Origin of the sequence: Mesorhizobium sp. LNJC391B00 (assembly GCF_000502535.1) — a bacterium.
Taxonomy (GTDB): Bacteria; Pseudomonadota; Alphaproteobacteria; order Rhizobiales; family Rhizobiaceae; genus Mesorhizobium.
In genome coordinates this window covers 516,675-574,345 of sequence record NZ_AYWI01000003.1, presented here as the reverse complement: position 1 = coordinate 574,345, position 57,671 = coordinate 516,675, and the positions used below count along the sequence as shown (strand labels likewise).

The following is a 57,671-nucleotide window of genomic DNA, read 5'->3' as shown; positions in this document are numbered from 1 at the left end:
AGAGCGGTTCAGCCTTTCCGTGAAAGGATGAGTCGCTCTGAGCCCGTCAGCACAGAATAAAAGCTGCCGGTTTCGAGTTTACGGCATGTGACGGCGCTTTGACGGGATTGCTTAGGCCAAATTTCGTGACAATGCCGCGCAGCATGGCGCCCAAAAAACGCTGCCGTCGGGCTTTACCCGAATGGGCGGAACGTTTGGAACAACGACATGCACGAAGCAACGTTCAAGGCGCGCGCCGCGCCTTGGCTGGAATGATGTCGAGGATGGTTCATGGCCGAAGTGATTGACGGAAAGATCGTCGCCGCAGACGTGGTTCAGAAGGTCAAGGCCTTGACCGAGGACCTGGTCGCCAAGGGAAAGGCCCAGCCCGGCTTGGCGGTGGTCATCGTCGGCGAGGATCCGGCAAGCCAGGTCTATGTCGCGTCGAAGTCGCGCACCGCCAAGGAATGCGGCTTTCATTCGCTGCAGCACACACTGCCGGCCGACACGTCCGAAGCGGCACTGCTGAAGATCATCGGCGAACTCAACGCCGATCCGGCCATCAACGGCATTCTGGTGCAGCTGCCGCTTCCCGCCCATATCGATGCCGGCAAGATCATCCAGGCCATCGCGCCACAAAAGGATGTCGACGGCTTTCATTTCATCAATGTCGGCAAGCTCGGCACCGGCGAACTCGAAACAGCCTTCGTGCCCTGCACGCCGGCTGGCTCCATGCTTTTGATCGAACGCGTGCGCGGCAAGGATCTTTCCGGCCTCAACGCGGTCGTCGTCGGCCGCTCCAACATCGTCGGCAAGCCGATGGCAAATCTGTTGCTTGCCGCCAACTGCACCGTCACCATTGCCCACAGCCGCACCAAGGATCTGCCGGCGCTGGCCCGCACAGCCGACATTCTGGTTGCCGCCGTCGGCCGGCCCGAAATGATCAAGGGCGACTGGGTCAAACCCGGCGCCACCGTGATCGATGTCGGGATTAACCGCATTGCCGCACCCGAGAAAGGCGAAGGCAAAACCCGCCTCGTCGGCGATGTAGCCTATGCCGAAGCGGCCAAGGCCGCCGGCGCCATCACCCCCGTGCCCGGCGGTGTCGGACCGATGACCATTGCCATGCTGATGGCCAATACGTTAGCCTCAGCCTACCTTGCGGCCGGCTTGAAGCGGCCTTCCTTCTGACCCAGAAAGCAGCTTCTTTGCCGAACCTTACTATTCCCTCTGAACGGCCGGTCGTGGATGATCCCGTTCAAGGGGGCCGGCAATTCGCGTTCCTGCTGGTCGACAAGTTTTCGATGTTTTCGTTGGCAGCGGCGATCGATACCTTCCGCTCGGCCAACCGCCTGCTCGGCCGCGATTTCTATGGCTGGACGACGGTCTCGGCCGACGGCGATCCCGTCATGGCCTCCAACGGCCTGCCGCTCAAGATCGACTATGCCGTCGCCGATTTGCCGCCGGTCGATATCCTGTTCGTGTCGGTGGGCCTGTCGGTCGAGTTCCCCGGCAAGAGCAAGGTGCTGGCGGCGCTGCGCAGCTGGGGCCGGCGCGGCAATGCGCTCGGCGCGCTGTCGGTGGGCTCTTACCTCCTGGCCGAAGCCGGTCAGCTCGAAGGTTATCGCTGCACCATCCATTGGGAAAACCGCGCCGGCTTCGTCGAGCGCTTTCCCGACATCAATTGCACCGGCAACGTCTTCGAGATCGACCGCAAGCGCTTCACATGCGCCGGCGGCACCACCTCGATCGACCTGATGCTGGAGATCGTGCGTGGCGACTTCGGCTCGAACCTCGCCAACGGCGTTGCCAACCAGTTCCAGCATGAGCGCATCCGCTCCGCCGGCGACCGCCAGCGCGTCGGGCCGGAGCGCGACCTGACCGGCAAGTCGGAGAAGCTAAGGCGCATCGTCGAACTGATGGCCGACCATCTCGACGAGCCGCTATCAGCCGTGCAGCTTGCCAAATCGGCGGGCCTGTCGGTGCGCCAGGTCGAGCGCTTGTTCCTGCGCCATTTGAGCGTCACGCCCGGTCGTTACTACATGCGGCTCAGGCTTGAGCGGGCGCGCGAACTGCTGCGCCAGACCAACATGCCGATCCTCGACGTGGCCATTGCCACCGGCTTTACCTCGCACTCCTATTTCGCGCAGAGCTATCGGCTGCAGTTCGGCCGTCCGCCTTCCGAAGAGCGGCGCACCACGTACTGACGCGGTGCTGAGCCGGCCTCGGAACAGGCCTCGGCCGGCGCCGATCCTGTTACACGGCAACCGTTCGTAACCCGCTCCGGGGCTTGTGCCCGGACGCGCCGTCAAATAGCTTCCGGCGCGGATCAGAGGGCGGTCTCAAGGAGATTTCCATGGCGGGACTTTTGCGGAGCGTCGCTGCGGCGCTGCTCCTTTTGTCGATGACTTCGCTCGGCTTTGCCGCCAACAAGGTCATCATCATTCTTGACGCTTCGGGCTCGATGTGGGCCCAGATCGACGGCAAGCCGAAGCTCGAGATCGCGCGCGAATCGCTGAGGACCGTGCTGCAGTCGGTCCCGGGCGACGACGAGATCGGCTTCATGGCCTATGGCCACCGCGAAAAGGGCAGCTGCGACGACATCGAACTGATCGTGCCGCCGCAAGCCGGCTCGGCTAGCGCCATTTCGGCCGCTGCCGACAGCCTGAAATTCCTCGGCAAGACGCCGCTGACCGCAGCCGTCAAGCAGGCGGCCGAAGCTCTGAAATACACCGAGGACAAGGCGACCGTGGTCCTCATCACCGATGGGCTTGAAACCTGCGAAGGTGACCCGTGCGCGCTGGGCAAGGAACTGGAGGCCTCAGGCGTCGATTTCACAGTCGACGTCGTCGGCTTCGGCCTGACCGCTGACGAGGGCAAGCAGATCGCCTGCCTTGCCGACAACACCGGCGGCAAATATATCCAGGCCTCGGACGAGAAGGCGCTGCAGGAAGCACTGGTCGAAACCGTCGCCGCGCCGGCTCCGGCACCTGAACCCGCACCGGCGCCAGCCCCAGCTCCAGCCCCTGAACCGGCAAAGCCCGAATTCAATTTCATCCCGAGCGTGGTCATGGCCGAAGGCGGCGATCCGATCACCGACGGCAATGCCTGGGAGGTCTACAAGGCCAAGGCCGATGGCACGCACGGCGAGGCCGTCACCACCCAGTACAACAACTACGAGGCCAATCTCGAGCCGGGCGACTATGTCGTCGTCGCGCGCGCCGACGAAGCTCGGGCGGAACAGAAGGTCAAGATCGAGGCGGGCCAGGTCTACAAGCCGCTCTTCACCTTGAACGCCGGCACCATGCTCATCCATCCGAAGCCAAGCCAGGGCGCCGAGATCAGTGACGAAGCCGATGTCGACTTCGCCTTCCCGGGCGGCAGCACCACCCACTATGGCGACACCAGGATCATCGTGCCGGCTGGTGAGCAGAAGGTGACGGTTGCGATCGGCAGCGGCTCGGTGACCGAGAACATCCAGCTCGCCGCCGGGCAGACTGTGGAAAAAGACATAGTCGTCGGCGTCGGCCATGCCGCCGTCAACGCCTACTACACTGCAGGTGGCGACAAGGCCGACTCCTCGGGCATCAGCGTCCAGATCGTCAAGGCCAAGAAAAAGATCGACGGCTCGCGTGACGATGTCGCCCACTCCTATGGGCCCGACAGCAAATTCTGGCTGCCGCCGGACGATTATGTCGCGGTCACCTCGCTTGAGCTCGCAACCGTCGAGCAGCCTTTCAGCGTCAAGGTTGGCGACGTCAAGGACGTCAAGGTGACGCTCGATGCCGGCGTGCTGGTGATGTCGGCGCCGGGCGCCTATTCGATCGAGGTGCTGTCGTCGAAGAAGGATATCCAGGGCAACCGCAAGGCGCTCGGCCTGAACTATGGCGACACCTGGCAGCAGACTATCCCGGCCGGCGACTATGTCGTCCTCCGCCACATGCCCGATCAAGGCCATGACAAGGAAATGCCGGTGACGGTCAAGGCCGGCGAACGGAGCGAGATTACGGTTCAGCCGTAATCGCCATCCATCCCTCACCAAAGGGCGGCCTCAAACCGAGCTCGAGCCGCCCTTTTTACAAAATAGGCAATGATGCCTCAGGCCGTGCCGAAAGCACTGGCGCCGTGGTCGGCGCGGCCGACCAGCTGGCGGAAACCGGCGAACAGCTCGCGGCCGAAACCGAACTCGTTGCCGATGAGATCAATGTCGGCCGTGCGGCGCAGCGCGAGCTCGGGCCCCGGCACCAGCACTTCCAGCGTGCCGGCATCGGCGTCGAGCCGGATGATGTCGCCGTCATGGATCCTGGCGATCGGCCCTTCCTCGACCGCTTCCGGCGTTACATGGATCGCCGCCGGCACCTTGCCGGAAGCGCCAGACATGCGCCCGTCCGTGACCAGCGCGACGCGCTGGCCACGATCCTGCAGGATGCCGAGCACGGTGGTCAGCTTGTGCAGTTCCGGCATGCCGTTTGCCTTTGGGCCCTGGAAGCGGATGACGGCGATGAAGTCGCCGGTCAGCGTGCCGGCCTTGAAGGCTTCGTTCAGTCCCTGCTGGCTGTCGAACACCTTGGCCGGCGCCTCGATGACGCGGCGTTCCGGCTTCACGGCGGACGTCTTGATGACGGCGTGGCCGAGATTGCCGGCGAGCACTTTCAGGCCGCCGGTCGGCTGGAAGGCCTTCTTGAACGGCGCCAGCACCTTCTCGTCACCGCTCTGCAGCGGCGAGGCTTCACGCACGACGCCGCCATCTTCGCCGAGCCGGGCCTCGACCGCATAGGGCCTCAGGCCTTCGCCCCATACCGTCTGCACATCCTCATGCAGGATGCCTTCGTCGAGCAATTCGCGGATCAGGAAGCCGAGCCCGCCGGCGGCATGGAAATGGTTCACGTCGGCAAGCCCGTTCGGATAGACGCGCGCGAGAAGCGGCACCGCTTCCGACAGGTCGGAAATGTCCTGCCAGGTAAGCGTGATGCCGGCCGCCGCGGCCATGGCGATGAGATGGATGGTGTGGTTGGTAGAGCCGCCGGTGGCGTGCAGGCCGACGACGCCATTGACGAAAGAGCGCTCGTCGATCATGCGGCCGACCGGCGTGTAGGCGTTGCCGAGCGCGGTGATCGCCAGGGCTCGCCTGGTCGCCTCGCGCGTCAGCGCGTCGCGCAGCGGCGTGCCTGGATTGACGAAGGACGCGCCGGGCGTATGCAGGCCCATGATCTCCATCAGCATCTGGTTGGAATTGGCGGTGCCATAGAACGTGCAGGTGCCCGGCCCGTGATAGGATTTGGACTCCGCTTCGAGCAGTTCTGCGCGTCCGGCCTTGCCCTCGGCATAGAGCTGGCGAACCTTGGCCTTCTCGTCGTTGGGCAGGCCCGTCGTCATCGGCCCGGCCGGCACGAACACCGCCGGCAGATGGCCGAAGGTGAGAGCCGCGATCACCAGCCCCGGCACGATCTTGTCGCAGACGCCGAGATAGACGGCGGCGTCGAACATGTTGTGCGACAGGCCGATCGCCGCCGACATGGCGATGACGTCGCGCGAAAACAGCGACAGCTCCATGCCGGGCTGTCCCTGGGTCACGCCGTCGCACATGGCGGGCACGCCGCCGGCCACTTGCGCGATGCCGCCAACTTCCTTCGCGGCTTCCTTGATCAGCGCCGGGAAGGTTTCGAAGGGCTGATGCGCCGACAGCATGTCATTGTAGGAGGTGATGACGCCGAGGTTCGGCACCTTGTCGGCGCCGAGCGCCAGCTTTTCAGACGGGCTGCAGACGGCAAAGCCATGCGCGAGGTTGCCGCAAGACAGGACGCCGCGGTTGGCGGTGCGGCTGGAGGCCTCGGCGATGCGGCCGAGATAGCGCTCGCGGCCGGCTTTCGAGCGTTGGCGGATGCGTTCCGTGATGGCTTCGATGTCGCGTCTGGCTGTCATGGTCGGTCCTTTCGAGCCCCGGAAGAACGTCCTCCACCGTCTGCCGGGACTACTTTGCGTGAAATCAGGGTGCCCAGAACACCTCTACCGGGGTGGGTGCCGCTTCGAGCACTTTGCGGATGGGCTTTTTCGCGCCCGGTCCCATCGCATCGTCGAAGGCGGTGCGCTTGTCCTCGCCTTCTATATGCAGCGCGATGAAGCCGGCGTCGACGATCCGCGCCAGCGGCAGCGTCAACCGGGGTTCGCCGGCGCTTGCCGCGTGAACCGGCAGCACGATCCTTGATGAGGCTGGGTCGAGCAAATCGCCGAGATTCTCGGCGTCGGGAAACAACGAGGCGGTGTGGCCGTCGCCGCCCATGCCGAGCACGACGACATCGAGGGGCCAGGGCAGAGCCTTCAGCGCCGCATCGTCGGCCGCCGCGGCGGTCTCGATGCTTGCCGCCTCATGGTAGAGCGGCACGAAGTGCGCGGCAGCCGCCTTGTTCTGCAGCAGGTTGGCCGCCACCAGCCCCGCATTCGAGCGCGGCGAGGAGGCCGGCACGAACCGTTCGTCGACCAGCGTCACCGTCACCTTGTTCCAGGCGATCGGAATGGCCGAAAGTGCTGCAAAGAACTTTGCCGGCGTGGTGCCGCCGGAAACGGCAAGCAGGGCCGTGCCGCGCTCGTCGATGGCCTTGGTCAGGCGCGCCGCGACATTGCCGGCAAGGGCTGCCGCCAGATCCTGGCGCCCGGCAAAGCCGTTCCAGTTATAGACGGGCTCGCTCAATTGCTTTCGTGCCATGTCCGCCCGTCGCGTTCGATCAGCGCAATCGAGGCCGAGGGACCCCATGTGCCGGCCGTATAGCCTTGCGCCTCCTGCCTGGCGCTTTCCCAGGCGTTCTGGATCGGGTCGATCCACTTCCATGCCGCCTCGACTTCGTCGCGGCGCATGAACAGCGTCTGGTTGCCGCGGATAACATCCATGATCAGCCGTTCATAGGCGTCCGGCGCGCGACCGTCGAAAGATGTTGCAAAGCTCATGTCGAGCGGGATCTGGCGCAGCCGCATGCCGCCCGGGCCTGGATCCTTGATCATGATGAACTGCTTGACGCCTTCGTCGGGCTGCAGCCGGATCACCAGTTGGTTGGCTGAGATCGGCCCGGCGCTGTCGCCGAAGATCGAATGCGGGATCGGCTTGAACTCGATGACGATTTCCGAAACGCGGGTCGCCAGCCTTTTGCCGGTCCGGAGATAGAACGGCACGCCGGCCCAGCGCCAATTGCCGATCTCGGCCTTGATGGCGACGAAGGTCTCGGTGGAGCTGTCTTTGCCGAGTTCCTCGACATAGCCTTTCACCGCGCCGCCTGCAGAGGCGCCGGCGCGGTACTGCCCGCGCACGGTGTGCTTGGGTGCCTCATTGCCGTTGATGCGCTTCAGCGCCCGCAGCACCTTCAGCTTCTCGTCGCGCACGGCATCGGCATCCATCGACGATGGCGCCTCCATGGCAACCAGGCAGAGCAGCTGCAGCATGTGGTTCTGCACCATGTCGCGCAGCGCGCCGGCCTTGTCGTAGTAGGTGACGCGGTCTTCAAGACCGACGGTCTCGGCCACCGTGATCTGCACATGGTCGATATGGGCAGAATTCCAAAGCGGCTCATAGAGCGCGTTGGCAAAGCGCAGCGCCATCAGGTTCTGCACCGTCTCCTTTCCGAGATAGTGGTCGATGCGGAAGATCTGGCTTTCGTGGAAGTCGTCTCCAACCACGTCGTTGAGCTTGCGCGCCGAATCGAGGTCGCGGCCGATCGGCTTCTCCAGCACGATGCGTGAATTCGGCGTGATGAGATTGTGGGCTTTCAGCTGGTGCGAGATGTCGCCGAACAGCGCCGGCGCAACCGCCAGATAGAAAGCGCGAATGCGGTCGCTTTCGCCGATCGCCTTTTTCAGCTTGTCGAAGCCGGCACCCGTCGTCGCGTCGGCCGATACGTAGGACAGCCGGGCAAGAAATGTCTTGAGTTCCTCGGCGTCGATGTCGGCCGGCTTCACATGCTGGGAAATCGCCTGCTTGGCGAAAGCCTGGAATTCCTCGTCGCTCATCTTGGAGCGCGAGGTGCCGATGATGCGGGTCGGCTCGGAAAACTGGTGGTCGCGCTGGCGGTGGTAGAGCGAGGGCAGCAGCTTGCGTTCCGACAGGTCGCCGGTGCCACCGAAAATGATGAAGTCGAAAGGCTCGACGGGAATGATCTGGCTGGTCATGGTCTGTCCGCTTTGACGCCGCTCGCTGTGACGTGGCAGGATATAATCTAATCGATTTAAACTATCCAGTGCCATGGTGTCACATCAAGGCCAAATCACTGCATATTGATTCGCTCCAAATGTGCCTTGACACTGGCTGCCACCCGGAGGCTTTTCGTCAAGCGATGGTCCCGGGGCTTTCGCGCCTGCAACATAAAGCGGGAATGTGACGAAAGCTAATGCGTGTCGCCCAGAAGTGCGAAGCGGTTCTGGGAGACAGACACGCATCAAACAAAAAAGAAAAATGCGCTTGCGAGGTGGGTCTTCAATGAGCGGAAAAAGCATGCGTCTGGAAAACAAGGTTGCCGTCATCACGGGTGCTGCGTCAGGTTTCGGCGAAGGCATGGCCAGGCGCTTTGCCGAAGAGGGCGCCAAGGTCGTCGTCGCCGACCTCAACGCCAAGGGCGCGGAGCGCGTTGCAGCAGAGATCGGCCAGGCCGCGATCTGGACCCAGACCGACGTTTCGCAGCGTTCCGAATTCGACGAGATGGTCTATGCCGCAAAAAGCGCCTTCGGCCGCATCGATATCATGGTCAACAATGCCGGCTACACCCATCGCAATGGCGACATGCTCGACGTCGACGAGGCGACCTTCGACCTGATCACTTCAGTCAACATGAAGGCGATCTACCACGCCGCACTTGCCGTGGTGCCGATCATGGAGCGGCAGGGCGGCGGCGTCATCCTGACCACGGCTTCGACCGCCGGTCTGCGGCCGCGGCCGGGGCTCACCTGGTACAATGCCTCGAAGGGCTGGGCGATCACCGCGACCAAGTCGATGGCGGTCGAACTCGCGCCCAAGAACATTCGCGTTAACTGCCTTTGCCCGGTCGCCGGCGAGACCGGCATGCTGGAGAAATTCATGGGCACTGACACGCCCGAGATTCGCGAGAAATTCCGTGCCTCGATACCGCTCGGCCGTCTGTCGACGCCGCTCGATATCGCCAACGCTGCGCTTTGGCTTGCGTCGGACGAAGCCGCCTTCATCACCGGTGTGGCGCTGGAGGTCGACGGCGGCCGCTGCATTTGAGCAATTCGGGAAGTACCTCGCTGTTCGCAATGCACGGCAGACAGAGCAACGTCGGCAAAAGTTCGCATCGGCGCGCCGGCCGGCCGAGGAACGAACAGTTCACGTCGTCACGCCGGACCCCAGTTTGACTTCTCGATCCCCCGAAAGGCATAACGGATCGTGGATAGTGTTGGCGGGTGATGAAGATCAGGCAGCAGAAAAGTCGCTACGATCTGGGATGGCGGCTGCGGCTTTACCTGGCCAAGCGTGCGCGGGCGCGAAGCAAGGCAATTTTCATCGGTGTTACCGGAAGCTCCGGCAAGACGACGGCGGGAAGCCTGCTTGGACACATCCTGGCTGGCCAGGGTTCGGTCCACACACAGGTTCTGGCCAACACTATGAAACTGTTGGTCTCGACCCTATCCAGGCGAATGGGAAAGGGCGGCAAAACCGACTACGTCGTCTTCGAGGCTGCTGCATTCGGCCCGGATACAATGAAGCCCATGGCCGAGTTGCTTCGCCCCGACGTGGCTGTTGTCACAATGGTCCGGCTGGAGCATCGGGCCAGTTTCAAGACTGTGGAAAACGTCGCTCGAGAAAAGAGCGCCCTGGTCGCGGCGCTGGAGCCGGGCGGCTTCGCGATGCTCAATGCCGATGACCCTCTTGTGATGGGCATGGCCTCGGCGAGCTATTGCCGTTCCGTCACATTCGGCACATCGGAGCAGGCGGATTATCGCGTCAGCGATATCGAGGCAGCCTATCCCAAGCCGTTGCGGTTCTCGCTCCACTGGCGCGGCGGTGTGCTCGATATCGAGACGTCGTTCCCCGGCCAGCATTTCTGGCTGCCGACGTCAGCGGCGGTTGCAACCGCTCTTGAGCTGGGCGTGCCTGCGCAGATGGTCAAGGACAGAACCGCGACGTTCCAGCCTCTGGAAAATCGCGGCCAGGTGCTCGTCCCCGCGGGCGGCCCCCACTTCATCGTGGATGCCGCAAAGGCGCCCTGGCATTCGCTGAGCCTTGCCTTCGACATGGTAGCCGGATCGACATTCGGGCGAAAACGTATCGTTCTTGGCCAGCTATCGGATTTTTCCGGCTCGAATAACAGATATGCCCAAGCCTACAGCAGCGCGCGCGAGATTGCAGACCAGGTGATTTATGCCGGCGATCATGCCCATCGCTCCAAGGCGAACCAGGCAGATCGCGACAGCGGCCGCTTCATCGAATTGCGCACGGCCAGGGAAGTGTCGGACTACATCGCCCAAACCGCGCAGCCTGACGAGTTGATCCTGCTCAAGAGCTCGTCCAATCTGCACCTCGAGCGTGTCGCTCTTGCCTGGACCCACGACGTCCAGTGCTGGGTTTCGGTATGCGGCAAGACCGAGGGATGCGAGCAATGCGGCCTCTATGAAGTGCCGTTTGAGCAGCACCGTGAGTTTGTGGCGCAGAGAAAATCGAAGCGCCGCAAGCACAGACTGCTGCGGCTCCTCGGCCGCTAGAATCTTTGGCTGAAGCACGCCAGCGCCCGTTTGACTCTGGAACTTGGCACGACGCATATTAGGCTGGGCTAAAAGCTGGCGGGGTGTGAAACTGGAATTGCTGAAAATTCGCAAGGACTTGGGCTGGGCGCTGCGACGGCTGCAGGCGCGCTGGGTGCGGGCGCGTAACAAGGCGACGTTCATCGGCATTACCGGCAGCTCCGGCAAATCCACATCCACCAGCCTGCTTGCACACATACTGGCCGCCCAAGGCAAGGTGCATCTACAGGCCCAGGCCAATACAATGCCTGCGCTCATCCGAACGCTTTACAAGCGCCTGAGGAAGGCCGGCAAAGTCGATTACGTCGTTTTCGAAGCCGGCGCTTCCGACTTCGGCACGATCAGCGCCATGGCGCAGATGCTGAAGCCGAGTGTGGCGGTGGTTACGATGATCCGTCTGGAGCATTTCGGCAAGTTCAAGACTCTGGAAGCTGTGGCGGGAGAGAAGCGGGCGCTGGTCGGGGCACTTCAACCTGATGGACTTGCGGTTCTCAATTGCGATGACCCACTGGTGATCGGCATGGCGTCTGGCGCGAAATGCCGGATTGCGACCTTCGGCCAGTCCGGCGAGGCAGACTACCGCGTGAGTGACGTGCATGCCGCGTATCCGGAATTGCTGCGGTTCACCCTTCATTGGCGCGGTGGCAGCCTGAATATTCAAGCGCCTTTTCCCGGCGAGCAATTCTGGCTGCCGACTGCAGCGGCTGTTGCCGCCGCCTTGGAACTTGGCGTCCCGCCAGAGCAAGTCGTAGCGAGAACGGCATCGTTTGCACCACTGCCCAACCGCTCTACGGTGCAAGAGGTATCCGCGGGTCCGAAATTCCTGGTCGATACGGCCAAAGCGCCCTGGCATTCGCTCAACATTGCCCTGGAGATGATTGCAAAGGCCAAGGGTGCTCGCAAGCGCATTGTGCTGGGGCAGATATCCGACTACGCCGGCTCGTCGAGGAAATACGGCGCCGCCTACAACATCGCGCGCGAAATCGCCGATGAGGTCATTTATACCGGCGACAATGCGCATCGCTCGCGCGCCAGCCAGGCCGACCGCGACAGCGGCCGTTTCATTGAGCTTCGCACTGCCAAGGAAGTTTCGGATCATATCAAACGGACGGCAGTCCCAGGAGAACTGATTCTGCTGAAAAGTTCGTCCAACCTTCATCTGGAAAGGATCGCGCTCGCCTGGACACACGACGTCAAATGCTGGGTCCCGATATGCCGCAAGTCGGAAAGCTGCCAAATGTGCGGCCTCTACGAAGTGCCGTTCGAGGAACACCGGGATTTCCTGGCGAAGCGCAAACTTGCTCGCAGGAGACACCGTTTCAGGTGGTTGTTCGGCGGCTGACCAGATCTGGCGGCTTGCGTCTCAAGCCCCGGTCTTGATGTAGCTCTTGTAGATCCAGCCGCGCTTGCCGTTGTAGACGATCTGGCACCATTTCTTGCAACTCATCACCTGCACCGACGACTTGGCGGGCACGGTCCCCATGGCGGCGGCGTTTTTCTGCGGACCGCTACGCATTGTCACCGCCCTGAGGATGCGTCCGGTGCCGGCGGCAGCAGCCACCTTCTGTGGCTTGGCCTTGGCCTGGGTATCGTCCGTTGCGGCGGAAGATTGCTCGTCTGGAAGTTGCGGTTTTGGCGTCGGTATGGCGGCGGTCTCGGCGTCGTCGTCATTGGCGGGAGCAGCGACCTTTGACAGCTGCGTCGTGGCGTCGCTCTGCGCCGCCGGTTCTTCGAATGCCGCGGCATCGGACGGTTTGGCGGCAGCCTGCTCGGCAGGCGCCTGATCGGATGGCGTCGCGGCAGGGTCGCTGTTGGATTGCGCCGCAGTCCAGCGCGGATCGTTCGCCGACAGCGGCGGCATGGCAGCCCCACCGGCAGCGACCGTCGATGAAACTGCATCGCCCTTGCGCGCGGCTTGTGGCGCCGCTACCGCGGCGGACGTGGCCGCGACCGGGGCAATCTTGGTCGTCTTGACCGGAAAAGTCGGAACGTTCTGCTGTGTGCTGGCGATCGCTTGCCGGTCGCTGGCCGGCAACGCCAGCCAAAGCGCTATGCCCGCCACGCCAAGCAGCGCTGCGGTGCCGACCGCGGCGATCACCAGATGCGAATTCGTGCGCACCCCCTGCCAGAAGGAGGGCCGCATGTCATAACCGAATTGCATGGCGAAGCGCCGACGTTCCGGCGCGCCGAAACTGAAGGGCTCGTTCACTCTTGCCACCTCCAAAAGATGAGCCGGTGTTCTTTCGATCGGCGCCGGCAGCCCGGCATTCGATCGGCATCGGTCCCAACAACAAAGCGGGCAGGCCCGCAGAAATCCCCGTTCGATCGCCCAGAACCGGCATCCTTTGCCCTTGATTGTGGCATCAGTGCGCCGTCAGGGGAATTGTGCGCTCTTGTTAAGGATTCTGCAACGTCTCGCTGCGGCAACCAACAGCTCAATAGAATCAGCTCAGTACCAGCCACGGCTGATATGAGATACTTTCCCTATATTCGGTCCCTCAGGGCAAACCAGTTCAGTGCCAAGAACAATAATGGCGTTCTAAATCGCCGGCCGCCGGGGAAAGCCGGGATGTTCAGGTCCTCGATCAGCTTCAGTCTGTCGCGGTTGCCGGCGACGGTCTGGGCATAGAGCTTGCCGAAGAAGTTCGACAGCATCACGCCGTGGCCGGAATAGCCTCCGGCCGAGATCACATTGGGCATCACCTCGCGCACGAACGGTTTCCTGGGCATGGTGATGCCGACATAGCCGCCCCAGCCATGGGTGATCTCGACATCGCTCAGTTCCGGATAAAGCTCGGCTATCTGCCGGCGGATATGGACATGGATGTCCTTCGGATCGTTGACGCCATAGACCTCGCGCCCGCCGAACAGCAGCCTTCCATCCCTGGATTTGCGGAAATAACGCACGACGAAACGCGAATCGTCGACCGCCTCGCCGCCCGGCAGCACTTTCGAATGGACGCCCAGCGGCACCGTCGCGCCGATGAAGGAACCGATGGGCATGATGTGCGCGGCACTCACCGGCTCGAGCGTGCCGCCATAGGCATTTACACCGATCAGGCATTTCTGGGCGGTGATGGTTCCTCTCGAAGTCGTCACCCTGACCTTGCCGCCGCTGGAGGTAACACCGGTCGATAGTGTCTGCTCGAACAGGTGCGCGCCGGCCGCTGCCGCGACCTTTGCCGTGCCGATCACCAGCTTCATCGGGTGGATGTGTCCGGTGCCGGTGTCGCGGGTGCCGCCGAAGTAGCGTGTGGAGCCCAGCCGTTCGGCCGTTTCCCTGGCATCCATGAAGGCGATGTGCGGATAATTGAAGCGGCCCGCCATGATCTCGGCATGCGCCTTGTAGTCGTCGAGATAACGCGGCTTGTGCGCCACGGACAACTGGCCGGGCATATAGTCGATGTCGATCTGGTTGACGGCGGCGAATTCGAGCAGGTGCGCTTTCGCCTCCTCGGCAAGGTCGAACAGCGCCTTGGCGCGGGAGAAGCCGTATTCGGCCTCCATCTCTTCGGCCCAGGCGCGCTGGCCCGTGCCGAGCTGGCCGCCATTGCGCCCTGAAGCGCCGTCGCCGAAGCGATGCGCCTCGATCAGAACGACGTCGGCTCCCGCCTTCGCCAAATGAGCGGCCGCCGACAGCCCGGTGAAGCCACCGCCGACGACGACGACGTCGCAGCTGCGGTCGCCGTCCAGGGCAGGGTACTCAGGGCGTGGTCCGGCTGTGTCTTCGTACCAGGAGCGACCGGGGGAGATAGGTGATTGGTAAGGCATGGGGACACCAGCCAATGGTGAATGGTGAATGGTGAATGGCTGCGAGACGCACGACGTCTGCGCTCATCCATCCAATATGAAACTACTCACCATTCACTATTCACCATTCACACGACGAAGTCGCCGCTCACACGTTGAGCAACAGATACTCCCGCTCCCACGGGCTGATCACTTCCATGAAGGTCTCGAACTCCGCCCGCTTGATCGCTGCATAGGTTGCGGCGAAGGACTTGCCCAGAAGAGCGCATAGTTCCTCGTCGCCTTCGAAAAGGTCGACGGCTTCGAGCAGGCCGCGTGGCAGGTCGATCTCATCGGCGTTTGCGGTGGTCAGCACCGGAGGTTCGGCCTTGATCTTGTTGGTGATGCCGATCAGCCCGCAGGCAAGTGAGGCCGCCAGCGCCAGATAGGGGTTGGCGTCGGAAGACGGGATGCGGTTTTCGACACGCCGCGCCGCCGGATCCGAGCGCGGCACGCGGAACGCCGTGGTGCGGTTGTCATAGCCCCATTTGTTGTTGACCGGCGCCGAGGCCGACTGCGTCAGCCGGCGGTAGGAATTGACGTAGGGAGCAAACATCACCAGTGCGTTCGGCACATGCTTCTGCATGCCGCCGATGAAATGGAAGAAGTCGTCGGTTTCCGAGCCGTCCTTCGCCGAAAAGATATTCAGCCCGGTCTTCTTGTCGATGATCGACTGGTGGATGTGCATGGCAGAACCTGGCTGGCCCTGGATCGGCTTGGCCATGAAGGTGGCATAGATCTCATGCTTCAGCGCTGCCTCGCGGATGGTGCGTTTGAACATGAACACCTGGTCGGCGAGCTCGACCGGATCGCCGTGACGCAGATTGATCTCGAGCTGGCCGGCGCCTTCCTCGTGGATCAGCGTGTCGATCTCCAGGCCCTGGCTTTCGGAGAAATGGTAGATGTCGTCGATCAGTTCGTCGAACTCGTTGACGCCGGCGATCGAATAGCCGGCGCCGCCGCCGATTGCCCGTCCGGAACGCCCGACGGGTGGGGTCAGCGGATAATCGGGGTCGGGGTTCTTGCGCACCAGATAGAATTCGATCTCGGGCGCCACCACCGGCTTCAGCCCGCGCTTGTCGTAGGCTGCTACCACGCGCTTCAGGACGTTGCGCGGCGTGAACTCGACCGAACGGCCATCCTGATGGACGAGGTCGCAGATGACGGCGGCCGTCGGGTCTTCTTCCCACGGCACGACGGTCAACGTCGACAGATCCGGCATCAGCTTTAGGTCGCCATCATCCTCCGGATAGTGGAAACCGTTGCCATCCTCGGGATAGCCGCCCGAAATCGTCGTCATGAACACTGCCGATGGCAGCGCCAGCGAGGTGTTGGAAGTGAATTTCTTCGACGGCATCATCTTGCCGCGCGCGACGCCAGCCTGATCAGGCGTGATGCATTCTATGTCTTCGATGCCGCGCCATTCCAGCCAAGCGCTGACTTCCTTCCAGTTCTTCACGCCGCGTTGATTTTTCACGAAGGCAGGCGTTCGGACGCGTCCTCCGCGGGTCGACGGACGGACTTCCTTTTTCGCAGGCGGCATCATTCACCAGTTTGGGTTGCAATTATCACAGTATAGCTGTTGCCGGTGATGGAAGGGAAGGGGAGCTGCCTGTCTTCGGCTTCCTGGTTGAAAATCGCGCCACGCAGATTAGGGTCAACCTCCCGCAGATCGAGCAGCAGAAGACACCGTATGCCTGGCAAATTGACCACGATCGGCTTCGACGCCGACGATACCCTATGGCAGAACGAACAGTTCTTCCGCCTGACCGAGAAGCATTTCGCAACCCTACTCGCCGACCACGGCGAGGCCGAGCACATTTCGGCACGGCTGCTGGAGGCCGAGAAGCGCAACCTTGCCGTCTACGGCTTCGGCATCAAGGGCTTTACCTTGTCGATGATCGAGACGGCAATAGAAGTGACCGAGGGCCGTGTGCCGGGGTCGACCATCGCCGAAATCCTTGCCGCCGGCCGCGACATGCTGGGACATCCGGTCGAGGCTTTGCCGCATGCGCGTGAGACCGTGGAAAGGCTCGCCGGCGCCTACCATCTGGTGCTGATCACCAAGGGCGATCTGTTCGACCAGGAGCGCAAGCTGGCGGCGTCCGGCCTTGGCGACCTGTTCGATGCAGTCGAGATCGTCAGCGACAAGAGCGCCGCCACCTATGCCAGGATCTTTGGCCGTCACGGCAGCCCGCAGACCAGCATGATGGTCGGCAATTCGCTCAAGTCGGACGTGGTGCCGGCCATCGAGGCCGGCAGCTGGGGTGTGTATGTGCCGCACGAGCTGACCTGGGTGCTCGAACACGTCGAGCCGCCGGTCGAGGCACCGCGTTTTCGTCAGCTTGTCGATCTTGGCGAACTGCCGGCTTTGATCGAGAGCATCGGCAAGGAACGCTGACCGCCCCGCACGTGTTCGGGCGGATTGCGATCAGCCGCGCCCGAGGCTGATCAGCCGGTCGACCACCGGCTGCAGCCTTTCGGTGGTGATCGGCTTGGTTACCACCACATCGACCACGCTCGACAGGCCCAGGCTGTCGGGCGTGCCGGTCTTGGTTGAAAGCAGGATCACCTTGGGGAGCGACCGCCCAGATGTCCGCCGCAAGGCGTCGATGGCCGCCATTAGCGCGCGGCAGTCCTCGTTGTCGGGGCCGCCATCGAGAACGACGGCGCCCGGAATGAGGGTTCGCAATGTCTTGGCCGCCATTTCGGGCGACTCGGAGATCGGCTTCAGTCCGGACTTCTCGACGATCTTCGACACCACCACCCGGTTGATCGGCGATTTTCCAACGACCAGCACGTGGGAGAAATCCGTTGATATCTCGGAGTTCGCGTCCCTGCTTGACGAATTCAGATGTTTGGCGGTGTCGGTCTCGCGGTTCACAGGGCACATGGGCGGGGCGGGCACTCGGCGCTGCTTCAATGCAGGGTTGAAATCCGAGAGCCAATTGGCGTGAGATCGCCCGCCATGTCAAGCTGAAATGACGGACCTGCGAAATATAGCCGGAAATATTAAACCTCGGAGACAAGGTCTGTTTTCGAACTGTAGTTAAGTTTACGCTCAAAAGCGAAAGTCACCCGCGCTGAAAACCCGCGGGTGACGTTGAAATCGGCCAGTGAGCGACGGGGCCCATAGGTTCCACAAGCACAAAGCTTCCGTAAGGGAAGATCAGCCGTGACTCTTCTGCGTGACGATCACCGGGATCAGCAGGTCGCCCCAATTACCGTCGCCGCCATGATGCCGGGCCGAGCGCACCAGTTCCACCGAGACGCCGGCCTCCACTGCCTTCATCACCGATTGATTGAGCCGGTGCAGGTCGTTGGCCAGCATGCGGATGGTCGCCTGTTGGTCGACACTCATCGTGGTGGACTGCTCTTCTGCACGTTCCTTGACGCGGCTTATCGATGCCATTTTCTTCTCCCTTGCCCTTCGGGCGTTTCCTCTGTTGGTTATGTCGATCGGTTCATTCCGCTGCCGGCTTGAACTGGACGTGCTCGGTCGATTCATGCATGGCGGTGGTCGACGACTGGCCGCCGCTGATTGCCATCGACACGGCGTCGAAATAGCCGGTGCCGACCTCGCGCTGGTGCTTGGTCGCGGTGTAGCCGTGGACTTCGGCCGCGAACTCGGCTTCCTGCAACTCGGAATAGGCCGCCATCTGCCGCGCCTTGTAGCCGCGGGCCAGCTCGAACATGCCGAAATTGAGCTGGTGGAAGCCGGCAAGCGTGATGAACTGGAACTTGTAGCCCATGGCGCCGAGTTCGCGCTGGAACTTGGCGATCGTCGCGTCGTCGAGGTTCTTCTTCCAGTTGAACGACGGCGAGCAATTATAGGCGAGAAGCTTGCCGGGATGATGCCTGCGCACGCCCTCGGCGAATTTCTTGGCCTGCGTCAGGTCGGGCTTCGACGTCTCGCACCAGATCAAGTCGGCATGCGGCGCATAGGCAATGGCGCGCGCGATGCACGGTTCGATGCCGTTCCTGACCTGGTAGAAGCCTTCAACCGTGCGGCCGGCATCGTAGTCGACGAAAGGCTGGTCGCGCTCGTCAATGTCGGAGGTCAGAAGCTTTGCCGCTTCCGCATCGGTGCGTGCCACGACTAGCGTCGGCGTGCCCATCACGTCGGCCGCCAGACGCGCCGCGTTGAGGTTGCGGATATGCGCGGCGGTCGGGATCAGCACTTTGCCGCCGAGATGGCCGCACTTCTTCTCAGAGGCCAGCTGGTCCTCATAGTGGACGCCGGCAGCGCCCGCCTCGATGAACGCCTTCATGATCTCGAAGGCGTTGAGCGGTCCGCCGAAGCCGGCCTCGGCATCGGCGACGATCGGCGCGAACCAGGTGTCGACCGACAGGCCGTTGCCTTCCGAGGTCTCGATCTGATCGGCGCGCTGCAGCGTGCGGTTGATGCGCTTGACCAGTTCGGGCGCCGCATTGGCGGGATAGAGCGACTGGTCCGGATACATGGCCGACGCGGTGTTGGCGTCGGCGGCGACCTGCCAGCCCGAGAGATAGATTGCCTTCAGCCCGGCACGCACCTGCTGCATCGCCTGGTTGCCCGACATGGCGCCGAGTGCATTGACGAAGTCTTCCTCGTGGATGAGCTTCCACAGCCGGTTGGCGCCCATTTCGGCAAGACTCTGGCGTATCTGGACCGACCCGCGCAGCCGCTTCACATCGTCCGGCGAATAGGCTCGTTCGATGCCGTCGAAGCGGCCTTCGGGCGCGGATGGGACAAGATTGTAAAAATCAGTCATTGGTCACTCCAGATCAATCGATGCCAGTGTCTTGAAACGCCGCGCCCTGGGATGGTGTGCGTCGTCTGTGTGTGACATCATTTACATTGCGCCGCGACGAGAGCGAGGAAAACCGCCATTTTCGGTAGAAAATAAGAGAAAACCTGTGTTGTGTTTGACTGCTTGCCGCTGTAAATCTGTCATGATTGTAAAAAGATGGTGCGCCGTTCATCGCTCGCAAGTCGTGTAAATTCCTGTCAAGGAAAGCCGATGGCCGACCAGAAGATATTCGCCGGGCCGCGCATCCGCCGCATCCGCATCGCCAAAGGCCTGACCCAGACGGCGATGGCCGAGGGGCTCGGCATCTCGCCGTCCTATCTCAACCTGATCGAGCGCAACCAGCGGCCGCTGACGGTGCAGCTGATCCTGAAGCTGGCCTCTGTCTACAAGGTCGACCCGCATGAATTGCAGGGTGAGGCGAGAGGGTCGATCTCGGCCTTGAAGGAAGTGTTCGGCGACCCGCTGCTTGCCGGTGAGCTGCCGGGCGACCAGGAACTGATCGAACTGGCCGAGGCCGCCCCCAATGCATCGGCTGCGATGATAAAACTGTTTCGCGCTTACCGCGAGCAGGCCGAGCGGCTGTCCGATCTCAACGAGCTTCTGGCGCGCGAGGGCCGCGCCACGGCGCTGTCCGGTGCGCGGCTGCCGATCGACGAAGTGCACGAGATTTTCGAGCGCCGGCCGAACCATTTTGCAGCACTGGAGGAGGAGGCCGAGGCCTTCACCTCGATGCTCGACCCCGGCGACGATCTGTTCGGCGCGCTGAAGGCGTGGCTGAAGCGCGAGTATGGCATCGTCGTCAAGGTGCTGCCGGTCGCCACCATGCCGAACTGGCGCCGCCGTTATGACCGTCATTCGCAGCGTCTTTTTCTATCGGAGCGGCTGTCGCCGTTCGACCAGTTGCGCGAAGTCGCCATGGAGGCCTGCCTGATCCGCATGACGGTCGCTGTCGCCGGCGAAATTCAGACGCTGAAGCTCGGTACGGACGAAGCCCGTCGGCTCGCCCGCTTCGAGTTCGGCCGCTACGCCGCCAATGCCTTGATGATGCCCTATCAGGCATTTCATGCCGCCGCCGTGCGGGCTCGTTACGACATCGATGTGCTGCGCTCGCGTTTCGGCGTCTCCTTCGAACAGGCGGCGAACCGCCTGACCATGCTGCAGCGTCCTGGCTTGTCCGGAGTGCCGTTCTTCATGCTCGAGGTCGACAATGCCGGCAACCGCTTCCGCAAGGCCGGCGGCCAGGGCTTTCCGCAAAGCCGCTTTGGCGGCGGCTGCCCGAAACTGCCGGTCCATGCCGCTTTCGCTTCGCCTGGCCAGATCCTGGTCGAGGCGGTGGAAATGCCCGACGGCGCCGAGTTCCTCTGCATCGCACGCACGCTCGAGGGGCCGCAGGGTTCGTTCTCCGAGCGTCCGCGCCGCACCGCGCTGCTGTTGGGCTGTGATATCGGCTTTCGCGACGAGACCGTCTATGGCGCCGGGCTGCCGGCAAAGGCCGGACAGGGCGCCGCCACGCCGGTCGGTCCCGCTTGCCGGCTGTGCGAACGCATCGGCTGCCTCGCCCGCGCCGAGCCGCCGGTGACCCGTCCGCTGGGCCTGGACGAGATGGTGACGGGCCTGAGCGCCTTCGATTTCCAGTGATGCTTCTCGGGCTGGAGGTCGCGGAAGACTGCAGCTGTTTGCTAAGCAATAGAGCGCGGCCCGAACCATCGCCGAACCAAATATTGATTAAGCATCGGCGCTGCGCTATCGAAGGTGAGCTGCAGGGCAGCCAAGGGGGGACGGCTTATGAACAGGAAAGCTTTGTGGCTTGGCGTGGCGCTTGCCCTTTTGGCGGGGCCTGTTCTGGCAGAAAAATCCTCGGAATTCTTCAAGGACTATCAACAGTATAGTGACGACGGCAAGGCATTCCTGGACAAGATCGATCCAAAGACCGGCGCGGTCGACCTTCCCGAAGGCATCCATCTCGATCTCAAGGACAAGTTCTATTTTCTGGGCAAGAAGGACGCGACGTCCGTCCTGACCGAGGCCTGGGGCAATCCGCCTGATACCGCGTCCGAAGCAATCGGCATGATCTTCCCGGCCAAGTACGAGCCCATCGCCGGCAACGGTTGGGGCATCGAATTGCGCTATGAAAAGATCGGCCATGTCGATGACGCCGACGCGGCATCCATCGACTACACCGAACTGCTGAGCAGCATGCAGGCGGACACATTGTCGGCCAACGATCAGCGGGTAAAGGACGGCTTTCCCCCGATCAAGCTGATCGGCTGGGCCTCGCCGCCGGTCTATGATTTCGTCCACAAGCGGCTGCACTGGGCCAAGGAACTGCAGTTCGGAGACGATACCGTCCACACGCTCAATTACGACGTCCGTTTCCTCGGCCGGGAAGGCGTCTTCGTGATGAGCTACATCGCTACGGTTGAACAATTGCCGGAGATCAAGCAGAGCCTGGACGAAGTGCTGGGCGTGGCGGACTTCAGCACCGGCAAGAAATACACCGATTTTCTGCCCGGCACCGACACGGTCGCCGCGGTTGGCATTGGCGGCCTCATCGCCGGAAAACTCGCGGCAAAGGCCGGCCTGATTGCGGTCGCGGTCATCGCCCTGAAAAAGTTCGGCATTCTGCTGCTGGTACCGTTGGCCGGTCTTTGGCGCTTTATCCGCGGCAACAAGGGCACGTCCTAGAAACGGCGGTGTTTGCCCGTATGGCTGCCGGTTGGCGGTGCGCCAAAGGGAATGCCGGGCTGGATCACGTCCGGCGGTAGCCTATGCGCTAGGCGAATACGGCACGTTTCTGTCGTCCATTGTGCATCATGCCGCCCCGAGATAGCCGACAGTGGCACCCCATGACCGATACCGCATCTTCTCCAATCGCCGCACCGCCGATCGTCTCGCCTCGCGAAGAGCGGGTCGGCTTGCTGCTGGTGTTCCTGTCGGCGCTGATGTGGAGCTTTGGCGGCACCATCGCCCGCTTCATCGACACCGCTGACAGTTGGACCGTGGTGTTCTGGCGATCGCTGTGGGCGGCTGTGTTCCTGATTTGCTTCATGGCCTGGCGCGACGGCTGGCGCGGCATGTTGCGGCTGTTTCGCGACATGGGCCTGCCCGGCCTTGCCGTGGCCGTCTGTTTCGCCACGGCGTCGACGTGCTTCGTTGTCGCGCTCGCCTACACCACCGTTGCCAATATCCTGTTGATGCAGGCCGGTGTGCCGCTGCTGGCGGCATTGCTTGCCTGGGTGCTGTTTCGCGAACGCGTCGCCATCGCGACCTGGGTGGCGATCGCCGCCGTCATCGCCGGCGTCGCCATCATGGTGTCGGAATCGCTCGACGGCGCCGTATCGCCCATCGGCGACGGGCTGTCGCTGCTGATCGCCGTCATGTTCTCGATCGCCACTGTCATCACCCGGCGCTTCGCCCATGTGCGCATGACGCCGGCGACGTGCCTCGGCACGATGCTGGCAGCGGCTTTCGCCGCATCGCAAGCCACGCAGTTTGCCACGTCGGCCCACGACATGGCTTTCCTGTTTGCCTTCGGCGTCATCAATCTCGGGCTGGGCCTTGCCTTCTTCGCCACCGGCGCGAGGCTGGTTCCGGCGGCGATCGCAGCACTCCTCGGCACGTTCGAGCCGATCCTCGGACCGATCTGGGTCTGGCTCGTTCATGGCGAGGTGCCCTCGGTGCGCACCATCATCGGCGGCGCGGTGGTGGTCGCCGCGCTGCTCGTCCATATCGCGCTTGAATTCAAGCGCCAGGCGAGGCCTGCACGGCCGGGGACCACCGGCCTGCCATCCCCTAATTGACCCGCCTTTCCCTTGGTTGAGCCCGTCTTCCCTAATTACGCCCGTCTTTCCCCAATTAGCGAAGCCGCACGCCCTATTGACCGAGCTTCCCCGCGCGGGCCATTGACAACCTTGCTGCGGCACGGGCAGGCTGGGGGCACGGCAACAACAAGACAGGCTTATCTTGCCAAGTGTCCCCGCCGGTCGGACCAAGACCGGACCACAGCGTCGTATCCCTGCCCGCGCCGCGGCGAAAGCCTCTGACTGCGTCAGCGCGCCCGCCATGCGGGCACACAGAGCCATGATCTGCCGCTTGTCGAACCGCCCGGATGGCGCCGGCAGTTCACGCTTATGGCTGCCCGGAAAGCTCAATACTCTGAAGCAAATGCCCAATCGCGCTCGAACAGCGACGACTTGGCGAAGGAACACTCATCAAAGGAGAACAGCATGATCCGCAAAGCGCTCTGGCTTTCGGCAACCTCGGCATTTCTGACGCTTTTCGCCGTCGGCGGCCATGCCGAGGATCGCGTCGTCAACGTCTTCAACTGGTCGGATTACATCGACAGTTCGATCATTGACGACTTCACCAAGGAGACCGGCATCAAGGTCGTCTACGACACCTTCGATTCCAATGAAATCCTCGAAACCAAGCTGCTTGCCGGCGGCAGCGGCTATGACGTCGTCGTGCCCAGCGGCAACTTCCTGGCCCGCCAGATCCAGGCCGGCGTGTTCCAGAAGCTCGACAAGTCGAAGCTGCCCAACATTTCCAACATGTGGGACACGGTTTCGGAGCGCACCGCCAAATACGATCCGGGCAACGAATATTCGATCAACTACATGTGGGGCACGGTCGGCATCGGCTACAACATCAAGAAGGTGAAGGCAGCACTCGGCACCGACAAGATCGACAGCTGGGATGTGTTCTTCAATCCCGACAGCCTGGCCAAGCTGAAGGACTGCGGCGTCTATGTGCTGGACTCGCCGGCCGACATCATCCCGGCGGCGCTCAAATATCTCGGCCTCGATCCGAACAGCACCTCACCTGACGACATCGCCAAGGCCGAGGAGACGTTGCTGAAGGTGCGGCCGTATATCCGCAAATTCCATTCGTCCGAATACATCAACGCGCTCGCCAACGGCGATATTTGCCTGGCGGTCGGCTGGTCGGGTGACGTCTTCCAGGCGCGCAACCGCGCGGTCGAGGCCAAGCAAGGCGTCGAGATCGGCTATTCCGTTCCCAAGGAAGGCGCCCAGATGTGGTTCGACCAGATGGCGATTCCCGCCGATGCGCCGCATGCCGCCGAGGCACTCGAATTTCTCAACTACATGATGGAGCCGGAAGTGATCGCCAAGTCGTCCAACTATGTGCTGTACGCCAACGGCAACAAGGCTTCGCAGCAGTTCGTCGACAAGGCGCTGCTGGATGATCCGGCGGTCTATCCGGACGCCGAGACCTTGAAAAAGCTCTATACGGTCCAGCCCTACGATCCCAAGACCCAGCGCCTGATCACGCGCAGCTGGACCAAGATCGTCACCGGCCAGTAAGCAATGCGACATGGTCCCGGCAGCCACCTGCCGGGACCATTCTTCTCTGGGCAAGAAGCAAAAAAATAGGACGGAGTGGGACATGAAATCGCTTGGCAGCATCCGCAGGGATTTCGCGCCATGGAACGACCCGAACGCCAAGCCATATATCCAATTCGAGAACGTCACCAAGAAGTTCGGTGACTTCACCGCCGTCAACAATCTGTCGCTGACCATTTTCGAGCGCGAGTTCTTCGCCCTGCTCGGCGCGTCGGGCTGCGGAAAGTCGACGTTGCTGCGGATGCTTGCCGGCTTCGAGGAGCCGACCGCCGGCCGTATCCTTCTCGACGGCCAGGACTTGCGCGGCATCCCGCCCTACCGCCGCCCGGTCAACATGATGTTCCAGTCCTATGCGCTGTTCCCGCATATGAGCGTGGAAAAGAACATTGCCTTCGGCCTCAAGCAGGAAGGCATGCCGGGACCGGATATCGAAAAGCGCGTCGCCGAGATGCTGAAGCTGGTGAAGCTAGAGCAGTTCGCCAAGCGCAAGCCGCACCAATTGTCGGGCGGCCAGCGCCAGCGCGTCGCGCTCGCCCGCTCGGTTGCCAAGCGGCCAAAAGTCTTGCTGCTCGATGAGCCGCTCGGCGCGCTTGACAAGAAGCTGCGCGAGGAAACGCAGTTCGAGCTGATGGACCTGCAGCAAAATCTCGGCCTTACCTTCGTCGTCGTTACCCACGACCAGGAAGAGGCGATGACCATGGCCGACCGCATCGCCATCATCGACAAGGGCGAGGTGATGCAGGTGGCGACGCCGGCGGAAGTCTATGAAGCCCCCAGTTCGCGCTTCGTTGCCCACTTCGTCGGCAATGTGAACATGTTCGAGGGCAAGGTCGCCGAGCGTGCGGCAAACACCACGCGCATCACCGGCGCGACAGGGGCCCAGATCGTCGTCGAAAACAGCACCGATACAAAGGCCGGTTCCGACATCGTCTTCGCCATCAGGCCGGAGAAGATCAAGGTGTCGTCGACGAAACCGGCCGACGCCGTCAATGCGCTTGAGGGCGAGGTCTACGACGTTGCCTATCTCGGCGACATGACCGTCTACCACATCAGGCTGGATGACGGGCAGATCATCAGGGCAAGCGCGCTCAACGCTGCACGCGTCACCGATGATCCGCTGACCTGGAACGACCGCGCCTGGGTCTCCTTCCGGCCGGATGCCGGCGTCGTGCTGACACGGTAGGGGGAGGCCATGTCCAACATCGCCATCACCGGCACCGGCCCATCGACAGCGGCCAAACCGTTTCTGACACGGCTCGGCGCCGGCTTCGTCAGCCGGCTCGTCATCATCGTGCCTTATCTCTGGCTGCTGTTCTTCTTCTTCATCCCGTTCATCATCGTCTTCAAGATTTCGCTGTCGCAGTCGGCGATCGCCATGCCGCCCTACACGCCGGCGCTCGATTTCAGGGACGGCATGTCCGGGTTCTTTGTCCGCTTCCGCGAACTCAGCTTCGACAATTATGTCTGGCTAACGCAGGACGCGCTTTACTTCAAAGCCTACGTGACCAGCGTTATCATCGCTGCAGTCTCGACGATCCTGACCTTGCTCGTCGGCTTCCCGATCGCCTACGGCATGGCCCGCGCGCCGGCGACGATCCGTCCGACCTTGCTGATGCTGGTAATCCTGCCGTTCTGGACGTCGTTCCTGATCCGCGTCTATGCCTGGATCGGCATCCTCAAGCCCGAGGGTCTGCTCAATCAGCTGCTGTTGTCGCTGCACATCATCAATCAGCCACTGATCATCCTCAACACTTACACGGCGATCTTCATCGGCATCGTCTATTCCTACCTGCCATTCATGGTGCTGCCGCTCTATTCCTCGCTGGAAAAGATGGATTATTCGCTGATCGAGGCGGCAAAGGATCTCGGCTGCCCGCCGACATCAGCCTTCTGGAAGATCACCTTCCCGCTGTCGCTGCCCGGGGTCATCGCCGGCTGCCTGCTGGTGTTCATTCCAGCGGTTGGCGAGTTCGTCATTCCCGATCTGCTCGGCGGCTCGCAGACGCTGATGATCGGCAAGACCTTGTGGAATGAATTCTTCGCCAACCGTGACTGGCCGGTGTCGTCGGCCGTCGCCGTCATCCTGCTGCTGCTCCTGATCGTGCCGATCATGCTCTTCCAGCAGGCCCAGGCACGCGCCCAGGAGCAGGACAAATGAACGCCACCTGGAGCCGCTTCAACGTCACCTCGGTCGTGCTGGGCTTTGCCTTTCTCTATCTGCCGATCGTGCTGCTCATCGTCTTCTCCTTCAACGAGTCGAAGCTGGTCACCGTCTGGGGCGGCTTCTCGACCAAATGGTATGCCTCGCTGTTCCACAATCAGGGGCTGATGGACGCCACCTGGGTGACCGCGCGTGTGGGTGTCATCTCCGCCACTGTGGCAACCGTGCTCGGCACGCTGGCGGCACTGACCTTGACCCGCTACACCCGCTTCCGCGGCCGCATCCTGTTTTCCGGCATGGTGTTTGCGCCGCTGGTCATGCCGGAAGTCATCACCGGCCTGTCGCTGCTGCTGCTGTTCGTTGCCGTCGGTCTCGACCGTGGCTTCCTGACCGTGACGCTTGCTCACATCACCTTGACCATGTGCTTCGTGGCCGTCGTCGTGCAGTCGCGCCTGGTGTCGTTCGATCGTTCGCTGGAAGAAGCTGCCTTGGACCTCGGCGCAACGCCGGTAAAGACCTTCTTTCAGATCACGCTGCCGGTCATCATGCCGGCCATCGTCTCCGGCTGGATGCTGGCCTTCACCCTGTCGCTTGACGACCTGGTCATCGCCTCCTTCACCTCCGGGCCTGGCGCCACCACGCTGCCGATGAAGATCTACAGCCAGGTGCGGCTCGGCGTGACGCCGGAAATCAACGCCGCCTGCACCATCCTGATCGCCGTCGTGGCGGTAGGCGTCATCATCGCTTCGGTCGCCAACAAGCGGCGTGAGGTGCAACGCCAGCTCGACGAACAGGCCGCGCAGCGCGGTTGATTGCGTCAAACGAGGGATAGGGCGATCCCGGTAAGGGTCCGCCTATTCGCCTGAGACGCCGCGGCTGATCGGCGAGATGAACGGCGTGCTCCAGGTGCCGCCGACGAAGAATGACGACTGGTTGGATCCCTGCTGGCCATTGACCGGTGCCGCTGCCGGGTCGGCCTGAGTGACACCCCCCGAAAGCGCCAATCCGCGTCCGCCGTAAGAGGCGATGCCGGACAGCCAGACCTTGTATTTCGCCGAATTGGCCTCGGCCTTGTCCAGCCTTGCCACACCCTTCGAGATGGTGGCCTTGAGCTCGGCGCCGTCCATCGGCAGTGTCCCGTCCGAGACGTCGTCGAGCGCGAAGAAGCCGCCCTGTTCCGTGTGCTTCAGAAATGCCGGCAAATTGAGCCCGCTCAGCGCGCCCGGCCCGAACGTCGCAGAGACCGAGCCGTCCGCGTTCTCGAAGATCGAGTCCCAGGATTTGCCCGGCCCTTTGAGAATGACCGAGACAGTGCCGGTGCTGGCCGGCACCAGCCGCGTCATTCCGGCCGCGGTGCCGAAAGCGGCGCCGTCAATGTCGGAGGCGAGCAGCCGGATCTCGACCTGCGAGCCCTCCGGTTTGCGGTCGAAACGCAGGCTACTTTGCACGTTGCCGCCAAAGGCCGACGCGTCGGAGATATCGAAGACGGCAAGCCCGTTCTTCACCTGCGCCGTAGCGGCGACGTCGGCAAGCTGGATTGCGCCGGCCGAGGCATGTGCCGCTGACAGCCTCAGATCGAGATTGATCCGGTCGGCGAAGCTGGTGTCGATTTCGCCGGGACCGGTCTCGCCGGTCGGCGCCAGCGGCGTGAAGGCCGAAAACAGCGACCTGAGGTCGAGCGTATCGAAGGCGAGTGTGCCTGATATCACCGGCAAGGCGTCGCCGAACGAAAAATCCAGCGCCCCCATTCCCGGGTTGTTGTCGAGCGTCACCGCGGTGTTTTCGAATTTGACGCGGCCGGCGGTCGCCGTGATCTTGCTCGAAACCGAGACCGAACCGATCGCCGTACCAGGAGCAATGCCGGCCTGCGACCATTCCAGCACGCGCCGCAGCGAGGGCGCGGCGAATTTCGCCTGGCCATCGAAATAGGCGTTTTGCGACATGCTGGCCGTGCCGTCGAACGAGAAGCTGGCCGGCGCTGCCTTGAACGAAAACGTGACCGGTGCGGCGCCGCCGGCAAACAGCACCAGCGGCTTGGGCGAGGCGGCATCGACGGTGACGCTCTCGCCGCGCCAGATTCCGGTCGCCGACAAGGTCGCGTTGCTGTTCATCGCTGCCCAGTTCGCCTGGCCGGACAGGCTGGTCAGCAATTCGACGTCCTTGCCGCCGACGGAGGCGACCATACGGCCGTCCCTGAATTCCACGGTGCCGAACGGATCGGCGGGCAGCTTGCTCAGATCCGGCTTCGTCGGATCGGCGTTGACCACGCCGCGCGCCGTGTCGATGGAGCGGGTGATGCGTCCGCCCGTTGGTATGGCGGGCAGGAATATGCCGTTTGCGGCGCGCTGGACCCGGATCGTCGGCCGCACCAGCCGCGCCGTCGAAAACACCACATCGCCCTGCAGCGCCGCCATGGCCGAAAGGTCGACCTCGACCCGTTCGGCCTCGATCACCGGCGGCGCGTCGGTCTCGGTCCACTGCGACAGCGTGACGTCGCTCAATATGGCGCGGAACTTCGGCCACACCTCGATGCGCGGCGAACCGGCGATGGTGACCCTGAATCCGCTCCACGCGCTCATCTCCCAGGCAATGCGATCGCGCACGATCCGGGTCGAGGCAATCAGCGGCAGAGCGGCGACGACCAGCGCGATGACGAGCACGGCAACGCCGATCGCCCATATTCCGCGCCGGATCAAAGGTGATGGCATATTGCCCCGGTTGCTTTCATTCCGATAAAAATCGCCTGACGGGTGTAACCGCCAGTTGTCACCACGCCTTCCAGTCGTCACTACGACTTAGGGCTGAGGCATTTCAAGTCTTTATGGCCCGGCGATGGCAATTGCGCACACATGGCCGAGTTTAGCGGAACAAAATCTTGCTCTGCCGCACGGTGGTAGGCATAAGCGATGCAGCTTCAGCCTGCTACGAGGCGCGGCGTTTTTGGGACAGCGCGCCTGTAAAGCTGAGGCTAGTGCATGTCGCCCGGAAGAGTGCAGCGGTTCCGGGACAACGACGTGCATCAAAACAAAAGCATATCTATCTTGCGACGCGACGGGCTTCAAGGAGGATCGATAATGGCTGCCGAAGCACCGCTCTGGACCCCGACGCAAGACCAGATCGACGCAGCACCACTGACCGCGTTCATGAAGGCAGCAGCGGCCAAAAGCGGCACATCCTTCGCCTCCTACGCCGAACTGCACCGCTGGTCGGTCGAGGATCGCGAGGGCTTCTGGAGCCTGCTGTGGGACTTTTGCGGCATTGTCGGCGACAAAGGGACCGATGCGGGCGAGCCCGTGCTCGTCGATGGCGACAAGATGCCCGGCGCATCGTTCTTTCCCGAAGCGACACTGAACTTCGCCGAGAACCTGCTGAAGAAGACCGGTTCCGGTGACGCGATCGTCTTTCGCGGCGAGGACAAGATCGAGCGGCGGCTGTCGTGGAGCGAACTGCACCAGCTGACCTCGCGCTTTCAGCAGCTTTTCCTGTCGCTCAAGGTGAAAAAGGGCGACCGCATCGCGGCGATGATGCCCAACATGCCGGAAACCGTCGCCGCCATGCTGGCGGCCGCCTCCATCGGCGCGGTCTGGTCGTCCTGTTCCCCCGATTTCGGCGAGCAGGGCGTGCTCGACCGTTTCGGCCAGATCGAGCCGGTCATATTCATTGCGCCGGACGGCTATTGGTACAATGGCAAGGCAATCGAGGTAGCCGACAAGATCGCTGCCGTTGCGGCGAAGCTCGAAACCGTCCGCAAGGTCCTGATCGTCGACTATCTCGGTACCTCGCGCGATATCGCAGCGATCATCGACAAGGCCGTGGCGCTCGAAGAGGCGCTGTTACCCTTTACCGCCAAAGCGGTCACGTTCGAGCGGCTGCCGTTCGCGCATCCGCTCTACATCCTGTTCTCGTCAGGTACCACCGGCATTCCCAAATGCATCGTCCATTCGGCCGGCGGCACGCTGGTCCAGCATGTCAAGGAACACCGGCTGCATGCCGGACTCATCGAAGGCGACCGCTTCTTCTACTTCACCACCTGCGGCTGGATGATGTGGAACTGGCTGGTGTCGGGCCTGGCCTCGGGCGCCACGCTGCTGCTCTATGACGGCTCGCCCTTCCACACCGACGGCAATGTGCTGTTCAGCTTCGCAGATGCCGAGAAGATGACCTTTTTCGGCACCTCGGCCAAATTCATCGATTCCGTACGCAAGGCCGGGCTCAAGCCGATCCGCAGCCATGATCTGTCGAGTGTGCGGGCTATTTCCTCCACCGGCTCACCGTTGTCGCCGGAGGATTTCCGCTTCGTCTATGACGGCATCAAGAAGGACGTACATCTCGCCTCGGTTTCCGGCGGCACCGACATCGTCTCCTGTTTCGTGCTCGGCGTACCGACGCAACCGGTCTGGACCGGCGAGATCCAGGGTCCCGGCCTCGGCCTTGCCGTCGATGTATGGGACGATGACGGCAAGCCGATCCGCGAGCAAAAGGGTGAGCTGGTCTGCACAAAAGCGTTCCCGTCGATGCCGATCGGCTTCTGGAACGATCCTGAGGGCAAGAAATACCAGGCCGCCTATTTCGAGCGCTTCGACAATGTTTGGTGCCACGGCGACTTCGCCGAATGGACCGCGCATGGCGGCATGATCATCCACGGCCGTTCCGACGCGACGCTCAATCCGGGCGGTGTGCGCATCGGCACGGCGGAGATCTACAATCAGGTCGAACAGATGCCGGAGATCCTTGAGGCGCTGTGCATCGGTCAGGATTTCGACAATGACGTCCGCGTCGTGCTGTTCGTGCGGCTGGCCGCCGGCGTGACGCTGGACGAGGATCTGGAAAAGCGCATTCGTTCCAAGATCCGCAGCGGCGCCAGCCCGCGCCACGTGCCGGCAAGGATCGTCGCCGTCAGCGACATTCCGCGCACCAAATCGGGCAAGATCACCGAGCTTGCAGTGCGCGACGTGGTGCATGGCCGCGCCATCAAGAACAAGGAAGCGTTGGCCAATCCAGAGGCGCTGGAGCTGTTCAGGAACCTGCCGCAGCTGGCTGAGTGACGCGGCCGGGATGGTTAACCAGATATGTCGGTCGAATTTACCTAGATTTCATGAGTGGTACACATTCGTAAATTTTTTGGACGGCCGGTAAGGAGTTGTTAAGGCCCGGCGTCGATAGTCGCACGTAACTTGAGGGAGAAATCCCGTTCCTCGTCCCCTGAGGATCAGATTCGCTCAAGCCCCCGTTGTGACAGCAAATCCCATTTAAGGCGTCCTGTTGGACGCCTTTTCTTTGTCCGGGATTCTCGCCCGGGAATGGCCGGCCCTATTCGGCCAGCACCCGCGTCGACGGGAAGGCGACCTCGACCAGCGTCCCTTCGCCCGGCGTCGAGGTGATGGTGAAGCGGGCGCGGTTGGCTTCCACCATCGCCTTGGTCAGCGGCAGGCCGAGACCGGTGCCGTCGCCACGCCCGCGCTTCAGCGCATTGATCTGCTTGAACGGCTTCAGCGCCTGCTCGATCTCGGCATGGCTCATGCCAATGCCGGTATCGCGCACCCGCATGACAACGTCGCCGGAGGTTTCATAGGCGGTCGACACGATCACCTGTCCGCCGGCTTGCGTATAGCGAATGGCATTGGACAGGATGTTGAGCGCGATCTGGCGCACGCTTCTGAGGTCGGCGACCACTTCGGGCAGTCGCGAGGCGAAGCTGGAGCGAATGATGACACGCTCGCGGTTGGCCTGCGGCTGCATCATCGCCACCGTCTCGGCCAGCGTATCGTTGAGCGACACCGCCTCGTAGTCCATTTCCTGCTGGCCGGCCTCGATCTTCGAAATGTCGAGGAGGTCATTGACGAGATCGAGCACATGGTTGCCCGAGCGGTTGATGTCTCTGAGATAGTCGCGGTAGCGGTCATTGGCTACCGGGCCGAACTTCTCGTCCACCATCAGCTCGGAAAAGCCGATAATGGCGTTGAGCGGCGTGCGGATCTCGTGGCTGATGCGGGCGAGGAAATCGGTCTTCTGCGAGGAGGCGCGCTCGGCCACCGCGCGCGCCTGGGTCAGATCCTCTTCGGCCCGCTTCCACTGCGTGATGTCGCGCACCACGGCGCAGAAGCCGCTGTCATTGGGCAGCCTGCCGATGGTCATGAACAGCGGGATGAAGCGCCCTTGCGCCTCGCGCCCGATCACCTCGCGGCCATCGTTCATCACACTCGCCACGCCGGGCTCGGACAGGCCGTTCAGATAGTCGCGCGCCGCGCGCTGGCTTTCGATGGCAAACAGCGAGGCGAACGGTTTACCGGTGACGTCGTCGCTGTCGAAGCCGAACAGCGCCTCGGCCGGCCGGCTGATCGAGCGGATGTCGCCGTCGCGGCCGATCAACACCACACCATCGGTCGCGGTGTCGATGATGGTGCGCATCTCGGCAATGCGCGCTTTGAGTTCGGAGACATCGGGCTGCGTCTGCTCCTCGGCTGCGAGATGCGCAACCATCGGCGGCTCGTTATCGCCGGTACGTCGCACCACCAGCATCAGCGCCTTGCCGGCGCGCCACGGCACCGAACGCAAAATGGCTTCGATCGGAAATTCCTGGCCCTCGCGCGTCTTCAGTTTGAGTGTGTGGTCGCTTTCGCCGGCCATTTCTGAATAGGGATCGGCAAACAGCGCGTCGAGCCCGCCGGCGTCGCTCAGGTCCTCAAGCGTGTCATAGCCGGTCAGGCCGAGGAATTCCTCATTGGCGTAATGAAGCTCGTCGCCCGAATGGATGAGCAGCGGCACCGGCAGCTTGCCGAGGATCGACGTGTCAGGGGCCTTGTGTTCATCTCCGGCCGAGAATGCCGAAGGCATGAACCCCTCAAGCTTGAGCGGCGGCACTTTCAGGCGCTGTGGTTCTGCCGGCAGTGTGTCCGCATCGCCGGCCTTGTCCCCGTCTTCCACGGCGGAATCGGTCGCCTCGTCGGACGGCGCCCAATCCTCATTGTCCTCGGCATCGCGGAAGTCGGCCGACGTCATGCTGTCGTCTTCACCGGCATTGGCCGGCGTCTCGGCAACAACCGGCTGTGGCTCTGCGGCCTCGACGATCTCTTGGGCTTGCGTATCATCCGGTTCGGAAGCCGGCGCAAGTTCGTCGTTGGACGACGTTGCTTCCGTACTGTCTTCGGTGACGGAGCCTGGTTCGGGATCGGCATAGTCGAGCAGGGAGCGCGACACTGTCGGCGCCTTCGCCTCGCCTGCTTCGCTGTCCGCAAGGCCGTCGTCCGGCTGCTCGCCGTCAAGCCGCGTCAGGTCCTTTTCGTCCTCGGCATCGCTTTCCGGCGGTTCGGCCTCAGCCGTTTCGCTTTCGGGTGCGGTTGCCGATGGTTCAGCCACGGCAGCCGGGCGGGCTTCGCCCGGACTCGAGACCTCGGCGGGCCGCCGGGCTGGCGCGGCTGTTTCAGCCTGGTTCGCCTCGACATGATCCGGCTTGGGCTCATCTGCCTTGGCCTGGTCTGGCGTTACCTGATCCGGATTGGCCGGTTCGGCCTGCTTGGCAGTCTCCGGCTGCTCCGGCGGGGGATTGTCCTTCTTCAGCCGCTCGCCGATTTCGCGGAAAGCGCTGCGCTCCAGCGTCGACAGGCCCCTCTCGCTTGTCGGCTGCTTGTCGTTGGCGGGCTGCCGATGCTCGGCCAGCCGGATGACCTTGTCGGCAAAACGACGTTCCTGCTTCGGCACGATGGTCAGTGCCGGCACTTCGCCCTCGAACGGATCGGCCGCCTTGGGAGCTTCCGCCACGGGCTGTTCCGGGGCCGGCTCGGCTGCTGCCGCTGGCGCGCCATTGGGGACCAGCGCCATGCCGATTGCTTCCGGATCGACCACCGCATCGCCGGCGCGGGCGACGCCGAAACCACGAAAACCTTCGAAGGCGCGGCTGCGGCCATAGACAGGCAGTGCTGCCAGATCGACCGGTATCTTCAGGTCGGAGCCGGCAACCGGCCACAGTACCGAGCGGCCCGACCAGGTGTCGCGCCGTTCAAGCAGGCCCGCGATCTCGCCCGAGGCGTCGAGGCCGAAAATTGTCGCGACGTCCTTGAAGCGGCGGCCGATCACGTCGGCGGCGGCTTTGCCGACAATGTCGCCGAATTCCGGCGACAGCGCGCTGAACTTGCCCTCGGCGTCGGTGCGCCAGACGAAGCGCAGCGGCGGCGCCGAGCGGTCGATCTCACGTTTGGCGGGAGGCGCAGCCGGTGGGGCTGCGTCAGAGGGCAGGGCGGGCGCAGCGGCACTGCAGTCCAACTGCGCACTCTCGGCCGGGGAAACAGAATCCGGCTCGGCCTGCGCCGGGCTGTCCGGCTCGCCCGCCTGCGGCTCTTCGCCGGCATGGAAGTACCAATGATCATGTTGCGCCGGCGCGCTGTCATTCGCCGCCTGCTCGCGACCGGTCGTCTGCTCGCGATGATCCGCCTTTGTATCGGTTGACGCCGAAGCATCATGCTCGGTGGCAGCCGGACCTGTCTCCCCGACGTCAGGCGCGGCCGCGAGTGGGGCGCCCTGATTCCCGCTTGCGGGGGGGTGGTCAGCCACCGCATCCACCGTTACCGCGTTCTCCGCGGCGGCTTGCGCCGGGCCATCGTCGACCTGCGCTGCAGCAGGTTCGGCATCCAGCTCGCCGACAGGATTTTCCTCACCGAGCTGATCCTCGTCGATGACCACCAGCAGATGCCTGGACTCGGTCAGGCGCGCGAAGCCGGCCGGATAGGACGTGGCGCCGCCGGGGACCAGCCGCTTGACGATGCGGTCGTCCTGGCTCGCCACGTCGGCGACAAGCGCGGCCAGCGTCTCAGGCCGGATGGCGAGCGCGCCAAAGCCATCCGAAGCCGCCTCGACAGTGCCGGCGGCGTCGACAAAGGCGATGAAATGGCCGTCTTCGGTAAAGCCGCTGATCGCGCGGGCCGCAATGTCGGCAGCACTGCGCGAGCCGGCCTGCGCTGCCGGCACCACCAGCATGATGGCGCTTTCGCCGTCCGGCATAGTCACCGCACTGGCCAGGAAGCCGACGGCGCGGCTGGTGATGCCGGTCGCCAGCCGTACCGTAATGGCGCGGTCGCTGCCGATCTGCGGGAAGCCCGCGGTCGCCATGATCTGACGCCTGGCGATCAGCGGCAGCTGTGCCGAGGCGCCGATGATGGCCTCGATGTCGGGATAGCCGAACACCGCAGCGCCCGGGCCGTTGGCCCAGATCACCTGTTCGAGGTCGGCCGACAGAATCGCGATCGCGTCGCCGGCGGCGAAGCGCTGGCGAACCGCATCAAGCACGGCGACATCGAGGAAAGAGTAGTTCTCGGAAGGCATGCGCTTGGCGGACCCTTTCGGTGAAACCTCTTGGCGAACCCCTCTTGGCGAACCTACAAGGCGGGCAATTTGCAGTTAACGCTTTGTTAATAAAAGCCCGCGCGGCGAAGGTCCACAAGCCATCGCGGGAAGCAGGTGGAATCTCTGGCCACTTGGTTAACAGCCTCTCGGAATGCCCTTGGATAACCTCTTGGGTGACGCACGGGAAGAAATTTATGGTGCACTGCAACAAAGATATTGCATCGCACAAAAAAACCGCTATATTGCCATCATACATGAACGAGACGGCTTTTTGTCAAAGCCGCTACCCGAAAGGATGGAAAATGACCAAGGCCAAGACCGCTGAGACCATCGAAAACGTCGAATTCCCGAGCTTCGACGCTTCCAAGGCAACCGACCAGATCCGCGCTTTCGCCGAAAAGGGCGTCGAGCAGTCGAAGGAAGCCTACTCCAAGCTGAAGACCGGCGCCGAAGAGACCCAGAAAGTCCTGGAATCGACCTTCGAGACTGCCAAGACCGTTTCCAGCGACCTGTCGCTCAAGACCATCGCCGCTCTGCGCGCCAATGCCGAAGCCGGCTTCTCGCATCTCGAGGCCCTCATCGGCGCCAAGTCGCTGTCGGAAGTGGTCGAACTGCAGACCGCCTTCCTGCGCAAGCGCGTCGAGACCACGGTCGAGCAGGCCAAGGACTTCCAGGCTGTTGCTTCGAAGGCTGCCGAAGACGTCTCCAAGCCGGTCAAGACCGCTTTCGAGAAGGCCCTGAAGGACATCAAGGCCGCCTAATAATTGCGCACAACTCTGCGATGCATCAAAACGTCGCATTTCGTCAGACAAATAGGTGTGCGATAGAGTTGTCCAAATGAATACCCGGCGAGTGGAACCTCCTCCCTCTGCTCTCCGGGGTGACCAGCCAGCACCTCCTCCCGCTGGCTCGTAACAGGAAAAGGCCGGCACCTCCTCCCGCCGGCCTTTTTCTTTTGCCGAAGAAACCGGCGCCTGTTGGCGGAACCGGCTTTGCCTTATCAAAGGCCTTGAATTAGTCTCTGATAGACCGTATTGGACGCATCGCCGAACGACAGAGCGGATCTCGGAGAATGAATTTTCACCACGATCTGGCTCAGGCGAACGTGCCGTTGTAGCTCAGATGGTTAGAGCGCCGGATTGTGGATCCGGAGGTCGCTGGTTCGATCCCAGCCAACGGTACCATCGAATTTCCCGCTAAAGTATTGATTGCCGATCCCGACGATCCACGAGAGATCAAGACCTGTATGGCCCTGTCGGCAGGGCAGGAAGACCCTGACTGCGCACACACACCGCGGTGCGGATACCCGCGCCGCAGCTTAGGTTTCATTTTACTCCAGCGGTTCGTCGGTCGGCCGAGGCGTCGTGCCTGCCTGACGAGGACGGCCGGCATTGCGATTTGCAATGCGGCTGTCGAGCGGCGATCTGGACGCTTGCTGGGCGCCAGCGGTCTTGGGCGCCGTCGGCTTGGCGCCGGAATCGCTGTTTTCAGCGTCGCGACGGGGATGTGGCAGGCCGGCGGCATCAGGCGATCTGACCGGAGGTGTGGCGGCCGGGTTTGTCGATACGGGTTTGTCCTTGGCCATTTTCAACTCTCGCCTTTTCAGCATGCAGACGGCCGGACAACAAAGTCGGGCCACTGGGGCAGAACGGTCAGCCGTGCGGGCGCATCACGACTTTGATGCAGCCGTCCTCCTTGTCGCGGAAGGTTTTGTAAAGTTCGGGCCCGGCCTTGAGGCCAGCGCGATGGAATGACGGGTCGATATCGCCGTTCTGAACTTTCTGCAGCGATGTCGCGTTCATCCTGGATCGTCGGATCGGCCACCTGTTCACAGCGTATCTCGCCTTTGCCGTGCCATGTGAGGGCCTTCATGTGCTGTTCCTTGACGACAAGCTCTGCAAGCCCGAACTTGGCTTGATGTGAAATGTTCCTGCTTCGAACGAGCATCCGGCCTCAACCTTGGCGGCCGAGCCGGGTTCGGCCATGCCGCAATGCTGCTCGGCCAGGGTGCCGGCCGGCGTGCCATGCGCCGCTGCAACCTGCAGCTTGTTTTTCCAGCCGCTGATCGCCTGCTGCGACGACCGCATCCCTGATCGCTTCGCAGGGCAGAGGTTTGGCGCAAGCGCAGGATCTGCTATCGCGCCAGCATCGCGGCGACAACGAACACGACGGCGGCAACGACGACAAGCGCGACAATGGCCAGCACCGGGCCGTTTTTACTCGGGGCCGGGGCGCTCTCGTCGTCCGGCCGCCGCATCGCATTGGCGAAGCTTGCTTGATTAGCGAAAGCCGGCGTGCCCGTCGCTGCGGGAACCGGCACGGCGCCGGTGTCTGCCGCTTCGGCATCGGTTTCCATAGGCGCCGCCGCCGGGTCGAATCCCGGCGTCTTGTCCTCTGTCACCCCAGACTGAATATCGCCTCTGTCTTCGGCCGGGTTACGTTCGACGTTCATGATGATGCTCCTGAACTGGCCCGGGCTTCCCCAACCGCGAGCGGATCAGGATGTTCCATTGGGCGGAATCGCCGACAACGAGGAGCAAATTTCAGCTAGCCTTCAAACAGATGTCCCTGGTGGCAACGCGGGCCTTGCAACCGGTCAGCACCGGATTGGTGGTCTCGTTGTAGTCGGCCATGGTCGGCAACGCGGCAGATTCGGCAAAGTTCCAGTCTGGCTCGCAATGCCCGCTTACGCACACCGCCGCTCGTTGACCTTGAGCTGGCTCGTTCCAGCGACTCCAACCCAAATTGCCAGTCCGGCTCCCGGCGGCGCGCTGTTTGTATTCCGTGGGAACATCAACAGCGCCAGCGAGTTCGGTATGTGCAGCGAGTTCCCTGTTCGCCGCATGGCCAACGTCCGGAACTCTTGACCGTCTCGCGTCTTCGCTCCTGGAGCGCGGGCCACTCCTCTTAGCCCAAGGTTGCGATCATGAGCAGAAACATTCCGGAAAAGCGGGCCAGGCAGGGTGGCTTGGGGCGACCGGTCCTTGGCGTGCTCTTGGCAGGCCTTGTCTTGGCGCTCGTTGCCTGGGGGATCGCTGAAATCTATGGCGAGCAGGCTAAGACACCGGCGACACAGCAAAACAGCCGGGTTCCATCGCCAGATACTTACAGCCCAAATCCTGGCCAAACGGACCCTGCAAACTCCAAGGCCGATGATGTGAATGGCGAACCGGTGGACCGAAATCCCAAGCTCGACAAGGATCCCACGCCGCGATCAAGCACTGGCGGGGATCAGCCAGGAACGCCGCCAGCTCAACCTGCTTCGCCATAGCGTTCGCACTAGTTGACAAACACAATTCAAACAGATGCGGAAATGTGGAGCGGCGATTTCAGCCAATTTCAAGAGCCGGGTCTGTCAATAATCGCCGGCGCTCTCTGATAGCTGGGGAGCCACAAAACCTCCGCTGATTCTTACCGCTTGCTGGATGGCACTGGCGGCTCCAGACCGACTGCGCGCTGTGTCACGCCGGCAGACCTTTGCACCTCTGGGCGCTTTTGAACTTGCAAGTCGATGGAATCGGGCAAGCTGGGTGTAGATGATGCAGTCGTCATTTTATCGAGGTCCGGCAGCAACACCATCTTTGCGTAGCGTGGAGGAACCAGATGGCCTCCGAAAACAGCGAATATCCTGCACACGAAGAAGCGAGAAGCAGGGCCGTAAGCACATCTGAATCTCGACAAATCTCATGTGCTCGCTCCACGCGTAAGGATCCCGCCGCGCTCTCGACAGTAAGAGCGGCGGGATCCTCAACCGGCGATGAAGGGACTTTGATCGACGGTCTTCTCCTAATGTGGCTTCCGGTTGCGTGTTCCCTGGTTCGGACCTTATCCACCGACTAAGGGACTAAGGTCCCGAACCTAAATGGAACCAATGGGGAAGAGCGGAATCCATGGTAGTGTGCTGAGAGTTCTGCAAATTCGCTGAGAGAGGGCGGTCATGGCAGGCTGGTGATGTTCAACGTCACCGNGGTAGTGTGCTGAGAGTTCTGCAAATTCGCTGAGAGAGGGCGGTCATGGCAGGCTGGTGATGTTCAACGTCACCGATTCCTGGAAGGAACGCCACCATGACCAAGACAGAAGGTAAATCGACCAGCGCTGCCGTCAAAGACATTCTGCTTTCGAACCCGGAGGGGCTGCACGAAGTGATCCGTGCGGTAATGCAGGAGGTTCTCGAGGCCGAGATGGAGGAGGCGCTGGGTGCTTCGAAGGGCGAACGCACGCCTGAGCGCCTTGGGTATCGCTCGGGTTACTACGGCCGCACCCTGGTCACCCGGGTGGGCAAGCTTGAGCTGCGGGTTCCNGCGCCTTGGGTATCGCTCGGGTTACTACGGCCGCACCCTGGTCACCCGGGTGGGCAAGCTTGAGCTGCGGGTTCCACAGGACCGGGCGGGTCACTTCTCCACCGAGCTGTTCGAGCGCTACCAGCGTTCGGAGCGGGCCTTGGTTGCGACGCTTGCGGAGATGTATGTGCAGGGCGTGTCGACCCGCAAGGTGAAGGCGATCACGGAAGAACTGTGCGGCCATGCCTTCTCGGCCTCGTCGATCTCGGCCATCAACAAGCGGCTGGACGAGAGCNCGGCAGATCCTGGCCGTGGAGATGGCCAATCGCGAGAGCCGCTCGGCCTGGAAGGACTTCCTCGTCGGCTTGAAACGACGCGGTCTCAAGGGCGTCGAACTGGCCGTGTCCGACGACCATGCCGGCCTGGTCGCGGCGATCGGCGAGGTGATCCCGGAAGCAGCATGGCAGCGCTGCTACGTCCACTTCCTCAGGAACGCGCTCGATCACCTGCCCAGGAAGCACGGCGACGATTGTCTGCAGGAACTGCGCTGGCTCTACGACCGGCGCGATCTCGCCGAGGCCAAGGCCGATCTCGCCGCGTGGCTGTCCAAATGGTCCGCCCGCTACCCGCGGCTGACCACCTGGGCGGAAGAAGCCATAGAACAGACGCTGACTTTCTTCCGGCTGCCGCGTCAGCATCACAAGCACCTCAAGTCCACCAACATGCTTGAACGGCTCAACGAGGAAATCCGCCGGCGCACCTATGTCGTGCGCATCTTCCCGAACGCCGAAAGCTGCCTGCGCCTGGTCAGGGCGCTGGCCGTCGAAACCAACGAAAACTGGATGGAGGCCAACCGCTATATCAACATGGATGATCTGCGCGAGCACAAGAAGCTCGCTCTACGCCAAGCCGCATGACCAGTTTCATGATCGCCCATTTTGCAGAACTTGACGCACACAACCCTGAACAGTTGCACGGGGCTGTTCCAAGCAGACCCCGCACCACAGGAAGAGGCGTGGACATGATAATGCAGAACTATGTCGGCTGCGACATCTCAAAGCAGTGGTTGGACTTTTTTGATGAGGCAAGCGGTCAATACCATCGCANAAGAAGCTCGCTCTACGCCAAGCCGCATGACCAGTTTCATGATCGCCCATTTTGCAGAACTTGACGCACACAACCTGCGGTGGATCGATGGTCGAGGCCCGCCAGCGGCCTGGGTGGGTATTCGGAAGCGAGTGAAGGCTCTCGTTCGAGTAAGCGCCAATCATGGACCGCTAGGAACCCTGCCGCGTATTCGGCGAAGGATGGATGCGACATGTAGTCAAAATCATTGGCTTCTAGGGACGCCGCGAAAGAGGCCCACAGCATGTTTCGCGGCAAACAAGAATCCATAAGGACCGTGCGCTCGATCCTGTTCATTGGCAATCGCTGCCCAGAAGGACCAGTCCGTCCGAAGTGGGCAACGGCGCGCACCGCACGGACAGACAGCGCCACTTCTTCGAAGAAGTCGTCGTCCGTGGTGAAGTATCCACCGATGATCGGATTTGGAATCTGCCTGCCTACGGCGCCTTTCCCCCCTTCTTTCAATCGACGCCAAACATACCTATAGCAAGCGGCATCCACATTTTCACCTGTACCAACCATCGGTGTTCTTCCTTTCAGGATTGGCGTTCGCAATCCAACTCTTCGCCACCACCACCACCCCCCACACCCCCCGGTAGTTGGTGGTGGCGCTGGCGCGCCTCACCACCACCTCAAGCCACTTGATCGCCAATTGGCTGAAATGGCTTTTCATGGCTTTCCGCTCTGCTTCCGGTTCGGTGCAATCTGGCTACCGCGATTTGCTGTTGGCACGGCCGACGTCGGCGGTATCGAACCCGTGACAGTTGCTGGGATTGGTCCGACGACGATGTAAGCCTGTCGTGCGTAACCTCCCCGCCCGATGCGATTGACCTGGACGGGTCCGATCTGAATGCGACCCAATCGGCGAAGGTATTCGAGAATGGCCTTTGCCTCGACGTCGCTTGCGATGCCATTACGCTGTGGAGCAAGGGCTCTGGCTACTACCGGAACGGCATAGTCGGGGGACTTCGGCGATGGAGACAGTGGCGCGGGGGCTGTGCCGACAGCCATCAACGCGGCGTCAATCATCGCCTGCGGAAACGGCGTGGCGGTCAGCGAGGGCTTGAATACCTCTACAACACCAACCTTGTCACCGTGGGGATAGATCGGCGGTTGCGCATTCGGCATCTCGACCGAAACGCGACGGAACCACCGTACAGGTTCTGCTTCGTGCCCGTGACCCTGAAGACGGAGTCAGCATCCCACGGTGCGACACCGATTTCTGTTGCATCGTCATTTTTCAATGGTTCGATAGCGAGGCTTATGCGCGCCAAATTCACAATGCTCGCCGCGCCCATTGCGGCGTCGGCGTTGCCCAACTCCCGATTTTTCGACGTGTGATGGGCAATGATAACGGAGAGCTTGTTGAGTGCAGCAAGCGAGACCAACTCGCGCATAAGCAGGGCTGCGGCGGCGTTGTCATTCAATGTCGCGCCCCCCACGACGGCTACGAGCGGATCGAGGATCAGAACGTCGGGTTTGTGAAGGGAGACCAGCGCGCGAAGCTCCTGCCAACCCGGCGGATTTAATCCAGGAGTTCCACGCTCCACCTTGATCAAGGTAAGAGACAGCCTGTCCGCTCCTGCGACATATAACCCGCCAACATGGGCGTCGGTCAGTTGGTGGTGCGCCATCGCCGCGCGCACGCGCAGAGCGATTTCATCGGTCGCATCCTCTGCATTGATGTACAGAACTCGAAGCCTCCCCCCGAACACGTGACTGTCTAAAAGGGGGCGTCCTGAAGCACATGCCAGAGCAAGCGAAGTCAGAAACGAAGACTTGCCCTTGCCACCTGGTGCAACGATCAGGGAAACGGCCCCGCGAACCAAATCTGTTCCGTGAAGCCACTGGCGTTTCGGTGGAATGGCCGGCAGCGCGGCAACGGGCAAGGCTACGCCACGTGTCTCGCTGGTAGGCTTCTTTTCAGGTGAAGACGAATCGAGCAGGCTAGAGACTTCCGCGCCTGCCGAACGAGCCAAATGGATGAGCGTGCCGACCGTTGTTCCACCTGCCCTGTTCGCCCGATAGGAGCTCCACGCCGAGTCGAAATCTGCCTCAGAAGTCCAGCTGGCGCCCCGTCTGGACCATTCCAAGGCCAAGCTCCGAACATCTGGACAGCCACGTTGGCCAGCATCCGCGACGGCAAACAGGACCGCGAGCCATTGGTTGCGAGGGTCTGATTTACTGTTGTCGAGAACCGTCAGGCACTCCGCCACCACACAACGCTGTTGATCGGGAGCAAGATCATCGAATGGATGGTGAATTGAGATGCCGGCAGCGAGGTCGTTGATGTGGGCGGATCGCGCGGAGGGAGTAACTTTCGAAGGTAATGCGCCGACCGAACTAGCGAGAATTTGAGACACAGCATTTAGAATTGCCGAAATCTGCTGCTCGCCAATTGCGGGAACCTCGGCTGCACTTACTGTCGCAGGGGATTTGCCACCAATCCAATAAATCTCTGCGCCAGATTCGTGGACGCCGTGAGCAACCAACTGCTGACCATTGCCAAGGACTTCCAGTTTGCCAAACTTCCCGGACACTGCCTTCTTACACGGCTCACCAGCCTCCGCTTTGTAAACAATCGCCAGCCTAGGTGAGTTCACACGTCGGCGAATTAGGCCGCCTCTGGGAAGCAGCGGCAAAATTGCACGCATGATCTCCTGAACCTTCTTAAGCTCATCCACATCAACATCAAACACTCGGAATCCCGCAGTGCAGATACCGGTATTCGCGGCAGTCGCGCTTACCGGCAACAGGTGATCGAGGTTTTCGCCCTGCGTCCAGTTCTCGGCGACTGGCCGCTTGCCTTTCGATATCACCCTCACAACGCGATAGCCGTTTGCGATGGCCGCCCGGCGGAAGTTTTCCGAGCCCTCAAGATCACCGGCTGTCCGGCAATTGCGACGGACACTAACCCTGCTAGGCATTGTGGTTCGTCCCGGCCAGCGCCACCTCATGGCGGCGATGACTCATAAAGGTTTTCAGGTCTGTGATGGTGTAACGGATGAAATCACCGTTGCCGTGATAGCGCGGGCCTCGGCGCTGACTGCGCCAGTTCATCAATACTGATGGAGAGGATTGGATGAACGCTGCCGCATGTACGGTGTCGATGAATGCATCGTCTGGCAAACCGTTTATTTCACAGAGTAGTTCGAGCCTAGTTTTCCGACGACGGGGAGTCGGCTGATTTTCGGCGGTCATCTGGGGTGTCTCCTTTTCAGGCCGACACCCTAACTACTGGCCAACTTGACCCATGTCTTGGTGAGGTTTTCGCAACTACCTAATAATGTCTCGCCCGTGCCGCATGACGCGGAACGCATCGAGCGGCCAAGGTAGTCCCGCGATGCCCGCCATCTCCCGTGCAACCCGGTAGGCCAGTGACTCGCGCTCCGTCCCGTCGGCCGCAATTGCTCCCCGGGAGATCGTAAACTTGACGCCAGCGCGGTCCAGCGCCTCCTTGATGTCAGATACCAGCACCTGACGGGTGGAAGCATCCCCGCTAAGTTCCCGACGCCTCGGCGGAATACCCAACATTGCGCGCTCGACGGCCACCGCGAGATCAAGCCAGAGTTCAGTCTTAATTGAGTTAGGTAACTGATCGAACTCGCTAAGGCCGTCGATGATCGTTCTAACATCCCCGCGCAGAGCCGTTCCATCGTTCGTGCCGCCGGTTCGAATTTGGAATCCTGGCCGGACGTGGCGAGCCTCGTACGCTAGGCCAGCCCGTGTTTTGATCTCCCTAAGCGGATTACGAGGCATCGCTAAACGCCTTTTCGACGGCCGCGCGGACCGGGTCGATGTCGAGATGCACATACGCCCGCGCGCTTTGCGGACTGACATGTCCCAGCGCTGCGGTGATCGTCGCCGCTCCAGCCCCCGTCATGGCAAGACGGGAGCCCAGCGTTCTCCGCAAGTCGTGCATGCTAACTTTGGATACTCCAGCAGCTTTGATTATCGAGGTGAGCGGTTTTTCAGGATTGACGATGTGCCCAGTGCTCGACTTCTTCGACGGCCAACACCACGGCGAACGGCTTCGTTTCTGCTGGCGAGCCAGAAGTATCTCGACCGCTCGCCTCGGAAGAGCTATGGCCAATTCGCGCCGGTTCTTCGACCATGTGGCCGGAACAGTCCATAGCCCAGCGTCTAGGTCGAGGTCCGACCAGCGCATGGCTGACAGTGCTCCTCGCCGTGCCCCGGTCAGAAGGGCAATCGCTATCAGGTCCGCGAAGAGGTCACCACGACGCTGATCTAACACTTTGAGGATCGCGACGATCTCAACGGCTGACAATCTACGCGTCCGAACTTTAGACTCTGGCCGCTCGACACGACGCGCGGGGTTATCATGGCTCCTGCCGGCTCTGTTCATTATCGCGCCCAGCATCACGATGACCTTTCCCGCAGTGCGAGATTTTTCGGCCACTAATAAGTTCTGCTTAATTTTCTCGATGTCTGCAGAAACGATGTCCGCCACCGGCTTTGATTTCAGTGCCATTGGAATATGCAGCCGCCATACGGTCTCATAGTCGCTAAGAGTGCTCGCACGGCGCTGCTTCGACGCTTTGAAGGTTTCGAAGGCGTCGGTGAGAGTAATCGCCTTCATCGCCGCTGCCGCCTTTGCGGCGGCTCTATGAGCGCGAGGGTTCTCACCGGCCGCCACTTGTCCGTTCAGACGCTCAGCCGCCTTGCGCGCGTCGTCCAGGCGCAGGCCAGACACTCTGCCAAGACTTAGACGAACAGGTCTGCCGGCAACCTTCTTTGACCAGACGTAGGTCTTCGTCCCCGACGCTCGGACACGCACGGCAAGCCCGCTGACACGCAGGTCGAGTACTACGATCTCGCTGCCTTGGGGTTTGAGGTCCGCGATGCGCTGTTCGGTCAGGTTGACCTTCTTTGGTGCAGCGCGTCGCCGAGGGTTTCGTGTTAAAAGTTTGTCATTGACCATTTTAATGCTCAGCTACCTCAGGGTTACCCATGGGCTACCTAGTGCAATTATTTTGAGTGAGTTAAAGTGAGTAAGAGTGTTGTAACCTAAGCCACTAAACGAGACATTTCAATATGATCGGTTGGAACTAAAGGTAAGACACAAGGAATCATAATCCTGGGGTCGGGGGTTCAAGTCCCTCTCCCGCTACCAGCCTTCTTTTCGACGGCTAAAAGATCAATAAAATCAATTAGTTGGTCTCGGTGCGCATAGGGACTTAAATCGATTTACTCGGCAGTGTGGACTCATTTGTGGGTATGCGTCCCTACGCCCGACTCCACACTTCGGATGAAGAAAATTACACGTCGGGCACAACGCGTGCCGCATGGCGAGAAAATCTCCTTGGTTTACGACTACCGGACGGGCGAGACCCATTCGACCAATCACGTCGAAAGCTTCTGGGAGGTGTTCAAGGTTTCGGCTCGCTCGACCGACTTTCCGGTCGAACCACCGCGTGATGCAGAACGCGATGTTCGATCTGATCGTGGCTCGCGTTTGATGACTTTGGAGGCTGCTTCGAGGAACGCAGCCTCTTCAATTGGGCCGACGCTGGCCGCCTCGTGCTGGCGGATAAAATCCTCAAGTTTTCCGTCCCTTAAGGCATCCTTGAGCGACAAGCAGGGAACGTTTTTTCCTTCCGAATCAAGAACTTACTTGCATAAACCTTGTCGAAAGGTTACAATGTAATACATTGAGCCGCAATGGATGGTGTTTGCCGTGGCAGAGCTTGATAGCCACCAAGTCAGATTTCGCATAGTCGGGACTGCCGATCTCCAAGGCAAGGTTCTCGCCAGCGTTTTCGCGCAAAAACTAGCGGCCCTGGTTAGGGCTATGGAAGCGGCAGATAAGGCGGCTAATGGGCAGCAACGCTTTGATTTTGTTATCGTAGATCTCAAACCGACCAGCGCTTCAGCCACGCTGAGAGAGTTCCGTATAAGCTCGAAGGCTCCAGACTATTCAAGCGTGGAAATCTTCGAGAGATGCGTCCGCTCGGTTGATACCCAGCACTATCAATTTGCTCGGGAACATCTGGAATGCGTCAAGCAGCTGGTCGCAGTAGCGAAGGACGTTGCCAAAACCTATGACCATGCAGAGATAACGGTAGATAATTTCGAGACAGTCGTAATTGACGAGACTTTCCTATCGAATGCCACCGAGGCCATAACGATACCAGACCCCGAAGTCGCTGAGGCCAAATGGTTCAAGGGCGTCACAGTCGGTAGCTTCGATGGGAAAATTCTTGAAACCGATATTAGACACAGTACCCCCAAATTCATCGTTCGGTTAACCGCCGGCGGCAAAGAGATCACGTGCGACTGCCCCGGCTTTTCGATTGACGATATAAGAACTGTCCTTGGTCGCCGTGTGCGGCTAACAGGCCGCGCGCACTACGACGGAACTGGCGGACTGCCATCCAAGATTGAAGTGATTGAAAAGCCGCGCCTTATCAAAGAGAACCCGGATTTTGCACGGTGGCGCGGCACATTTGAAACGTTCACCATCGATGATTGGCACGGTGACAATTGACCAACCGGCCTGCTCATTACTTTTGGGACTCGTGCGTATTTATCCGGTTCCTTCTTAAGGATCAAAGCGCTGATTATTTTTGGGACATCAATCAATACATTAGCGATGCGGTCGCTGGTAAATGCCAGATTCACTATTCTACGATTGCGATGGCAGAGATTAAGCCAAGCCATCTTACTGCAAGCGGCTACGGTGATTTCGTGGACTTCCTCGCTGATTTTGAGGGAGCATTTTCGCCGATCGATCCGCTGCCTAGCGTTCTGGAATGGTGCGGCGTAATCCGCGATTTCAGCTATCCAAACCCCGAGCCTAAGGGCCACGATAGGATGCTTGGCATGGCCGACGCCATCCACCTGATGACGTGCATATTTGCCCGGGATGAGTTGGGTCTTCAGGACATCGTGTTCCATACGATGGATGATGGGAAACACAAGAATGCGGAAGGGAAGTGCGTGACCCTTCTGAATTTTGAGAAGTGGGTGGAGGGTATACCAAAGAACCCTTATACGCCCAAGATCGTCGCCCTGCCGCGAAAGCCTCCAATACATCCTGCACCGCGCTTTGACATATAAAAACGCCGCTCAACCCGAAGGGAGCGGCGTTTGATGAAGGCCAGCGTCCTAACCGCTAGACGACCGCCCCATGGCAGGGCGTACGGGGATCGAACCCGTGTTTCTGGCTTGTTTAAGCTACTCTCGCACGAAACCCCAGGTCCCACTCACCGGGTTCATGTTCGGCATCAAGGATGACTGTCCACGCCGGACGCATCTTATCGTATTTTTCTTCCCACTGGGTTTTCTCCAGGACCAAGCACTCGTCGCGCCTCAAATGGCCCGCTGCGAACATGGCAAGTTCCCGATTTATGGCTGACTTCCCTACGTTGGTCGGATCGTTCACTGAGCCAACGCGGTATGTGACGTTCGTATCGTCTTCCATTTTATGTCTGTCCTTGTGTGTTGTGTCTAGGCTGCTGTTGCAGCACAGCCATCACACCTTCGGACTTAGGTTCTTTTGTGGCCCACGTACGTCAAGGGGATAATTCCCTTCATTTTTCTGTTGGCCGACAACGAACGCCCGAACCGCCCCTCTCAGCGTTGCTACGAATGGATCGAACATATCGCACTTCATTTGTGGAACAATTTTCTGGAAAATGCTGACTAATACCTCTTAACTGTCTGATTTAATTAGCGATTAGAATCCCTCTCCCGCTACCAGCCTACCTAAGGTGTTGAAATCATAGTGGAAACGCGGACCTATGGTAGCGCCCTGTCCGAAAAATCTTCAATGATTTCAGGACCTAGCCTGCTACCCTTGTGACGCCAACGAACCTGTTGCGACGCTTCGCAGACAACAAACTGCGCCTCGAGAAACGTGATTTGCGAGAATTGGCTGAAGTCTCCACCTGAGGACCCCATTCGGTCCCGACTCCGAGGCGTAATCGACGCGGATTTTCGAATGGCGCGCCCATGTGGCACGCCAAGCCCTCAACGCTCGGCGGCTTATGCCCGAGTTATCCAGCTAAATTAAGCAGTCTCATCGGGCGGGCGCTCTGGATTCGCCGACGCCAATCCGCGTGAGCGTACGCGGATCGTCTGACAGATACGATCAGCGAGAGAAGCGAGCGCGCCCTGCACAGTGCGTGCCCCAAGAACGGATTGGAGGGTAACGGCCTGTGTTGCAAACCTATGTTTGAAGGCCTCTCCGCCACAGAGGAAATCGACCAATCCCAAGCCGTGATCAAACGACCACTGTATATACTCCGTAATCAGGACCGCACCCGGCGACGCTCGGCTAAAATCAGGGTCGTAGGTGGTAACGAATGCCATCATGACGTTGTGCTGGACGATGTTGATGGAAACCGCGACCATCGCACCATTGCATTCAAGTACGAAAATGCGCAGCACACCGGCGCGTGACAGCGCGTCGACCAGAGCGGCAAGAACCGGCTCGCCCTCTTCGAAAAGGTCGGATTCACGCGTGTGCTTTTCCAGCCATCTGCGCTTCAGCGCCGATAGTCGCTCCAGCAATGGCTGCAGCGGCTCGTCGGCCGACAGGAGGCGGAATTTCACTTCGCCTGTTTCTTCCAGTATCTTGATGCCGCGCCGATAGTTCTGGCGCATCTTTTTCGGCTGGTCCGCCAGCCACGCTGCTCCGCTGGCCCACTGTCCAGCGACGCGATAACTGACTTCCTCCCGGTGATTGGCGCGAAGCTTGACGCCGCTGGAAGAGGCCGGTGTAAAAATCCTGCGGGCTGCCGCATCCGGAGACAGACGATTGATAAAAGCAAGATCGAAGCCACCTGCCGAACAGATCCGGTTCCAGAGGTTCTGGAGGGCCGATAGGGAGCATTCCGGCGCGACAAGAATATCACCATAGTCCGTATAGCTATTGGCGGCCCATTCGAGGAGCCGAAGTCCTTTTCGTCTGCCGATCGCCAGGGGAATGACAGCGACCAGCCTGTCATCGCTCCATACCAGGCCGATCCGCAGCGAGCGCCGGTCGCGGTCACGCACGGTGCTCCACCATGCCGAAACCCAGGCATGGCTCTGAAAGATCAGTGCATGGGTACGATGCCATAGGTCTACCCATTCGGCTTCGATGGCGGCCAGGCGATCCGTCGAACTGACGATTTCCAGTCGCTCCGCACCAACAGCGTCAATCGAAGCCATTTTGTTCATGGTTGGAGACGGTCCTGCGGCCGCGCGACATCGATGCGCTTTTGAAAAAGTCGCATGATATGGTTTGCCATTTTCTTGAGCGGCAGCACGTAAAGTCCGAAAAGCGACTGATAGTCGCGTACGTCGCGATCTATCAGTCCAAACTTGAGGTCTTCGTCCGGATCCGGGATGAACTGCGTTCCGAATATGCGATCCCAGAATGAAAAAAGTAGCCCGAAATTCTTGTCGTAGTGGCGAGGGTCGACACTGTGATGCACCTGGTGCCAATGCGGACACAAGATGACGCCGTTCAACCGGCCGAAGGAAATCTTCAGATGCGTGTGGCGAACAAAGTCCATCATGAGAATGTTGCGAATGACATAGACGTTGATGCCAAATATGGCGATCTCGACCGGATCAAGCGCAATCAGGCTCCACAAGCCGAAACTGATCCCCGGTATGACGCCGTCCCAGATCCGGTTCATCAGATCGTCCAGGGGGTGAACCCGGTCCTTGGTGATCCCAACCATCACTTCGGCCGAATGATGCACCTTGTGCAATTCCCACAGGAACGGGAAACGGTGCTGGGCAACGTGATATAGGTAGTAGGAGATATCGTAAGCAACGAGCATGGTTGCGGTGAAGAGGATGATCGTCACTGGGCCGGCGGGGCCGGGTATCAGCGGTTGCGAGATGCTGAAGAGCCAGCCGACTGCCTGGTTTGTTGCATATCCCGTGGCGGCAACGAAGGTGACACCGGCGGGAATGAGCAGGAAGGGCATCACCAGCCTTTTCGTGATCCAGAACAATGCGTCCGCTCGCGCCGATGGGTGCATGATGACTTCCGCGGGAAAGGCGAAGTCGAAAAAGTCCCGGAAGGATTTCTGTTCGACCGTTCGCCAGTAGGCGACCACCGCGCTCCCCAGCGCCGTGAGCAACAAGAGACCGAGTGTCAGCAGATCGATGTGTGAGAGTTTTTCCACGATCACTCTGGCGAATTCCGAAAACATCGATGCAGTGGCTCCTAGGTGGTGAAATGGTGATCCGGCTCGTCGCGAAGCACATATTGCCAGGCCCATCATATGCTGCCCGCAACTGTGTATCGGGATGCGACTGGCAGAACAATCATGGCCAAATTAGCAGATCAACGGTGTCAAAACCGCTAAATATCTGAACGTAATTAATGTCGAACGCTGCGCCTGCAACCTGCCCGTTATCGGGTCTGCGGCGGACTTGGCGCGAGCCGGATGACTACTCCCTTTTCGCCTACTTGGCCACGCCATGCGAGGCGTTCGGCTGGCTGCCTTGCACCAAAACGCGGCGAAACCCAGCCGCCCTGGCCCGGTGTGTCGCCGCCGGAACGGATGTGGATCGCTGCGTCTGGAAAGTGGATAGTCATCAAAGGTTCAGCGCCGCGCAATATCGTGACAATGTTTCCATCCCTGTTGGCGTGGAGGTCGGCGGCGAGTTGGAAGACGATCTCAGCGACGCGGCTGCCGCCGAGCAGTTGGTCGGTCACGAGGATGCCGTCGCCATCGCGTGTCACGGCGCGTTGATGCACAACGCCGAAGCGGCCTTTGTACCCGTCATGTCGGGCACACAGCCTCCAGTGCGGCCCCGGCTCGCTCTCCACCAATGTCGCAACCGCCTTGTGCGACCAGTTGAACGCCCCGGAGATGATGCTTTGGCTTTTACCCTCTAGGTTCAGCGTGTTGTGCGCCGGCGTCGAGCGGAACCAGTCGCGCCAGCCTCCCCCCGAACCATAGAGCCATGTGCCGGGGTCGACCAGCACCGGATCGCCGTCAATGCACAGGGTGAGCGACAGCGCGTCGGCATGACCGTGCGCCGCTATCGAAAGGTAGCCCAGCGGGCCGTGGTCGTATGTCAGATGGACGTTGCGACCATTCATCTCGCCGCGCCAGACGGAGAGCCCGCCTTGCGTGAATGTATGCAATCCATTCGGCACCGGCGCCGGCCGCGGTGGCGCGCCGAAGAAAAGCGCACGAAAATCGCCAGGCTCCGGTGCGCTGCCCGGCATCCGTAGAAAACCACGGATGGCGGCCGCGACCGATCCGACATAATCGGTTTCGCCCCCCAGCGTGATCACGCGGCCTTCATCATTGTCGCCGAAGCCGTTGGTTTTCGGCGGGAGCCAGCCTGCGAAATTGGCGAAAGCGGCCAAACGCGCTTCGACGGGCTGGGGAAAAGGCAGTCCGGCCTGGCGCGCCGCCGCAGCGCACAGCAGGAAAAGCTCGGCACTGAAGGCGGCGTAGGTCGGGGTCTGCTCGGCCCCGGCGCCATCGGCCAGGATCTGTTTGAGCACCTCGGCCAGGAGCGACTCGCGAGCTACCTCGTCCCCGAAAGCCAGACCGATCAGATATTCGCCAGCCAGTTCCGCGACGAGATGGTTGTTGGCGGACGAAAACCGGGAGGGAAACCGCGGCAGCCAATAGGCGCTTGCCGCCAGTATTTCACCGACTTTTTCTCGTGTCGCCGCGCCAAGCCGGTCGCCGACGAGGTCGAGCGTGACAATCAGGCTGATGGCTCGTAGCGCGACCTCGATGCCCGAGGCCCAGCCAACGCCCCGAAATGGTGGGTTGGCGAAATGCCAGCTCTCGATCGCCGCCTCGATGGCCGCACGGGATTGATCATCGCCGGTGAGAAGCAGATGGGCAGCCAGTGGCGGCAGTTGCTGCAGCCGGTTCATTTCCCAAACATATTTTACATCGCCACGGTCGGTGGCATGGCGAAAATCTATATCGAAAGTATGGGTCTCGGGGCCCGGCCAAAGCCGGCCGGTCACCGGATCAAGGCGCCAGAGCTCGGGTGGAAAGAGAGTATAGGGGTCTCGCTGTGGCCAGGTCTGCCCAAGTGCTGAAAACTGGCCCCGAAGAGTGTTTTGCGCAGCCGCCTCAATAGCTTGCCGCTGGGCTGGTGTCGCAGCGGCCGGCACAGCATTCCGCAATCCGTGCAGCACCGGGTGCAACTGCGGCGACGCATAGCGCTGCCAGCCGTCGTCGCGGCGGCGCGAAACGGTCCTCCGGCGCTGCTCGTCCAACCGATGCAATATCTCGGCCAACTCCATGCTGCGCAATCGGTTGAAATACCACCCGACCCTCATCCGCGCTCCGCCAAGATTTTGATCCTCATACACCATCCCGTCGAAAAAGCGTGTGGCGGCATCCTCTTTTCCGTTCCCGCGGTTAATATCTTCGACCATGACGCGGAGTTTTGCGATGAGAAAAGTTGTCTACGTCATAGCGTGCGCGCTTGGCATGGCTATGTCAGCCGAGGCGGCGCCGATCCCGCTTGAGCGCGGCGTCGGCGTCCATGAATGGCTCAACTGGTCGCCGGTGGATAAAGATGGTTCCTACAAATGGCCGCCCTATCGCAGCGAGAAGGAATGGCTTGCGGGCGGCAGGCCGCTCACCGATTGGCCGGACGGCGACCAGTTTGATCGCATTCGATCCATGGGCTTCGACTTTGTCCGGCTGAGTGTCGACCCTGGCCCTCTGCTTGCCAGCGAGGGCGCCAAACGACAACAGGCGCTGGACATGCTTGCCGCTGCGGTGCAGCGGGTCGTTTCAAGCGGGCTCAAGGTGGTTTTCGATCTGCATGGCGTCAGCCAGGTTCCGGCCTACAGCATGGAAATGATCTATGGCGGGGCCGACAGCGAGGGTGTTGCCCGCTATCGCAAAATGGTAGTGGCGGTGGCTACCATGCTGATCAAAATTGGCGCCGACAAGGTCGCCCTCGAGCCCTATAACGAGCCCGCCTACTACCCTTGCGATTCAAGCGGCAGCGATGACTGGCAGCGGATCATGGCAGGCACGGTTCGCGATATTCGCGCCCTCAGCAGCGAACTCACCATCGTCGCGACCGGCGCCTGCGGCGGGAGCATCGCCGGACTGGTCAACCTGGACCCCAACTTCGACGACCCCAACGTCTATTACAGCTTCCACATGTATGATCCGCACAGCTTCACGCACCAGCGGGCCGATGACAAGAACGCTTTCTCCTCCGGCCTTCCCTGGCCTGCCGACGCCAGCACGCCCGAAGTGGTCGCCGAAACCCTCAAGGCGCAGATGGACGCCGCCGGCTTGAGCCAGATCGAAGAGGTGATGAACATGGCCTCGGCGCGTGAAACGATCGCCCGATACTTTGAGCAGAATTGGGGGCAGAGCCAGCTCGAAGCGGGTTTCCGTCAGGCGGTCGACTGGGCTGAAGCCCATGGCATAGCGAGCCGACGCCTGTTCGTGGGCGAATTCGGCGTTATCTTGATGTCTGCGGATGGCCGCATGGGAGCTTTCGATGCTGATCGCCTGCGCTATCTCATGGCAGTGCGCAGAGAGGCGGAACGCTTCGCGATGCCGTGGTCGGCCTGGGAATTCTCCAATCCTTACGGAATGAGTGTTATCCAACCCAAGGGGCCTGCGATCCCGGACTGGGATATGTTGCGGGCACTGGGCCTGCCATGACTCGTCATCGGGTCAGGATCGGTTCGAGCGGTCTGCCTGGTTGCTGGCGATCAATCGCGTGAAACCCAAGGACTGTCGCCTCCAGTTGCAGCCGAGAGGGCCTGATCGAACCAAATCAGGCTCAGTTTTAAAATCACTCCACCGAGCAGCTATTTAATATATTCGCTGTAGATTGGTGTCCTCAATCAGACGCAAACAAGGGAAAGAGGGCCAAGGGAAAGAATGTGCGGAATTGCCGGCTGGATTGGGCGCAGGGTCGAGAAGCCACAAGATCGGGCCGCCGGGATGTCGAATGCCTTGCAGCATCGTGGTCCCGATGCCGAAGGCATCGAACTCCTGGACCTGAATACAGGCGAGGACCAGTTGGCATTGGTGCATCGCCGCCTGGCGATTATTGACTTAAACGCCGATTCAAATCAGCCGATGCAGACCGAGGACGGTCGGCTCCGGATTATTTTCAACGGCGAAATATACAACTACATCGAGCTGCGTGAGGAGTTGATCGGTCTCGGTCACCGTTTTCGCACACGCTCCGACACGGAAGTGCTGCTCAGGGCTTATGACCAGTGGCGCCTGGCCATGTTCGACCGATTGAGCGGGATGTTCGCTTTTGCGCTGTGGGACGCTCAACGGCGCGAATTGATCCTCGCCCGCGACCCCTTTGGAAAAAAACCCCTTTACCTCATGCAAGGCAGAGATTTGCTGTCGTTTGCCTCGGAGATCAGCGCGTTGTTGTCTGCGCAGCCAGATGGCCAGCAGCTCGATCTTGATGGAGTGCGCGAGTATCTGACCTGGCGTTACGTGCCTGGACCGCGGACCCTTTTTAAACAGATCCGCAAGCTCAACCCGGGAAGCTACGCTGTGTGGTCGCAAGGGGAAGTAACGGAAACGCGCTATTATGCGCCCCCGGATCAGACCGATCTGACAGCGGATATCGATCCAGGAACCGCCAAGCGACGATTTCTGGAATTGCTCGACTGTTCTGTCGAGATCAGGATGCGCAGTGATGCGCCGTTTGGCGCCTTTCTGTCCGGGGGGCTCGACTCGTCGGCAATCGTTGCCCTGATGACCAGGCACAGCGACAACCCCATTCGTACGTTTTCGGTCGGTTTCAGCGAACAGGCTTACAGCGAGCTTCCATTCGCCCGGCGCGTCGCCGATCATTTCAAGACCGATCATTGCGAAATCGTCATCCAGGCGGATGACCTGATGAATCATCTGCCCAAGATGGTCCGCCATCGGGGGGCACCTGTTTCACAAAGTACGGACATTCCAATTTACCTGATGTCGGTTCGAGCCTCGCGGGACGTCAAGATGGTGCTTACGGGCGAAGGGGCGGACGAGATTCTCGGCGGCTACCCCAAACATCGCGCAGAGTCTCTGGCGGGTGTCTACCGGTCACTTGTTCCAGCGTCGCTTCACAACAATCTCCTCGCCCCTTTGATGCGCGCATTGCCCGGCGCATCGGCCAAGTTCGACATATTTGCCCGAAGCGCGGGTGAACGGGACTTTGCCACCCGGATGATCTCCTGGTTTGGAGCCATGACGGCGCGGGAACGCGATTCGCTCCTCGGTGGGTTGGCCACTTGCGGCCATGACCGCAACGATTTCCCGTTCTCTTCGAGTGTGACGGAATCCCATCTGCGCCGTGTGTTGTTTTTTGATCAGACATCGTGGTTGCCCGACAACCTCTTGGAACGGGGCGACCGGATGATGATGGCCGGTTCAATCGAGGGGCGAATGCCATTCCTTGATCGCGATCTGGTTTCCTTCGTCAGCCAGCTGCCCGATCATTACAGGCTCGGTCTCCTGGGCAGCAAACAGATCCTGCGCGACTGCATGGCCGGCATGGTTCCCGACGAGGCCCTCAACCGCCCAAAGATCGGCTTCAAGGTGCCCGTCGCCGAATGGTTCCGCGGGCCGATGAGCGATTATGTACGGGACCATCTGTGTTCGTCCCATTCGGTCATCCGTAGCTATTTGAGCGCCAAGAAGCTGGACCAGATTGTCAGGGAGCACGCCGAGCGCGCCGCGGACCACGAAAAACTGATATGGGCGCTTTTGAACCTGGAGATATTCCACCGCGAATTCGCGCTTGGCCCGCCGCAGTGACGACAATGAAGGACAGCGTCAGCGCTTGACCGATCGCGCCTCGGACGCGACCGATCTCCAGACATCGCAGATCGCGTCGACAAACGGTGCAAGCTCAAGCCTTTCCCGGTGCACCGCCATGGCGGCGGCGCCAAGCCGCGCGCGCAGCGCCGTATCCTCGACCAGCCGAGTTAACGCCTCGGTCAACGCCGCCACATCGCCGGGCGGCACCAACAGACCGGATTGTTCGTGGGTGATGATGTCCTCGACCGCGCCAACCGGGGTGGCCACGACAGCCAGGCCGGCCGCCATGCCTTCGATCACCGACATTGGCAGATTTTCGGCGAACGAGGGGAGCACCAGAATATCGGCCG

General features: G+C 61.2%; 43 protein-coding genes, 1 tRNA gene and 4 pseudogenes (1 of these 48 only partly in view). 23 read left to right on the top strand and 25 right to left on the bottom strand.

Annotation, left to right across the window (positions count from 1 at the left end; genetic code table 11):
• The first annotated feature begins 270 nt into the window (after window positions 1-270).
• The 3 genes from folD (at window position 271) to X750_RS154405 (ending at window position 4,000) form a co-directional block, all read left to right on the top strand.
• Window positions 271-1,170 (top strand): bifunctional methylenetetrahydrofolate dehydrogenase/methenyltetrahydrofolate cyclohydrolase FolD, encoded by a 900-nt coding sequence (folD, locus tag X750_RS154395; RefSeq protein ID WP_023669302.1) that lies wholly within the window; start codon window positions 271-273, stop codon window positions 1,168-1,170.
• 17 nt (window positions 1,171-1,187) lie between these two features.
• Window positions 1,188-2,186: a GlxA family transcriptional regulator gene (locus X750_RS154400; RefSeq protein WP_032904441.1), complete on the top strand. Its 999-nt coding sequence runs from the start codon at window positions 1,188-1,190 to the stop codon at window positions 2,184-2,186.
• A gap of 149 nt (window positions 2,187-2,335) precedes the next feature.
• On the top strand, window positions 2,336-4,000 hold the full coding sequence (locus X750_RS154405) for a VWA domain-containing protein (protein ID WP_023697312.1): 1,665 nt from the start codon (window positions 2,336-2,338) through the stop codon (window positions 3,998-4,000).
• A gap of 77 nt (window positions 4,001-4,077) precedes the next feature.
• Here X750_RS154405 and edd read toward each other — a convergent pair whose 3' ends face one another.
• The 3 genes from edd to zwf form a co-directional block, all read right to left on the bottom strand.
• Window positions 4,078-5,901: a phosphogluconate dehydratase gene (gene edd, locus X750_RS154410; protein ID WP_023747208.1), complete on the bottom strand. Its 1,824-nt coding sequence runs from the start codon at window positions 5,899-5,901 to the stop codon at window positions 4,078-4,080.
• A gap of 64 nt (window positions 5,902-5,965) precedes the next feature.
• Window positions 5,966-6,682 (bottom strand): 6-phosphogluconolactonase, encoded by a 717-nt coding sequence (pgl, locus tag X750_RS154415; RefSeq protein WP_023747207.1) that lies wholly within the window; start codon window positions 6,680-6,682, stop codon window positions 5,966-5,968.
• Window positions 6,664-8,133: a glucose-6-phosphate dehydrogenase gene (gene zwf / locus X750_RS154420; RefSeq protein ID WP_023669307.1), complete on the bottom strand. Its 1,470-nt coding sequence runs from the start codon at window positions 8,131-8,133 to the stop codon at window positions 6,664-6,666. Before zwf ends, pgl begins: the two co-directional genes overlap by 19 nt.
• 322 nt (window positions 8,134-8,455) lie before the next feature.
• On the opposite strand from zwf, the gene X750_RS154425 reads away from it, so the two are divergent.
• From X750_RS154425 to X750_RS154435, 3 genes are all read left to right on the top strand, one after another.
• Window positions 8,456-9,202, top strand: coding sequence for an SDR family oxidoreductase (locus X750_RS154425; RefSeq protein WP_027049416.1), 747 nt, complete (start codon window positions 8,456-8,458; stop codon window positions 9,200-9,202).
• 179 nt (window positions 9,203-9,381) lie between these two features.
• Complete coding sequence (locus X750_RS154430) at window positions 9,382-10,677, top strand: Mur ligase family protein (RefSeq protein ID WP_023704507.1); 1,296 nt, start codon at window positions 9,382-9,384, stop codon at window positions 10,675-10,677.
• 85 nt (window positions 10,678-10,762) lie between these two features.
• Window positions 10,763-12,058: a Mur ligase family protein gene (locus tag X750_RS154435; protein ID WP_023707964.1), complete on the top strand. Its 1,296-nt coding sequence runs from the start codon at window positions 10,763-10,765 to the stop codon at window positions 12,056-12,058.
• Between the two features lie 21 nt (window positions 12,059-12,079).
• Here the strand turns inward: X750_RS154435 and X750_RS154440 are convergent, their stop codons facing one another.
• From X750_RS154440 to X750_RS154450, 3 genes are all read right to left on the bottom strand, one after another.
• Complete coding sequence (locus tag X750_RS154440; RefSeq protein WP_023704505.1) at window positions 12,080-12,925, bottom strand: SH3 domain-containing protein; 846 nt, start codon at window positions 12,923-12,925, stop codon at window positions 12,080-12,082.
• A gap of 275 nt (window positions 12,926-13,200) precedes the next feature.
• A complete protein-coding gene (locus X750_RS154445; RefSeq protein WP_023669312.1) occupies window positions 13,201-14,487 on the bottom strand; it encodes an FAD-binding oxidoreductase in 1,287 nt (428 codons plus the stop codon).
• A gap of 127 nt (window positions 14,488-14,614) precedes the next feature.
• Window positions 14,615-16,051 (bottom strand): glutamine synthetase family protein, encoded by a 1,437-nt coding sequence (locus X750_RS154450; RefSeq protein ID WP_023669313.1) that lies wholly within the window; start codon window positions 16,049-16,051, stop codon window positions 14,615-14,617.
• A 147-nt stretch (window positions 16,052-16,198) separates the two neighbouring features.
• Here X750_RS154450 and X750_RS154455 point away from each other — a divergent pair, with 147 nt between their 5' ends.
• On the top strand, window positions 16,199-16,906 hold the full coding sequence (locus X750_RS154455) for an HAD family hydrolase (RefSeq protein ID WP_023704504.1): 708 nt from the start codon (window positions 16,199-16,201) through the stop codon (window positions 16,904-16,906).
• 30 nt (window positions 16,907-16,936) lie between these two features.
• Here the strand turns inward: X750_RS154455 and X750_RS154460 are convergent, their stop codons facing one another.
• The 3 genes from X750_RS154460 to aceA all read right to left on the bottom strand — a co-directional run bounded on the left by X750_RS154460 (window position 16,937) and on the right by aceA (window position 19,259).
• A complete protein-coding gene (locus X750_RS154460; protein ID WP_023669317.1) occupies window positions 16,937-17,398 on the bottom strand; it encodes a response regulator in 462 nt (153 codons plus the stop codon).
• Between the two features lie 276 nt (window positions 17,399-17,674).
• Entirely contained in the window at window positions 17,675-17,917 is a 243-nt protein-coding gene (locus tag X750_RS154465) for a hypothetical protein (RefSeq protein ID WP_023669318.1), read from the bottom strand.
• A 52-nt stretch (window positions 17,918-17,969) separates the two neighbouring features.
• Window positions 17,970-19,259 carry an isocitrate lyase gene (gene aceA, locus X750_RS154470; RefSeq protein ID WP_023704503.1) on the bottom strand — a complete coding sequence of 430 codons (1,290 nt, stop codon included), beginning with the start codon at window positions 19,257-19,259 and terminating at the stop codon, window positions 17,970-17,972.
• 249 nt (window positions 19,260-19,508) lie between these two features.
• Here aceA and X750_RS154475 point away from each other — a divergent pair, with 249 nt between their 5' ends.
• The 7 genes from X750_RS154475 to X750_RS154505 all read left to right on the top strand — a co-directional run bounded on the left by X750_RS154475 (window position 19,509) and on the right by X750_RS154505 (window position 27,634).
• The gene (locus X750_RS154475; RefSeq protein WP_023692381.1) at window positions 19,509-20,936 is read left to right on the top strand and encodes a helix-turn-helix domain-containing protein; all 1,428 of its coding nucleotides are present in this window, start codon (window positions 19,509-19,511) and stop codon (window positions 20,934-20,936) included.
• Window positions 20,937-21,083: 147 nt separating this feature from the next.
• Complete coding sequence (locus X750_RS154480) at window positions 21,084-21,983, top strand: DUF2167 domain-containing protein (RefSeq protein WP_031196137.1); 900 nt, start codon at window positions 21,084-21,086, stop codon at window positions 21,981-21,983.
• Between the two features lie 161 nt (window positions 21,984-22,144).
• Window positions 22,145-23,098: a DMT family transporter gene (locus X750_RS154485; RefSeq protein ID WP_023704502.1), complete on the top strand. Its 954-nt coding sequence runs from the start codon at window positions 22,145-22,147 to the stop codon at window positions 23,096-23,098.
• A 426-nt stretch (window positions 23,099-23,524) separates the two neighbouring features.
• Window positions 23,525-24,622 carry a polyamine ABC transporter substrate-binding protein gene (locus X750_RS154490; protein ID WP_023747206.1) on the top strand — a complete coding sequence of 366 codons (1,098 nt, stop codon included), beginning with the start codon at window positions 23,525-23,527 and terminating at the stop codon, window positions 24,620-24,622.
• 82 nt (window positions 24,623-24,704) lie between these two features.
• Entirely contained in the window at window positions 24,705-25,844 is a 1,140-nt protein-coding gene (locus X750_RS154495; protein ID WP_023707962.1) for an ABC transporter ATP-binding protein, read from the top strand.
• Window positions 25,845-25,853: 9 nt separating this feature from the next.
• Window positions 25,854-26,819 carry an ABC transporter permease subunit gene (locus tag X750_RS154500; RefSeq protein WP_031196135.1) on the top strand — a complete coding sequence of 322 codons (966 nt, stop codon included), beginning with the start codon at window positions 25,854-25,856 and terminating at the stop codon, window positions 26,817-26,819.
• Complete coding sequence (locus tag X750_RS154505) at window positions 26,816-27,634, top strand: ABC transporter permease subunit (RefSeq protein ID WP_023669326.1); 819 nt, start codon at window positions 26,816-26,818, stop codon at window positions 27,632-27,634. Before X750_RS154500 ends, X750_RS154505 begins: the two co-directional genes overlap by 4 nt.
• A 42-nt stretch (window positions 27,635-27,676) precedes the next feature.
• Here X750_RS154505 and X750_RS154510 read toward each other — a convergent pair whose 3' ends face one another.
• The gene (locus X750_RS154510; protein WP_023747205.1) at window positions 27,677-29,530 is read right to left on the bottom strand and encodes an AsmA family protein; all 1,854 of its coding nucleotides are present in this window, start codon (window positions 29,528-29,530) and stop codon (window positions 27,677-27,679) included.
• Window positions 29,531-29,896: 366 nt separating this feature from the next.
• Between X750_RS154510 and X750_RS154515 the strand changes: the two genes are divergently transcribed.
• A complete protein-coding gene (locus tag X750_RS154515; protein ID WP_023704498.1) occupies window positions 29,897-31,867 on the top strand; it encodes an acetoacetate--CoA ligase in 1,971 nt (656 codons plus the stop codon).
• Between the two features lie 265 nt (window positions 31,868-32,132).
• Here X750_RS154515 and X750_RS154520 read toward each other — a convergent pair whose 3' ends face one another.
• Window positions 32,133-36,137, bottom strand: a complete 4,005-nt coding sequence (locus tag X750_RS154520) for a PAS domain S-box protein (protein WP_023747204.1) — start codon at window positions 36,135-36,137, stop codon at window positions 32,133-32,135.
• Window positions 36,138-36,460: 323 nt separating this feature from the next.
• Here X750_RS154520 and X750_RS154525 point away from each other — a divergent pair, with 323 nt between their 5' ends.
• The gene (locus tag X750_RS154525) at window positions 36,461-36,919 is read left to right on the top strand and encodes a phasin (protein ID WP_023669330.1); all 459 of its coding nucleotides are present in this window, start codon (window positions 36,461-36,463) and stop codon (window positions 36,917-36,919) included.
• A 346-nt stretch (window positions 36,920-37,265) separates the two neighbouring features.
• Window positions 37,266-37,342 (top strand) — tRNA-His (locus tag X750_RS154530).
• Window positions 37,343-37,488: 146 nt separating this feature from the next.
• On the opposite strand, the gene X750_RS154535 is transcribed toward X750_RS154530, so the two are convergent.
• The 4 genes and pseudogenes from X750_RS154535 to X750_RS154545 form a co-directional block, all read right to left on the bottom strand.
• Window positions 37,489-37,743, bottom strand: a complete 255-nt coding sequence (locus X750_RS154535; RefSeq protein ID WP_023704496.1) for a hypothetical protein — start codon at window positions 37,741-37,743, stop codon at window positions 37,489-37,491.
• A gap of 67 nt (window positions 37,744-37,810) precedes the next feature.
• Window positions 37,811-37,945: pseudogene (locus X750_RS1000000164270) on the bottom strand (glutathione-dependent formaldehyde dehydrogenase); the annotation flags it as partial.
• Window positions 37,946-38,116: 171 nt separating this feature from the next.
• A pseudogene (locus X750_RS1000000165725) lies at window positions 38,117-38,224 on the bottom strand (oxidoreductase); the annotation flags it as partial.
• Window positions 38,225-38,292: 68 nt separating this feature from the next.
• Entirely contained in the window at window positions 38,293-38,610 is a 318-nt protein-coding gene (locus X750_RS154545; protein ID WP_023704493.1) for a hypothetical protein, read from the bottom strand.
• A gap of 1,612 nt (window positions 38,611-40,222) precedes the next feature.
• On the opposite strand from X750_RS154545, the pseudogene X750_RS01000000162795 reads away from it, so the two are divergent.
• Window positions 40,223-41,355 (top strand): annotated as a pseudogene (locus X750_RS01000000162795) (transposase).
• 226 nt (window positions 41,356-41,581) lie between these two features.
• On the opposite strand, the gene X750_RS1000000165720 reads toward X750_RS01000000162795, so the two are convergent.
• The 5 genes from X750_RS1000000165720 to X750_RS1000000163650 all read right to left on the bottom strand — a co-directional run bounded on the left by X750_RS1000000165720 (window position 41,582) and on the right by X750_RS1000000163650 (window position 46,505).
• On the bottom strand, window positions 41,582-42,085 hold the full coding sequence (locus tag X750_RS1000000165720; RefSeq protein WP_156932380.1) for a hypothetical protein: 504 nt from the start codon (window positions 42,083-42,085) through the stop codon (window positions 41,582-41,584).
• Window positions 42,069-42,236, bottom strand: a complete 168-nt coding sequence (locus X750_RS1000000165715) for a hypothetical protein (RefSeq protein ID WP_023747203.1) — start codon at window positions 42,234-42,236, stop codon at window positions 42,069-42,071. Before X750_RS1000000165715 ends, X750_RS1000000165720 begins: the two co-directional genes overlap by 17 nt.
• A gap of 400 nt (window positions 42,237-42,636) precedes the next feature.
• Window positions 42,637-44,490 (bottom strand): AAA family ATPase, encoded by a 1,854-nt coding sequence (locus X750_RS154550; RefSeq protein WP_023747202.1) that lies wholly within the window; start codon window positions 44,488-44,490, stop codon window positions 42,637-42,639.
• Window positions 44,483-44,764: a hypothetical protein gene (locus tag X750_RS1000000165710; RefSeq protein ID WP_156932379.1), complete on the bottom strand. Its 282-nt coding sequence runs from the start codon at window positions 44,762-44,764 to the stop codon at window positions 44,483-44,485. Before X750_RS1000000165710 ends, X750_RS154550 begins: the two co-directional genes overlap by 8 nt.
• A 547-nt stretch (window positions 44,765-45,311) precedes the next feature.
• Window positions 45,312-46,505 carry a site-specific integrase gene (locus X750_RS1000000163650; RefSeq protein WP_023747199.1) on the bottom strand — a complete coding sequence of 398 codons (1,194 nt, stop codon included), beginning with the start codon at window positions 46,503-46,505 and terminating at the stop codon, window positions 45,312-45,314.
• A 411-nt stretch (window positions 46,506-46,916) separates the two neighbouring features.
• On the opposite strand from X750_RS1000000163650, the pseudogene X750_RS1000000166810 reads away from it, so the two are divergent.
• The 3 genes and pseudogenes from X750_RS1000000166810 to X750_RS154565 all read left to right on the top strand — a co-directional run.
• Window positions 46,917-47,043 (top strand): annotated as a pseudogene (locus X750_RS1000000166810) (IS1595 family transposase); the annotation flags it as partial.
• A gap of 218 nt (window positions 47,044-47,261) precedes the next feature.
• Window positions 47,262-48,071: a hypothetical protein gene (locus X750_RS154560; protein ID WP_156932377.1), complete on the top strand. Its 810-nt coding sequence runs from the start codon at window positions 47,262-47,264 to the stop codon at window positions 48,069-48,071.
• On the top strand, window positions 48,068-48,643 hold the full coding sequence (locus X750_RS154565) for a type II toxin-antitoxin system VapC family toxin (RefSeq protein ID WP_023747197.1): 576 nt from the start codon (window positions 48,068-48,070) through the stop codon (window positions 48,641-48,643). The genes X750_RS154560 and X750_RS154565 overlap by 4 nt, the downstream gene beginning before the upstream one ends.
• 112 nt (window positions 48,644-48,755) lie before the next feature.
• On the opposite strand, the gene X750_RS1000000165700 is transcribed toward X750_RS154565, so the two are convergent.
• The 4 genes from X750_RS1000000165700 to X750_RS154580 form a co-directional block, all read right to left on the bottom strand.
• On the bottom strand, window positions 48,756-49,007 hold the full coding sequence (locus X750_RS1000000165700; RefSeq protein ID WP_156932376.1) for a hypothetical protein: 252 nt from the start codon (window positions 49,005-49,007) through the stop codon (window positions 48,756-48,758).
• Window positions 49,008-49,594: 587 nt separating this feature from the next.
• Window positions 49,595-50,749, bottom strand: a complete 1,155-nt coding sequence (locus X750_RS154570; protein WP_023747195.1) for a GNAT family N-acetyltransferase — start codon at window positions 50,747-50,749, stop codon at window positions 49,595-49,597.
• Complete coding sequence (locus X750_RS154575) at window positions 50,746-51,738, bottom strand: sterol desaturase family protein (protein ID WP_023747194.1); 993 nt, start codon at window positions 51,736-51,738, stop codon at window positions 50,746-50,748. Before X750_RS154575 ends, X750_RS154570 begins: the two co-directional genes overlap by 4 nt.
• Window positions 51,739-51,941: 203 nt before the next feature.
• Window positions 51,942-53,948 carry a heparinase II/III-family protein gene (locus X750_RS154580; RefSeq protein ID WP_023747193.1) on the bottom strand — a complete coding sequence of 669 codons (2,007 nt, stop codon included), beginning with the start codon at window positions 53,946-53,948 and terminating at the stop codon, window positions 51,942-51,944.
• 16 nt (window positions 53,949-53,964) lie between these two features.
• Between X750_RS154580 and X750_RS154585 the strand changes: the two genes are divergently transcribed.
• Entirely contained in the window at window positions 53,965-55,206 is a 1,242-nt protein-coding gene (locus tag X750_RS154585; RefSeq protein ID WP_031242752.1) for a cellulase family glycosylhydrolase, read from the top strand.
• Window positions 55,207-55,428: 222 nt separating this feature from the next.
• Window positions 55,429-57,318, top strand: coding sequence for an asparagine synthase (glutamine-hydrolyzing) (asnB, locus tag X750_RS154590; RefSeq protein WP_023747191.1), 1,890 nt, complete (start codon window positions 55,429-55,431; stop codon window positions 57,316-57,318).
• Window positions 57,319-57,336: 18 nt separating this feature from the next.
• On the opposite strand, the gene X750_RS154595 is transcribed toward asnB, so the two are convergent.
• A protein-coding gene (locus tag X750_RS154595) for a glycosyltransferase family 4 protein (protein WP_023671802.1) crosses the window boundary here: on the bottom strand, window positions 57,337-57,671 show its final stretch. The gene runs 784 nt beyond the window's last position; the window shows 335 of its 1,119 coding nt (coding positions 785-1,119); its start codon lies beyond the right edge, outside the window; its stop codon occupies window positions 57,337-57,339.

Excerpts from the sequence above, each read along its gene's own strand:
- folD (WP_023669302.1), top strand. The coding sequence starts at position 271 with ATGGCCGAAGTGATTGACGGAAAGATCGTCGCCGCAGACGTGGTTCAG.
- X750_RS154405 (WP_023697312.1), top strand. The coding sequence starts at position 2,336 with ATGGCGGGACTTTTGCGGAGCGTCGCTGCGGCGCTGCTCCTTTTGTCG.
- edd (WP_023747208.1), bottom strand. The coding sequence starts at position 5,901 with ATGACAGCCAGACGCGACATCGAAGCCATCACGGAACGCATCCGCCAA.
- pgl (WP_023747207.1), bottom strand. The coding sequence starts at position 6,682 with ATGGCACGAAAGCAATTGAGCGAGCCCGTCTATAACTGGAACGGCTTT.
- zwf (WP_023669307.1), bottom strand. The coding sequence starts at position 8,133 with ATGACCAGCCAGATCATTCCCGTCGAGCCTTTCGACTTCATCATTTTC.
- X750_RS154425 (WP_027049416.1), top strand. The coding sequence starts at position 8,456 with ATGCGTCTGGAAAACAAGGTTGCCGTCATCACGGGTGCTGCGTCAGGT.
- X750_RS154430 (WP_023704507.1), top strand. The coding sequence starts at position 9,382 with ATGAAGATCAGGCAGCAGAAAAGTCGCTACGATCTGGGATGGCGGCTG.
- X750_RS154445 (WP_023669312.1), bottom strand. The coding sequence starts at position 14,487 with ATGCCTTACCAATCACCTATCTCCCCCGGTCGCTCCTGGTACGAAGAC.
- X750_RS154450 (WP_023669313.1), bottom strand. The coding sequence starts at position 16,051 with ATGATGCCGCCTGCGAAAAAGGAAGTCCGTCCGTCGACCCGCGGAGGA.
- X750_RS154455 (WP_023704504.1), top strand. The coding sequence starts at position 16,199 with ATGCCTGGCAAATTGACCACGATCGGCTTCGACGCCGACGATACCCTA.
- X750_RS154460 (WP_023669317.1), bottom strand. The coding sequence starts at position 17,398 with ATGTGCCCTGTGAACCGCGAGACCGACACCGCCAAACATCTGAATTCG.
- X750_RS154465 (WP_023669318.1), bottom strand. The coding sequence starts at position 17,917 with ATGGCATCGATAAGCCGCGTCAAGGAACGTGCAGAAGAGCAGTCCACC.
- aceA (WP_023704503.1), bottom strand. The coding sequence starts at position 19,259 with ATGACTGATTTTTACAATCTTGTCCCATCCGCGCCCGAAGGCCGCTTC.
- X750_RS154475 (WP_023692381.1), top strand. The coding sequence starts at position 19,509 with ATGGCCGACCAGAAGATATTCGCCGGGCCGCGCATCCGCCGCATCCGC.
- X750_RS154480 (WP_031196137.1), top strand. The coding sequence starts at position 21,084 with ATGAACAGGAAAGCTTTGTGGCTTGGCGTGGCGCTTGCCCTTTTGGCG.
- X750_RS154485 (WP_023704502.1), top strand. The coding sequence starts at position 22,145 with ATGACCGATACCGCATCTTCTCCAATCGCCGCACCGCCGATCGTCTCG.
- X750_RS154490 (WP_023747206.1), top strand. The coding sequence starts at position 23,525 with ATGATCCGCAAAGCGCTCTGGCTTTCGGCAACCTCGGCATTTCTGACG.
- X750_RS154495 (WP_023707962.1), top strand. The coding sequence starts at position 24,705 with ATGAAATCGCTTGGCAGCATCCGCAGGGATTTCGCGCCATGGAACGAC.
- X750_RS154500 (WP_031196135.1), top strand. The coding sequence starts at position 25,854 with ATGTCCAACATCGCCATCACCGGCACCGGCCCATCGACAGCGGCCAAA.
- X750_RS154505 (WP_023669326.1), top strand. The coding sequence starts at position 26,816 with ATGAACGCCACCTGGAGCCGCTTCAACGTCACCTCGGTCGTGCTGGGC.
- X750_RS154510 (WP_023747205.1), bottom strand. The coding sequence starts at position 29,530 with ATGCCATCACCTTTGATCCGGCGCGGAATATGGGCGATCGGCGTTGCC.
- X750_RS154515 (WP_023704498.1), top strand. The coding sequence starts at position 29,897 with ATGGCTGCCGAAGCACCGCTCTGGACCCCGACGCAAGACCAGATCGAC.
- X750_RS154520 (WP_023747204.1), bottom strand. The coding sequence starts at position 36,137 with ATGCCTTCCGAGAACTACTCTTTCCTCGATGTCGCCGTGCTTGATGCG.
- X750_RS154525 (WP_023669330.1), top strand. The coding sequence starts at position 36,461 with ATGACCAAGGCCAAGACCGCTGAGACCATCGAAAACGTCGAATTCCCG.
- X750_RS154535 (WP_023704496.1), bottom strand. The coding sequence starts at position 37,743 with ATGGCCAAGGACAAACCCGTATCGACAAACCCGGCCGCCACACCTCCG.
- X750_RS154545 (WP_023704493.1), bottom strand. The coding sequence starts at position 38,610 with ATGAACGTCGAACGTAACCCGGCCGAAGACAGAGGCGATATTCAGTCT.
- X750_RS1000000165720 (WP_156932380.1), bottom strand. The coding sequence starts at position 42,085 with ATGGTTGGTACAGGTGAAAATGTGGATGCCGCTTGCTATAGGTATGTT.
- X750_RS1000000165715 (WP_023747203.1), bottom strand. The coding sequence starts at position 42,236 with ATGAAAAGCCATTTCAGCCAATTGGCGATCAAGTGGCTTGAGGTGGTG.
- X750_RS154550 (WP_023747202.1), bottom strand. The coding sequence starts at position 44,490 with ATGCCTAGCAGGGTTAGTGTCCGTCGCAATTGCCGGACAGCCGGTGAT.
- X750_RS1000000165710 (WP_156932379.1), bottom strand. The coding sequence starts at position 44,764 with ATGACCGCCGAAAATCAGCCGACTCCCCGTCGTCGGAAAACTAGGCTC.
- X750_RS1000000163650 (WP_023747199.1), bottom strand. The coding sequence starts at position 46,505 with ATGGTCAATGACAAACTTTTAACACGAAACCCTCGGCGACGCGCTGCA.
- X750_RS1000000165700 (WP_156932376.1), bottom strand. The coding sequence starts at position 49,007 with ATGGAAGACGATACGAACGTCACATACCGCGTTGGCTCAGTGAACGAT.
- X750_RS154570 (WP_023747195.1), bottom strand. The coding sequence starts at position 50,749 with ATGAACAAAATGGCTTCGATTGACGCTGTTGGTGCGGAGCGACTGGAA.
- X750_RS154575 (WP_023747194.1), bottom strand. The coding sequence starts at position 51,738 with ATGTTTTCGGAATTCGCCAGAGTGATCGTGGAAAAACTCTCACACATC.
- X750_RS154580 (WP_023747193.1), bottom strand. The coding sequence starts at position 53,948 with ATGGTCGAAGATATTAACCGCGGGAACGGAAAAGAGGATGCCGCCACA.
- X750_RS154585 (WP_031242752.1), top strand. The coding sequence starts at position 53,965 with ATGAGAAAAGTTGTCTACGTCATAGCGTGCGCGCTTGGCATGGCTATG.
- asnB (WP_023747191.1), top strand. The coding sequence starts at position 55,429 with ATGTGCGGAATTGCCGGCTGGATTGGGCGCAGGGTCGAGAAGCCACAA.